This is a genomic window from Lichenifustis flavocetrariae, assembly GCF_026130545.1.
Classification (GTDB): Bacteria; Pseudomonadota; Alphaproteobacteria; order Rhizobiales; family Beijerinckiaceae; genus Lichenihabitans; species Lichenihabitans flavocetrariae.
The window spans coordinates 1-57,671 of sequence record NZ_JAMOIM010000023.1; the positions used below are offsets into that span (position 1 = coordinate 1).

Here is a 57,671-nt window from a genome sequence, read left to right on the forward strand (position 1 = left end):
CCTTCTTACAACTGGCGTCTATTCGACTCATGCTGCGAAAGCTCTGCCAGAAAAAGATATGACTTCGGACAGACTCTTAGGCTCGCGATCAAGCACCCCGATTACGTGACTGCGATCATCACCCAAAATGGCTACGCCTCTGTGGGGCAGTCAGTATTGGGCGCCTTGGGAGACCTATCGGCGCGAGCCGACACCGGCCATTGCGATGCAGTACGCGTGTCGCTGTCCGATGAGGCGATCCGTTTCCAGCACGAACACGGAGCGCCCCGCTGAGGCCGTGTCTCCCGATGACTACCTTCTGGACAACTTCTACATGCATCGGCCGGAAGGTGAGGAAATCCAGCTCGATCTTATCCTGAGCTACCGGACCAAGGTCGCGCTCTATCCGGCGTTTCAGGCCTACCTCCGCACCGATCGTCCCCCTGTTCTGGCGGTGTGGGGAAAAAATGACGCCGTCTTTCTGCCGCCCCGAGCGGAGGCATACAAGAGGGACGTTCCGGATGCGGAGGTCTATCTTCTCGAGGCGGGTTGGATTGCGAAAGTGGGCTCACCAGTCGTGATCAGCGCAGGTTGGTGTTGGCAGACATCCGCCCCCAAACCGGCTTAAGCTCTGACCAAATAGCGATGATGAGGGAGATCAGTGTGAGGATGTGGTCGTTGGCCGCGATTGGATCGGTCCTTCTTGCCCCGGCTGCATCCGCGGAGCCGCTGACGTGCGAGCTTTTCCGAGAACGCCTGAACGGGGGATTGTTGATCGTCGGCGATCCGGCGCCGGAGGTTCCGGTCTTCGTTCAGAAAGCCGGAGGAGGAGGAGGCGGCAAACGCTACAGCTGGAGCACGACCGACCTCTCCGGAACGATGACGTGTGACGCGGCCGGCCTCTTTCGGGAGTTCTATGTGACGCTCGAATTCAACTCCCGAGACCGCTTCGCCGAACAGTTGAAACGTCTCGTGGCGATGAACGGCGCCGCGCTCTGCTCGCTCGCGGCGGACGTGCCGGCAGCCTGCGTCGACACCGGCAAAGCTCTGTTGCAGCAGGCCCTTCAACAAACGGGAGAGGCTTACAAACGCAAGCTCGACCACCCCAGCAGCATTGCCACCCTGAAGCCGGTCCCGAATGTCACGGCGGAGATGACCGCCGCCTTGAGCCTCATCACGTTCTCGCTTGCGGTCGATGACGGCGCGACGCTCGACCAAGTCCGCAAACCCTTTTCCACCCCCGCCAAGGCAACGCAATAGGGCAAACTATTCCGGATTCTCCATGCTGAACGCCTGGGCATCCTCGTCATAGGCGAAGAGTTCCCCGTAGCGGCACCACATGATCGCGGTGCGCAAGGTTCGCTCGGCATATTCCTCCGACATATAATCCTCAAGCTCTTCGCGGAAGCGTGAGGCTGGCGCCGTATGGGTCGGCCGCTCGTCGAGCACACGCTTGATGCGGGCGGCGAGTGGGACGTAGGCAAGAAGGTGATCACCGAAGAGACGCTTGCGCTGGTCGACCTCGGCATCCGCGAACCGCCGCCCGGCCCCGGTCAGCTTGATGTCGCCCTCTTCCAGTTCGGCGAAGCGCAGCAGCTGCAGCGTCTCGGCAATGGGGAAGAGTTCATCGATTTCGAGCTGCAGTGAATCGGCGAGATGCGGCAGATCGGCCTTGCCGTTGTAGGGCGCGGCCGCGACCTCCTCGGTCAGACCCGCGATGGAATTGGTGGACACACGAGGCAGCACCATGCCGATGCCGGAGCCCGGGAACAATCCGTCGCGGCCAGGCTGCTTGGACGTGCTGCGGCGGGTCATGAGCGCGTAGATGTTGTCAACGAGCTGGCGGAATTGTGGATCGAGCCGATCGCGCGGATGAGGCAGGGTCACGCGGATTTCGGAGGCGATGCGGCCGGGGTGCGACGACAGCACCAAGATGCGGTCGCACATCAGCACCGCCTCCTCGATGTTGTGGGTCACCATCAACACGGTCTTGATCGGGAGCCGCCCCTCCGTCCAGAGCTCAACGAGATCGCTTCGCAGTGTTTCGGCCGTCAGTACGTCCAATGCCGAGAAGGGCTCGTCCATCAACAGGATATTGGGATGCACGACGAGCGCCCGTGCGAAGCCCACGCGCTGGCGCATGCCGCCCGAGAGTTCCTTCGGATAGGCCGATTCGAAACCGTCGAGGCCGATGAGATCGATAGCCGCGAGCGCCCGCTGGCGGGCCTCTTCGGCCGGAACCCGGATCGCCTTCAGGCCGATCTCGACATTCTCCAGCACCGAAAGCCAGGGAAACAGTGCAAAGCTCTGGAACACCATGGCGACGCCATCCGCCGGCCCTTCGAGCTTGGCACCTTGATAGATCACCTCCCCGCTGGAAGGGCGGATCAGCCCCGAAACGATCCGCAGCAGTGTGGATTTTCCGCATCCGGACCGACCCAACAGGCCGACGATCTCGCCCTCGTTCAGCACGGTCGACATGCCTTCGAGCACCGGCGGGCCGTCGTCGCCATGGCTGCCGCCACGATAGCGCTGCGTCACATTGCGGACCTCGAGGAGAGGCCCCTTGGCTGCGTCTAGCATCCTAGATCCTCAGTTGATGCGGAGGCGGCGTTCCGCGAATCCGAACAGCGGGCGCCACAGAAGGCGGTTGAACATGATGACGAAGACCGACATGACCGCGACCCCGAGCACGATACGCGGAAAATCGCCAGCATCGGTCGCCTGGGCGATGTAAGCGCCGATGCCATGGGCCGCGACTTTATCGTCCCCCCACTTCACATATTCCGCCACGATAGCGGCGTTCCACGAGCCGCCCGACGCCGTAAGAGCCCCGGTGACGTAATAGGGAAAGATGCCGGGGAGAATGACTTTGCGCCACCAGGACCACCCGGTGATCCGAAAGTTGGCGGCCGCTTCCTTCAGGTCGTTGGGATAGGCCGAGGCCCCCGCGATGACGTTGAAGACGATGTACCATTGGGTCCCGAAGATGATCAGGAACGACAGCCAGATGTCGGGATTCAGTCGAAATGACAGGATTCCAATCACCGCGATCGGAAACAGCACGTTGGCCGGGAAGGCGGCGAGGAACTGCGCCAGCGGCTGGACCTTCTCGGCCAGGTTGGGCCGCAAGCCGACCCACACACCGATCGGCACCCAGAACAGCGTGGCGAGGGCGAGAAGGACCACGACGCGCAACATCGTGACCAGCGTCAACCCCATTGCCACGATCAGATCGTGCCAAGTCAGGGCCGCCCCGACGAAGGTGGCAACTTCGTAAACGCTGTAGGCCGCGAGGAGCCCGACCAGCGCGAACCACACGATATCGATCAGGCGCGACACCGTTCGGGACGCCGGCCGTGACGAGCCCCAGGCTGGAAGATCGATCCGCAAACTCGTGAACCAATCGAACGCGTCCCGGACTGGATCTGTCGCCCGCTTGAGCCAGGAGGTTCGCTGGTAGAGTCGGAGCACCCAGGGTGTATCGCCCTTCTCCGAGGCAGATAATTCCACCTTGAATTTATCCGCGAAGGCGACGATCGGACGAAAGACGAGCTGGTCATAGAGCACGATCACGACCAGCACGGCCAGCACCGCCATCAGCACACAATCGACGCGACGCTGATCGATGGCGACTGCGAGATAGGAGCCGATTCCCGGAAGCTTGATGGTCGTATCACCGACCGAGATCGCCTCCGAGGCGACCACAAAGAACCAGCCCCCCGACATCGACATCATGGCGTTCCAGATCAATCCCGGCACCGCGAACGGGGTCTCGAGTTGCCAGAATCGCTGCCATCCCGAGAGGCGGAACCCGTCAACAACCTCGCTGAGATCACGCGGAACGGTTCGGAGGGATTGGTAGAACGAGAAGGCCATATTCCAGGCCTGGCTCGTGAAGATGGCAAAGATGGCCGCACATTCGGCACCGAGCAGGCTGCCGGGAAACAGACCGAGGAAGAACGTCACCGTGAAGCTGAGAAATCCCAGGATCGGTACGGACTGCAGAACGTCGAGCAGAGGAATCAGCACCATCTCGGCACGGCGGCTCTTCGCCGCGATGGTGGCATAGGTCAAAGTGAAGATGATCGAGGCCGTCATGGCGGCAAACATGCGAAGCGTCGTGCGCAACGCATAATAGGGAAGCTGCAGATAGCTCAGGTCGATCGCATTGGCGCTGGGGGCCGGCAGTGGCACCAGCATGCCGCGCGATCCATGTACGATCAGCACGAACGCACCGAAGATCAGGGACAGCGCGATGATGTCCCACTGGTTCGGCAGGGTTCGCCGCCCCAGCGACGCAAACGTCACAAATCTCGTCATGAAACTCCGGCGCGCCGCTTAGGGATACGATTGCGAGTGCCTTGCCGTGGCAAAGCTCAGGCTCGGATGCCTTACGCATGTTCGATTTGCGTGACAATCAGAAGACAGCGCATAGGCCGCCGTGAACGACAGATTCAATGTCCCCGAAATGGGCTCGGGCCAAGTCTGACGCGTGGTCACAAAACCCTTGGTGTGTGGCTCCAGACCGCAGGTCTTCAGGGGTGAATGTGTGCTGGACCGGATCGATTTCACCGGGGATGCGGATAGGATGCCGAAGGCTGCGAAAGGCGTTGCCGCGTGGCCCTACCTCCAAGCAAGGAGCACCAGCATGGATGTCCATTCAGTCAAGATCCCCGGCCCGGATCACCCGATCGCAATCGAGCCACACCACAGCCGTGTGGTCGTCACCGTCGCGGGGGAGACAATCGCCGACAGCCGGAACGTTCTCACGCTTCGAGAGGGATCGTACCCGCCCGTGCACTACATTCCGCGGGCCGATGTCGACATGGCTCATCTGGCGCGCAGTACGCGAACGAGCCACTGCCCCTACAAGGGACAAGCCTCATACTACAGCATTCCCGCGGGCGGCGACCGCTCACGTGACGCGATCTGGACCTATGAGGACGCTTATCCGGCCGTGGCCGCCATCCGGGGCCACCTGGCTTTTTATCCCGACCGAGTGGACGCCATCGACATCCGTCCGGCCTGATCTGATCACCAGTCGGACAAGTTGGTTGAAGAGGCCGAACCAGCCTCAGGTGGCCCCAACCACCTTGTGGAAGGCCTGCACCAGCCCGGTGTCGAGCTTGACGCCCATCTCGACCAGATGTGAGAGCGCTGCGTGGGATGTTGTCGGTGGTTTGTAGGACCGCCGTTCAATGAGCGCAGCGTAGATGTCGCAGATCGTGACAAGCCGCACGAAGTCGGGGATGCGTTTGCCTTGGAGGCCATCCGGATATCCCGAGCCGTCGATATATTCATGGTGATGGCGAACCACATCGAGAAGGCACGGATCGAGCTGCCGCTGTCCCGCCAGGAGGTTGTAGCCGATCATCGGATGGTTTCGCATGATCGTGAATTCCTCCGGCGTGAGCCGACCCGCCTTGTTGAGGATTGCGTAAGGTATGTGCGCCTTACCGACGTCATGAAGCAGTGCCGCCTGAGACAGCAGGCGTTGCGTTTTTGGCGACAACCCCAATGCAACGGAAAAGGCTGCGACCAGCCCGGCCACGAGCAGGCAGTGCTGGTAGGTTATGTCATCGTACTTCCACACAACGTCGAGCCAAGCGCGCACGTTTGTTCGCTTCATAGCGGAGAGGACGACGTCCCCACCCCGATCTAAGGCCTCCACCGAGATATCTTGGCGTTGACGAGCACTTTCCAGCATGCCGGCAAGTGCGGCTTCGGTATCGCGCACCCCGGCTTCGATCAGGCGAGTGCCGTCATCCGACGCATTCTCGTTTTGGAGGCCGGCGAGCAACCGGTGGATCGTGGTGATAAGTTGCGACGGCGGCGTCTGGACGGGAACGATGGCACTGGCACCAGCTGCCTGCGCCTGTGCCTGGGTCAACTGGCTTGGATCTCGGACAAGGCAGAGAACCGGCGCGGGACGGCCAGAGCGATAATACGCGAGCGCAGCGTGAAGCGCTTCGATCGAGGCCACATTGTCGAAGGCGACGTCACACACAATCAGACTAGGCACCAAAGCTTGTTCCAGAGTGGAACCAAGTTCAAGCACCGTGCACGGGCGGACCTGCTGCAAGATCTGCCGCAAACGGCGCCCTTCCCGCCCCCGATCCGTGAGTAGAAGCACCCCTTTGTCTCCCCGACGCCGATCGTCCGATGCATTGGACGAAACAGCGATTCATCTCAGCCTTTCGATAAGGAAGCGTTGTTGCGGTCGAGATCATCCTTGCGAACGCCACGATTCTTGACGTTTGGTAAGGAGACGTTAAATGGCTTGCGGCGTGTCCGTCCGACTGCACCACGGTTCGAGCCGGTCAGGGGCGGTCGACCTCGACCATTTGGCCGGCTGCGGTGATCGCAGTGCCGGTAGCCGTGGCATCGGCGACACGATCGAGGCGAAGCATCGCCAGACCACGCCCGCCCTCCACAGTGCCGACTGTTCCGATCGGGAGATCGCCGGCCAGGATCTCCGACCCGGGTTTCGGCGGCGCGTCGGGAAAGTGGACGGGCGTCACGCGCTTGCGTGTCGTGCTTCTGTGCTGCATGCGCGATACGACCTCCTGGCCGACGTAGCAGCCTTTGGTGAAATCGACCCCATACAGTCGGTCGAGGTTTGCCTCGTGCGGAAAGGAGTCGCCATAAGTAAAATCGAGGCCGCCCTCAGGGACGACCGCCAAGATCCGGCGCGTCCGATAATCGGCGGGTGCTGGTGCCAAGCTCATAATGAGATCAGACGGGCCGACAGCCCTGTTCCCGAGGTTCGCGGATCGCGGGTCGGCATAGATGACGACGCCCGTGCCGGTTGGCGCAATGTCCCCGACAAGAGGGCTTGCCCCAAGCTGCCCGCTTCGATCAGCAATCGTGACCTTGGCTCTCAGCTTGTACAGGGTGAGCCTGCGCGCGAGATCCGGGGCGAGCACAGCTGGACAATCGAGGAGAAAGCGCTCGTGGAGGTCGGGCTCCGGCGCCGCGACCACCATGAAATCTACGATGATCTTGCCTTGGGGCGTCAACAAGGCCGCATAGCACGCCTGCCCGGAGGTGAGTTTTTCGACGTCGTTCGTAACCAGGCGCTGAAGAAAATCGCGCGCCTCCGGGCCCGAAACTTCCACGACACCGCGACGATCCGTCGACGCACCCGATTCCATATCGTTCCTCGCCCGTTGCGACACATCGGGAGATAAGGGGACCAAGCGGCCACACAAGGGCAGCGCGCCGATCGTGTCCGCGGAGGGGGCGTCCCTCCTCGCAGAACCCTGGCCCGCTACTTCGGCTGTACGTCACCCGTGTCACCGGGCCCACCCGGTGGAGGGATGACCGGCATGGTTCCAGTTTTGGGCGCGGACTTGTGAATTCCCGGATCGACGTCGCCCTGGGGATGGATGACGCCGTTCGTCGTATTCAGCTTCTCGCTGAGCGTGCCAGGCCGCTTGGCAATATCGGTGCTTGCCGGGGACTGATCAACATCAGCCGCACCTGCTGCCGGTTGCGCTCGAGCGGTCCCAACAAAAGTGCCGAGGAGCGCCACGCCCGCGAGAATTCCTGCACGCTTCTTCATCGCTACACCCCATCGAACCCGGAAACAGCTTCTTTCGCACTCCACATCAGGATGGCTGGTCGGTGAGCACCTGGAGAGGCCTCGGGACGTTTGTTCAGCTTCGACGCCTGCAGTCAGGTCAATGTAGAGCATGGCCCGTGACCGCTTCGTCCAAACCTGGAACTAACGAACGCGACGTCGGTTGCATGGCATAGAGCGTGGGAGATCGCACGTGTTGGGTCGGTGGAAGCCGGACATGGCGACATGCTGACGGATGTCACGTTGCAACATGTCTGTTCATCGCCAGCTAACACCCCCATGCGATGCTGAAGTGGCATGCGAGACGAAGCAGACACCTTGAGCCCTATGACACAGATCAACCGCGACTGGGAGGGCACATTCCGGACCGAATTCCTGGAAAAGCACCTCGTGAGCTTCAAGGAATGCGCGCTCTCCTACGCGACGATGGATTTGGGCCGGCTTCTGGCCGAGATGGCTCTGCTGATACGGCCTGACGTGAGGGCCGTGCCGTTCGGCTCCTCGGGATGGCGCTACTATGCTCTGATGGACGCGCTGGTGCGCCGAACAGGCGACAGCCAGGAGATGTCGGATCGCGAGCGGGCGCGCCTTGTCAATGTGTGCATCGACTTCGTCGAATATGTTCGGCGTCAGACACCGCCGAAGCGACAGGACGACTTCAACCGGGCTCTGTCGGCCACGCTCGACAGCGTCGACTTGTTCGGGCGCTATCCTCTGGTGGCTCAGTTGGTGGCGGATGGCACCCGGGACTTTGGCGGCACGTTCGAAGAAAACCAGATCGGGGCAATTCTCACGACCGGTAAATAGCCAAGCCTAATCCTCGGCGGAACGCACTCTCTGCGCCGCTTGATGGCTGGCCTCACTGCGACTTTCAGGATCCAGTGTTTGCCGAAGCCTTAAGCTAAGCCTTGCGTCAGAGCAGCTTGTTCGAGCATACGCGTCAAAGGATCGGCTCCATTGCGTAGGTATTCACATTTTCGCTTTTAACCCAATATTAAGGATTGAAGGGTGTCGATTCGCGACCTCCCTTCAAATACATGCAAGCCGATTGAGCTGCCTCCGCGAAAGCGCTGCCAAACTAGATGTGGATAATGTTTTGGCCTGCGACTCCTATGGCCGATCTCAAGGTAGGTTAAATCCAACGCGAGAGCTTTGCGCCTTCTTTACCAGTCTCCGACACTGGCCGATCGGTTCGTCCCGTCGGCCGTGTCCGTTGGAAGGTTCGAAGCTTGAATTTAGTCCCTTGAGGTTGGCCGGCAGGGCCGTTTCGAGGCTGCAGTTTGGGTGATGAACGATGCGAATCAATCGCCACTACACGAAGTCCTCGGGCGCGCCTTATGCCGGCATAGAGTTCCGTGCGACCAAATCCGAGATCAGGAATCCTGACGGATCCGTGGTATTTTCCCTCGACGGGATCGAGGTTCCGGCCGCATTCTCACAGGTTGCAGCCGACGTGCTGGCGCAGAAATATTTCCGCAAGGCGGGTGTGCCCACGCGTCTGAAGAAGGTCGAGGAAAACGACGTCCCGTCCTTCCTGTGGCGTTCGGTGCCTGACACCGAGGCTCTCGCGGTCTTGCCGGAGAGCGAGCGCGCCGGCTCAGAGACCTCGTCCAAGCAGGTGTTCGACCGGCTGGCCGGCACCTGGACCTATTGGGGATGGAAGGGCGGTTATTTCACGTCGGAGGAGGACGCCCATGCGTTCCACGATGAGCTCCGCCACATGCTGGCCCGCCAGATGGTCGCGCCGAACTCGCCGCAATGGTTCAACACCGGTTTGCACTGGGCCTATGGCATCGATGGGCCCGGCCAAGGCCATTCCTATGTCGATTTTCGCACCGGGAAGCTGACGAAGTCCGAGTCGGCTTATGAGCATCCGCAGCCGCATGCGTGCTTCATCCAATCCGTTGCCGATGACCTTGTGAATCCGGGCGGCATCATGGACCTTTGGGTGCGTGAGGCGCGGCTCTTCAAATACGGTTCCGGCACCGGCACCAACTTCTCGCGCCTGCGCGGCGAGAATGAGAAGCTGTCGGGCGGCGGGCGGTCCTCGGGTCTGATGTCCTTCCTGAAGATTGGCGATCGGGCTGCCGGCGCCATCAAATCGGGCGGCACCACCCGCCGTGCGGCCAAGATGGTGGTGGTCGATGCCGATCATCCGGATATCGAGGCCTATATCGATTGGAAGGTGCGCGAAGAGCAGAAGGTCGCGGCGCTCGTCACAGGCTCCAAGATCAACAAGAAGCACCTGAAGGCGGTGTTGCGTGCCTGCGTAAACTGCGAAGGCCCCGGAGATGACTGCACGAACCCGGAGAAGAATCCGGCGCTCAAGAAGGAAATCAGGGCCGCACGCCTGAATGCCGTGCCGGACAACATGATCCAGCGCGTGATCCAGCTCGCGCGCATGGGCCATACGTCGATCGACCTGCCGGAATTCGACACCGACTGGGATTCTGAGGCCTATCTCACGGTCGCGGGCCAGAACTCGAACAATTCGGTGCGGGTCACCGACGATTTTCTGCGTGCCGTCGAGACCGACGCCGATTGGGCGTTGACGCGGCGGCTCGATGGAAAGCCTTTGAAGACCATCAAGGCCCGTGCCTTGTGGGAGAAGATCGGCTTCGCGGCCTGGGCTTCGGCCGATCCAGGCCTGCAATATCATACCACCATCAACGACTGGCATACCTGCCCGGTCTCAGGGCCGATCATCGCCTCGAATCCGTGCTCGGAATACATGTTCCTCGACGACACGGCCTGCAACCTGGCGTCGTTGAACCTGCTGCAATTCAAGGATCCCGCAACCAAGCGGATCGATACGGTGGCCTATGAGCATGCGGTCCGTCTGTGGACGGTGGTGCTCGAGATCTCCGTGCTGATGGCGCAGTTCCCCTCGGAGGAGATCGCCACGCGCTCCTACCGCTACCGGACGCTGGGGCTTGGCTACGCCAACATCGGCGGCCTCCTCATGTCTTCGGGCATCGCCTATGATTCCGACGAGGGCCGTGCCATCTGCGGCGCGCTCTCGGCCATCATGACAGGTGTGTGCTACGCGACCTCGGCCGAGATCGCGTCCGAGCTCGGGGCTTTCCCGGGTTACGCACCCAATGCCGATGCCATGCTGCGCGTGATGCGTAACCATCGCCGTGCGGCCTATGGCGAGGCCATTGGTTACGAGCAGGTGGCTGTCATGCCCGTTCCGCTTGACGCGGCGTCCTGCCCGGACCCGATGCTGATCGAGCGCGCCCGGCTCGCTTGGGATGCCGCTGTCAGCGGCGGTAAAATGCATGGCTATCGCAATGCCCAGACGACGGTCGTGGCCCCGACGGGCACGATCGGCCTCGTGATGGATTGCGACACAACCGGCATTGAGCCGGATTTCGCGCTTGTGAAATTCAAGAAGCTCGCCGGGGGCGGCTATTTCAAGATCATCAACCGTGCGGTGCCCGAAGCACTGCGTGCGCTCGGTTATCGCGAAAACGAGATCGCCGAAATCGAGGTCTATGCGCTCGGCCACGGCAGCCTGCGTCAGGCGCCGGCCATCAACACCTCGTCGCTGCGCGCACGAGGCTTCACCGACGAGAAGCTCGAAGGCTTGGAGAAGAGCCTTGCCAATGCCTTCGATATCAAGTTCGCCTTCAACAAATGGGCGCTCGGCGCGGATTTCCTCGTCAACACCCTGAAGGTCCCGGCCGACAAGCTCGACGACCAGAGGTTCGAGCTCCTGCCTTTCCTCGGCTTCTCCAAGGCCGACATCGAGGCCGCCAACATCTTCTGCTGCGGAGCCATGACGCTCGAAGGCGCACCGCACCTCAAGGTGTCACATTACAAGGTGTTCGATTGCGCCAATCCCTGCGGCCGCACGGGCAAGCGCTATCTGTCCGTCGAGAGCCACATCCGCATGATGGCGGCGGCGCAGCCCTTCATCTCGGGCGCGATCTCCAAGACCATCAACATGCCGAACGATGCGACGGTCGAGGCCTGCAAGGAGGCTTATCTCCTGTCCTGGCGTTTGGGGTTGAAGGCCAATGCGCTCTACCGCGACGGTTCGAAGCTCTCTCAGCCGCTGAATTCCCAGCTGATCGAAAACGACGATGAGGTCGAGGACGCGGTCGAGACGCATCTCGCGACGCCGATGCCGGCGCGCACGGCCGAAGTCGCCGAACGGATCGTGGAGCGCATCGTCGAGCGGGTGGAGCGCCAGCGTGAGCGCGAGAAACTGCCGAACCGCCGCGCGGGTTACACCCAGAAGGCGTCTGTCGGCGGTCACAAGATCTATCTGAAGACGGGCGAGTACAAGGACGGGCGGCTCGGCGAGATCTTCCTCGACATGCACAAGGAAGGCGCCGCCTTCCGGTCGCTGATGAACAATTTCGCGATCGCTATCTCACTTGGCCTGCAATATGGCGTGCCGCTTGAGGAATACGTTGAGGCCTTCACGTTCACGCGATTTGAGCCGGCCGGCCCCGTGCAGGGCAATGACGCGATCAAGAATGCGACCTCTATCCTCGACTATGTGTTCCGCGAACTTGCGGTCTCATATCTCGACCGGACGGATCTCGCGCATGTGGCGCCGTCGGATCTCGGCTTTGACGCCATGGGGAAGGGTGAAGGCGAAGGCCGAACGGGTGGCATGGAAGTTCGGGCGAGCGACTCGGGTTTCGTCTCCAAGGGTCTTGTCCGATCCAAGGGCGACCGGCTGATGCTCGTGCGCGGCGGCGCTTCGGGTGAATCGCGTGCCGCGCAAGTGACCAAGTCGCCGGCCTTTTCGACGGAGGGCGCGACAGCCCTCAAGCAGGAGGTGAGCCGAGAGGTGGCCCGTGAGGCCGTTACGGAAGAACTCTCTGCCTTGGCCTGGAACGAGCCGCAGGGCTTCGCGGCTGCCAGGGAAGCCGTGGCTGACAAGAAGGCCGAGGCGCGAATGAAGGGCTACGTCGGCGAATCCTGTCCAGAATGCGCGAACTTCACGCTCGTACGGAACGGCACATGTCTGAAGTGCGACACTTGCGGAGCGACGACGGGATGCAGCTGAGGTAGAATTGTGTTTCGAGACCGCAGAGACGATTTCAGATGAAAAGAAATCGTCTCTGCGGAGGCAGGACGACTTCTAGAGCTGGTAAAAGCTTCACAGGAGCGATGCTTGGACGTCGTCTCCGTTTCTACTGGCTTCAGCAAAATGGCTGGCAACATAAGGGTAAGCTTACGCTGAAGGGAAATTACCCAGGGGCCATTTGAGCAGGGTCAGGCGCTGACGGTCTGGAGAATGATCTCGAAGGCGTTGTTGACGGGCCGGAGGCGCTTGGTGTCCACCACGGTACGGACATCGGCCTCTCCCTGAGCTGCCGACATGGCGCGATAGCCGTTGGTGACCTTGCGCTGGGTGACCGACGGTCTGAGTGCGCGTTCACAGCCATTGTTGAGGCGTAGACAATGCCCGGCCATTTAGCAAAGGTGAGAAGCTGGTCGCGCGCTCGTCTGAACCTGTTCTGGAGGTTTCGCGCGAGATCGCAAGATGTCTGGGTCGCGAGCGTTGCGATGCGGGCTGCCACGGCAAACGCACCTTGAAGCCACAGCTTGAGCCGCATCGGCAGGAGATCCTCGCCCGCTTGATGACATCGCGCGCCAGATGCGCGAGGCAGGTCTGCTGGGCTCCCGCATGCCCTCCAGTCGCCACTCCACCCTGCTGCGCAGGATGGAGCCTCTCGCTCCTTCCGCCCTGTTGGGCGGAATAGCGGTCTGACAGCCAGACCGCCGGTCGGTGTCGATCCATCATGTCCCGGATCACCACGGCGCCGCGCGTCAGAGACGCCTGATGAACCACGGCGTCGTTGCAGCGGAAGACCCAATGAAACGAATTGCTGCCCTCGATGCGGACCCCGGCCTCGTCCGAGGCGATCACGTCGGCTTGGCGCAGGACCGCGACAGCATCGTCGCGCTTGGCCGCGAACGTCCGCTGCGCGGCGGAGCATGTTCATCAGCCCCTCTCCGCCTGCTACTCCACTCAGCTTCGCCGAGCGGAGCCTCTTGCAGGCTCCGCCCTGGCTGACCGTCCGGGCGAAGAGATGCTCAAGGGCGCCTTGCAGACGCTCATAGGACAGCGCCTGGAACGTCTTGAAATAGGTTTCTACCGTGTGGAGGCGTGGGCCGAACGGTGTCCCCTTCGCCGCCGAGGGCATCGGCGCCTCGACCGTCGCACCGCACGACGGACAGCGCACGGCCAGGCGTCGATGGCGCTCGACGAAGGGCTTGATCGCAGGCAGCTCAACCTTATCGTGCTCGCTGACCACCTCTGCAGCCAAATCGCTGGGCAGAGCCATGCGGCAACACGGGCATTCCTGGGGATGAGGATTGACGATCCGATCGACATCCTCGCTCAAACGGCGCGAATGCCCCTCGTGGCCCGGCTTGGCCCAGCCAGGTTTGGCCCTCTCACCGCGCTCTTTTCGATCGGTCGAGGGGCGGCTTGGCCGACGTCTGCGACGTCTTCGTCGGGCGTTGCAGCCGCAACACCAGCTCGATCAGCTCGTCTTTGCTTAATCGCTCAAGATCGGGCCCATTCGCCAAAGGAATCAACGATTTCCTCCCGTGACAAAGGGGGTGGGTAATCACGCAGGCTTGATCGGGAAGATCAACGCGCAGACGTTGCCACTGATCGTTGACTGGCTTGCGCGGCACCATATCCCATTCGATGAGATCCACGTCGGCAAACCCTGTGCGGGCACGAGGGATTTTGCGTCGATGATCGGGCGGTGCGGCCATCTATACCGGCCCCGGATAGTGAGACACCGATCTTGATCCTATGCGGCAATAGCCGCGGGTGAAAGGAGGTCGCGTCGAACGGCGGCGGGGGTTCGATGCCCGAGCCGTCCGATCATCCACATGGTGTTGTAGGTGTCCTTGAAGGCGAGTAGCGCCCGGCGCAACTGCTCGACGGTGTCGAAGCTCTGCACCCAAAGGAGGTTTTCCTTGAGGGTGCGGATGAAGCGTTCGGCGCAGCCGTTGCCTCGGGAGCCCGCACGAAGGCGGGTGAGCTTTCGGCGCCCAAGAAGGCAATCTCCTCCTGAAAGGCACGTGCCATGTACTGGCTGCCGTGGTCATGCCGGACCGACAGACCGCGGGCAACGTCCTTGGCGAAGCCACCGAAGTGCTGGCGCGCCCTGGCGGATCGGTTCCAGCGCCTCGAAACGGGTCCCGTGGTGAGCGGCGTGCATACCGACGCATTCGGCATTGTGGTGATCGACGGCAATGAAGACCGCCACCTGTCCTCACGGGTCCAGGCCGTCGTCATGTCCGTCCCTCCGCCTGCAACTCCACACAGCTTCGCTGCGCGGAGCCTCTTGCAGGCTCCGCCCACATCGTGTCGATCGTCGTGGGGATGATGGTGCCGTCGTGATTACGCGGTCCTCGCTGTGATCCAATGCGCGAGGGTGCCAAAAGGCCATGCTCGCGCATCAGCCGCAGCACGTGGTGACGTGCCTGGCCTCGAAGTCCGGATCCTTGGACAGTTTGAAGTGGCGCACGAGGTGCGGCTTCAAGCCATGGTCGCGCCAGATCTTCTGCACCGAACCCGGTGCGATGCCGACCGCCTTGGCCATCATGCGAGTACTCCAAGGCGTCGCCTCGGTCGGCCGCTCCGTCGTGGTCTTGCTCACAACCTTGCGGATAACCTCAGGAGGCAGTCGCCCGGGAGGCCGGGTCTTGTCGCGCAACAGACCGTCGAAACCGGCTTCGGCAAAGCGCGCCTGCCAGCGCCACACCGTCGGCTTCGATTGCCCGGTCTGCCGCATGATCTCCATCGTGCCCAGGCCGTCGCCGGTCAGAAGAACGATGTGTGCTCGGGCCGCATGCTTTTGTGGCGTGTTCCGGTCCGCCACCAACTCGCTCAGCCGCGCCCGATCCTCGGGCAATACTGAGACCTCAACACCGCGTCGCATGACCCCAGCATGCCACCTCCGCAGCAGTGTGGGAATCCTCCAACCCGGTCAGAACACTAGGCACGGTTCCGCCTTTAAAACACGCACACCCACCCGCGCCATGCCGGCCCGTCGCTTCATTGAAATGTAGGGATTTCAACATGCAAGGGGCCACCCTTCCACGAAGGATGACCCCTCAATAGTTCTTCAACAAGTCATGGATTGTTACTGTAGAAACACTACTTGATGAGTCGCGGCGCGCCGGTGGTCGCTGCAGACTCGCTGAGACCGTATTTGGCCAGCAACTTGCCGATCGTACCGTCCTTGTGCAGCTGCTCGATATCCTCGTCGAACGCCTTGCCCATCGCGGTATTGTCCTTTGTCATCGGAAAGGTGCCTTGGCCGGCCTCCTGGCTCGCCGCTACCCGCGGATCTGGCTTGATCCCGACGATCTTGATCCCCGGCAACTGGCCCTGCTGCTGCGCCACCACACCGATCGACTCACCGTCGACGCCAAGGTCCACGCGACCTGCCATCAGGTCCTGCTGCATCGCGACGGATGTCTGGTAGAGCTTCACCTTGTCGCCGAACACCTTCTTCATGTCGGCATTCCAAAGGTTACCGGATGTGCTGCCGATGACCTTGCCTTCCATCTGGCCGATCGAGTCGTAGCCTTGCTTCGAATAGACAGCCATCTGGTCGACGTAGAGCGGTGCCGTCAGATAGACGACGCGGGCGCGCTCGGCGGTGCGGTACCAGTCGCCAGTCGTGGTGTCGGCTTTCTTGCTCAGCACATACTGGATGCCGGAGCCACCGTCCGCGACGACCGGTTTGACCTTGAGGCACTCGAGCTTGGCGATCTCGGCCATGATATCGCCGTCGATCCCCACGAGCACGCCGTCCGCGTTGATGAGCGAATAGGGTGCGTAGGTCGAAGCACCGACCGTGATGAAGCCAGCCTCGACTGTCGTGAATGTGTGTTTGGGGGTGCAACTCTGGGCCTGGGCTGTCGCGGAAAGCGCCGCCAGGAACAGGGCCGCGGTCATGGTGCTGCGGACGGACATCATCTTTTTCCTTTAAGGTGAGGGTTCAACGGACCGCATAGGCCCCGGCGCGATGCTCGACGTAGGAAACGAGAAACGAGGCGGGCATGCAGATAGCGACATAGAACAGCCCCGCGGTCGCCAGCGCGGGAAAGTAGAAAAACGTGTTGGTGCCGATCTCGTAGGCTCGGCTGATGAGCTCGGGCAGCGCGATGGTGAAGCAGAGCGACGAGGCCTGGAACACCAGGATCGAAAAGCCGAGCAGCGCCGGGACGGCGACGCGGAGACCCTGGGGCAGGATCACGTAACGGAGGCCGTCCATGCGCGAGAGGCCGAGGGCGCTCACGGCCTCCTTATGGCCGCCCGGCACCGAGTCGAGACCGGCGCGAATGATCTCGCTTGTGTAGGCACCCGTGGACCAGCCGAGCGCGATGGTCGCGGACACGAACGAGGTGAGCGGCAGGCCCGCGGACGGAAGCCCGAAATAGATGAACTGGAGCAACACGAGGGCCGGCGCGCCGCGTCCGATCTCGACGACGGCGAGGCAGATCCCGCGCAAAAGCATCGCTTTCGTTTGGACACCGAGCGCCAGCGCGAGCCCGAGCGGCAGGCCGACGGCCAGCGACGCGATCGTCACCTCGATGCTGAGGACGAACCCCGACCAGAGATCGGGCAGCCAGGACGTGAAATCGTCCCAGGTGGCGCCCTGCAACAACGCGTTCATCGGGCCACCTTGGCGCGAAGGTAGAGATCGGCGCGCCGGGACAGCCAGGCGATCGGTAGGCTGAGGAGGATGTAGATCAGCCCGACCATGCCGAAGACCTTGAGGCCCTGGAACGTCTCCTGGGTGAGGCGTGCCCCCTGGTAGGCAAGTTCGGGCACGCCGATCGTCGAGGCGATAGCAGTGTCCTTCATCAACCCGATCGCGTAGGTGGCCGACGATGGCAGTGCGACCCGGAACATTTGCGGCGCGATGACATCGCGGAACGTGTGGGCGCCCCCCAGATTGAGCGCCTGGGCAGCCTCCCATTGGCCGTGGTGGATCGAGATCAGGCCTCCGCGGTAGATCTCCGCCATGTTGGTGGCAGCGATGAGACCGAGCCCGATCAGGGCCGCGGTCAGCGGGCTCATGCTGAAGGCGCCGGTGCCGACACCGAAGAAAATTATAAAGAGCCACACCAGCGGCGGCACCGCCCGAATCAGGCTGATGAACGCGATCGACACGAGGCGGACCGGAAGGCTGCGGGCATTGCGCCCCAGCATGATGGGATAGCCGAGAATGCAGCCGATCAGCAGCGACACCGCCGTGATCAGGATCGTCCAGGGCAATCCGCGCAGGATGAGGCCGAGCTGATACAACATCAGCGTTCGTTCACGGCGCGCAGGAACTGTCTGGCCCGCGCCGATTGGGGATTTCGGATGACCTCGCGGCTCGGGCCGTATTCGAGAATGCAACCGTCGGCCATGATGGCGACGTGATCCGAAACATTCTCGGCGAAGCTCATCTCGTGGGTCACCACGATCATGGTCATGCCGCTCGTCGCGAGTTCGCGCATGACGGACAGGACTTCGAGGCCAAGTTCGGGATCGAGCGCAGAAGTCGGTTCGTCGAACAGCATCACCTTGGGATCGAGCGCTAGCGCGCGGGCGATGGCGATGCGCTGTTGCTGTCCGCCCGAACAGCGGCTCGGGTACTGCGCGGCCTTGTCGGCGAGACCCACCCGCGTCAGCAACTGCATGGCGATCAGCTCGGCTTCGGCTGATGTTCGGCCGAGGACACGCTCCTGCGCGAGCGTGATATTGCGCAGCACCGTCAGGTGGGGGAACAGGTTGAACGATTGAAACACCATGCCGAGCTTGCTGCGCAATGCGCGGAGATCCCGCCGCGACACCGGCGTTTCCCCTTCGATCGTCACGTCTCCGACCGTTACAATGCCCTTGTTGGGCGGCTCGATGTAATTGATGCAACGGAGCAATGTGCTCTTGCCCGAGCCGCTCGGACCGATGATCGCCAAGACGCCGCCGGAGTGAACCGAAAGGTTTACGTCACGCAGCACCGTATGAGCGCCGTAACTCTTGGTGATCTGTTCGAGCTTGACGTAGGGCTTGTTCGTCAGAGCCAAGGGCGCTTCTTTTCCGACGTGCTGTCCGACGACCCTGAGCTGTTGAGGCATTCGACTTGCTCACTTTTCGCGGCGGAGGTTTGCAGGCGGGATACGGCTGACCCGTGAGACAGCCACCGGGTCCGTTTGACAGCCAGATCATGGAGACCGGTTCGAAGCTCGGTTTCGCAAGGCCACGCCCGCTGCGTGGGCGCAGGCCAGCCGGGCCGGGCCGACAGTCGCCGAGTCCAAAACGATCTGGAGGGCCGGACCGAGCAGATCGCGCGGTTCACATGCGCCTCTCTGTTCGAACAACCCGGGTTGAGATCGACCGACGCTTCGAGGTGTTCCCTTGCACGAGGATCAGGCTCCGGCCGGAGGGAAGAAACGCGGCCGTCATACGGCGGCTCCCGCGATCGATCTTCCGGCATCCACGTCGTTTCGTCCATCGTCGAGTGACCAGACGGTCGTCGCGGCATCCTGAACGGCTTCGGTCACGCCGCGAGGCAGCTTGGCGTCACCGATCAGGCGGGTGTCGATCCGCGCCGCTCGCAATGGTTCGAGCAGACCGTTTCGGCTGACGACGCGACTGAGCGACACGACGGCATCGACATCTTGCACGGGCGGCCGGGGCTCGCCGAACACGCCCTGAAGAACGACATCGTCACCCTGGATACCGGTCACCTTGGCGCGGTCGATGATGGTCACGCCATGGCCCGCGAGAGCGCGGAGCAGCGAATAGGCCGTGGTCAAGCCTTCGCCTTCGGCCGGGTGCAACATGGAGGTCACGAACGTCACCTTGCGCCACGACTGCGCGAGGCGCTCGGCCGTCAACATGGCCGCGAGGCGGCCCATTTCGTCGTAGACGACCACGTGACCGCCTGCCGCCGGCGCCTCGTAGGCTCCGTAGCTCGGCAGCAGCCCGGCCTGAAGGGTCGGTGACGGCAGCGGCGTCGAGCCGGTCGCGAGCAGCACCACGGACGGCTGTAGGGCGCGGAGCCCGTCGACGGTCGCTTCCGTGTTGGTGCGGACCCGCACCCCGAGGCGATCGAGTTCGTCACCCCACCAACCGATGATCCGCTTGAACTCCTGGCGCGACGGTGTTTCGGACCACTGCGCCAACTGACCGCCGAGCTTATCCCCGGCCTCGATTAGCGTCGTCTCGAAGCCGCGCAGAGCGAGGCGCCGGGCCGCCTCAAGTCCGGCCGGTCCGGCGCCGACCACGACGGCCGGCCGCGACGCATAGATCGGCCGGTCGAGCGTCTCGGGCCTGCGTCCGATCTCCGGGTTCACCATGCAGGTGAGGGACTTGTGGTCCATCAGCGCATTGATGCAGACATTGGCCCCGATACACGGGCGGACCGTTTTAAGCGCTCCGCTTCGGGACTTCGGCAGCAGGCGCGGGTCTGCCACATGGGCCCGCACCATGCCGACAAGATCGGCGTCACCCATTGCGAGGATCTCCTCCGCGAGGGCAACAGTCGTGACACGGCCTACAGTGGCAACCGGGACGTCGACACCTCCCTTCACGGCGCGCGACAGATGACGAAAGGCGCCAAAGGGAGCCGGAGTCGGCGGCCAATGGTCGACGCGCGCCATCTTGCGGGTATTGTTGCCAGCCGTCACGCTGACGTAATCGACCGTGCCGGTAGCGACGAGCCGCTGCGCGATAGCGACGGCCTCAACCGCATCGATGCCGCCGTCGACCATCTCGTCGCCGGGGATGCGGATGCCGATGATCCGGTCTTCGCCGAGGGCCTCGCGCACGGCCGCCAGAACCTGACGGGGGAATAAGGTGCGGCCGTCGCGGTCACCGCCGAACCTATCCTGCCGTCGGTTCATCAAAGGAGACAGGAAGCTCGCCAGCAGCATGCCATGCGCCATGGTTACCTCGACCCCGTCGAGATCGCCCTCCCGGCAGCGCATGGCGGCGCCGCGATAGAGTTCGGCGATTTCGGCCAGCTCCGTGGGCGTCGCTTCGCGCGACATGCGCTGCGTCAGTTCGGAATGCTCCCAGGACGCAGACACGATCGCCTCGCCGGCCGTCTCCATGGCGCCCACATGAGCAAGCTGCGCCAGCATCAGGCCGCCCTCCTCGTGAACCGCCTTGGCGAGCGCGCGGTAGCCTGGGACGATGCGATCATCGATGTTGATCAGCGTTCGCCCGTCGGCCCAGACCTCCGACCACATCACGGGGGTTGCGCCCGTGATCTGCATGCCAAGCCCGGCCCTGGCGCGCTGCCGGTGGTAGTCGATGTAGCGTTCGCCCGGCACGCCATTGTCGGCCAACCCTGGTTGGTGGCCGGGGAGATAGACGCGGGCACGCAGGGTCTTGCCGCGCATCCCCAAGGCTTGCGAAACGTGGGGCAGGGGAACGTTCGAGGGCTCTGTCATTGCGCAATCCCATGCAAAGCGCGTTCCGGGTTTGAGCGTCAAACAGCTTCGCACAAGCCGAATTGCTGTTGCGTCGTCTCGATGTATCGATTGGCCTCCGCCGCGGCCTCTCCGGCCGACCAGCCCATCGCGTCCCGGACCGTCGATGCGACTTGGTGCGCCACATCGCAGCCCAGGTGCTCGCCCCAGCCGATCGACACACGGCGGCGCATCAGGTCGGCGAGATCACGGACCTTCTCGTGCTGGCAGGCATAGACCAGCCCCTTTGCCGCGACATCGCCGTCGCTGGCCCGCAGCGTCGTGCTGTCGGCCTGTGTTGGGGGAAGGCGGGCCGATCCGAGAAAGGGCCGGCTCGACCCCGACGGCGGCAGCTTGCGGCCGATCCCCGCCACGACTTCGCGACCGGCGCTGCGATGCGTCATCAGCAGTCCGCCCGTATAGGCGAAGTAGTTGGCTGCGCCATCCCGCCCGAAATCATGCAATCGCACGGCCGACCCGCCGGACGCGAAGCCACGTCGCGCGGTGCGCGGACGTACGCCGGCCCAACTGTAGCGCACATCGCTCCGTTGAAGATCAAGCGATGGAAACAAGAAATTGAACTCCTCAAGCAGAAACAGAATTTCGTCTTCGCTCACGGTATAGCCGGCATTATCCGGCTCGGAAGGCCGATTCGCCGGCCCAAAGTAATGGAGCTTGCCCCAGGGGATCACATAGAAGGGCGCGCCGCCGCGTGTGAGACTTTCGAAGCCGATGCCCTCGAACTCGGGCGGCAGGCGAACCACGACGTTGCTGCCCTTTTCGCCCTGGTTGACCTTAGGGATGCCGAGCTCCGACGAGGCCGCGATCTTGTCGACCCAGGCGCCTGCGGCGTTGAGCACGGCGCGACTCCGATAGTGCCGAGCCGCGTTTTGCCTTTTGTCCCATACGGTGGTCAGCCAGGTCCCATCCTTCTGACGCGCGAGTGCCTGCACAGGGCTATGGTTCTCGACAGTGGCGCCGTTCTCCGCCGCGTTGAACACCGCATCGACGCAAATCCGCTCCGGCCAGTCGAACTGATGCTCGATACATTGAACCACGCCCGTCAGCCGGTCGGGATCTCGCAGCCATTGGAGCCGTGGATCGCGTCGCGCCTTCGACGGCTCGATCACCTCGACCGACAGAGGCACGCCGTCCGGATCGAGCCGTTCCATCAGCCGGAAGCCCAGCATCATGCTGCGCAGCGAGACGGGTCCGTCGCGATAGATCGGCAGGAAGAACGGGACCGGACGCACCCGCTCCGGAACTGAACGGATGAAAGCCGAGCGGTCGCGCATCGAACGGCGGGCGAGTCCGACCGCCTCGACGGCATTGAAGGGGTGGCGAGCGATTTGACTGAGCGGCTGAAGCGCGCCGAGGTAGGAGAGCCCGGAATATTGCAGGCGGCTGGTCCGCCCCGTCGTGCCGCTCGCGAAATCACCCTGTTCCAGCAACACGACGGAATAACCGGCTGCGACCAAATGGTTGGCCGAACTGGCTCCGGTGATCCCCCCGCCGACAACGGCGACATCGAACAGATCCATTGCGCCCTCCGGAACATCTAAGTGATACCAAATAGAACTAGGAGGCAAGTGTCTGAATGGATCCTGGCTTCAAAACCGAACGGGCGACCGAACCAGGTTCATCCATTATGCAACAGCATCAGTGCCGACCAATAGGGCAGACAAGCGGACAAAGCTTGTGCAACTTCAGTATCTGCGGAGGTGACAACCTTGCACGCCCGGTCATTCCCATCTTCATCCAACAGTCAAACACCCCCGATCCGGTCCTCTCCCGTCAGATCTCCAGCTCGGTTTGATGCATTGACAAGTCCACATGGAACTAATCTAATCTGAAGCAGCATGGCGCACTTGTCTTTGGATCGCGCGTGCAGTCGCGGACAACGCCGGTTCCCTTCCTGAGTGGTCGCTTGCGCATGACTGACTACGAAGCTCTCCTTAAGCCGTTGAAGATCCGCAATCTCACGCTGCGCAACCGCATGGCCAGCACGGGCCATGCGGCGGGGCTCGCCGAAGACGGCATGCCGAAGGACCGCTACCAGCTCTACCACGCCGAGAAGGCGCGCGGTGGGATCGGGCTGACCATCTTCGGGGGCTCCTCTTCGGTGGCCGTCGATTCTCCGCTCCCGTTCTCGCAGATCGACGTGTCGAGCGACCGCATCATTCCGTATTTCGAAAGCTTCGCCCGCAGGGTGCACCAATACGGCGCCGCGGTGTTCTGCCAGCTCACCCATCTCGGGCGCCGCGGACATTACGCATCGCATAACTGGCTGCCGTTGATCGGACCCTCGGCCAACCGCGAGCAGGCGCACCGCTCCTACGCGAAGGAGATGGAGAGCTGGGACTTCAAGCGGACCATCAAGGCGTTCGGCGATGCGGCACGACGCTGCGAGCAGGGCGGCCTCGACGGCATCGAGATCATCGCGGCTGCGCACCACCTGATCGACAGCTTCCTGTCACCGGTCACCAACCAGCGTAAAGATCAATATGGCGGCAGTCTCGAAAACCGCATGCGTTTCGGCCTTGAAGTATTCCAGTCCATTCGGGAAGCCGTCGGAGACAATTTCGTTGTGGGCCTGCGCATGGCGGGCGATGAGATGATGTCCGGCGGACTCAGCGCCCAGGATTGCCTCAGGGTCGCCACAGCTTTCGGCAATAGCGGCCTCGTTGATTACATCAGCGTCTATCAGGCGCATGGCGATAATTTCGCGAACCTGTCGGCCATGCTGCCCGACATGTCCTATCCACCCGCCGCGTTCCTTCATCTCGCCAGCGCCATCAAGGCCGAGGTGGACATCCCCATCCTTCACGCCTCCGCGATTCGGGACGTGACAACGGCGAACCGTGCCATACAGGACGGCCACGTCGATTTCGTCGCCATGACGCGCGCCCATATCGCCGACCCGCACATCATGAAGAAGCTGCAGGAAGGGCGCGAGGACGACATTCGGCAGTGCGTCGGTGCCAATTACTGCGGCGACTTCGCAGGATCGGGCGGGGTCAAGTGCGTGCAGAACGCCGCGACGGGCCACGAGGCCTTCATGCCCCATATCCACGTGCCGACCACGCCACGCCGCAAGGTCGTGGTGGTGGGCGGTGGGCCGGCAGGTCTGGAAGCAGCACGCGTCGCCGCTGAACGTGGGCACGGCGTGGTTCTGTTCGAGGGCGAGAGCCGGCTCGGCGGCCAGATCAACCTCGCCAAGACCGTGCCCTGGCGCGAGAACATGGGCGGGATCGTGCGCTGGCTCGAAAGCCAGATCCGCAAAAAGGGTGTCGACATCCGGCTCGGCGCGCGGGCCGACGCTCGGGCTGTGCAGGCTGAACGGCCCGATGTGGTGTTCGTGGCGACCGGGGGCTCACCTGCCGCGCCGCAGATCGATGGCGCGCATCTCGGCGTGTCGACCTGGCGCATTCTTGACGGCTCGGTCGAGCCCGGCAGCAACGTGCTGGTCTACGACGAGATGGGCCTGCATTCAGGGTCCGGCTGCGCCGACTTCATGGCGCAGCGCGGCGCGGCCGTTGAGGTCGCCACCCCCGACCGCGAGGTCGGGGCCGAGACCGGACACCTCACGCATGTCGCCTACATGCGCAAGCTCTATGAAGGCAACGTCATCCAGACCCCGAACGTGAAGCTGAGCCAAGCCTACATGGAGGGCAATTCCATCGTGGCGGTTCTGAAGAACGAGTTCACGGGCGCCGAGGAGGAGCGAGTCGTCGACCAACTCGTCTTTGAACTCGGCACACTGCCGAACGAGGACCTCTACCACGCGCTCAAGCCGCTCTCGTCGAACGACGGCGAGGTCGATCTCGAGGCGCTGATCGAGAACAGGCCGCAGACGGTGAACACCAACGCGGACGGCCATTTCCAGCTGTTCCGCATCGGCGACGCGGTGATGAGCCGAAACGTCTATGCGGCCATCTTCGAGGCCTCCCGCTTCATGGCACAGATCTGAGAGCCAGCGATGCACGGCCCTGACCTCGCGGGCATCGTTCTCCTCCTCGCGGCCGCGGGTCTGGTCGGGCAGATGGTCCGGCTATCCTGGCGCTGGCGAGTCGGAGGGACGGCGTCCGTCGATTGGGTCGGGGGCCTGAGACGCCTCGCACACGCCTATTTCCATACTGTGCATGAGGTGGTGGCGCGCGACCCCTACGCGTCGCGCATGCACGTCATGGCTGCGGGGGGACTGGTGGCGGCGCTTGCGCTTGCCTTCGTGCTGCATGTCGGGGGAATGAGGGGGCGCGCGGCGGTCGCCCTGGCGTCGCTCATTCTTGTCTCGACGGCCGTTTCGGTCGCGGGCGTGGCTCTTGTGGCCTGGCGCCGCCGACCGCCGCGGCCACGCCGCCTCACGGGCGGCACCTTTAACCTGCTGCCGGCGGCGCTCTTGGGCGCGCTCGTGTTCCTGTGCGGATCGACCGTGCAGGTTATCCGCGTCGGCGGATCTCCGGAAGCCTTCGCGCCGTCCTCGATGGCGCTGGCCCTCCTCGGCACGATCGCGCTCGGAACACTGGTGATGTGGAGCGTTGAAGGCCCAATGCGGCATGCCACGGCCGGGGTGGTCAACCTCATGGCCCACAGCCGCCCGCGACGGTTCCAGGGTCGAATCGACTCCGCGTTGAAGCCGCTCGATTTGACCGGGTTGCGCAAACCCGGCCCGCATCTCCCGATTGTCGGTGCCGTGACGCCTGCGAGCTTTCCCTGGCCCCGCCTCGCGCAGTTCGACGCCTGCGTACAATGCGGTCGATGTCAGGAGGCCTGTCCGGCCTATGCGGCCGGCCAACCGCTCAATCCGAAGCGCGTGATTCAAGATCTCGTGGAGGCGACGACGGCAGCGCAGGGTGGCCAGAGCCCTCTGCTCATTGCCGAAGCCGGCATCGGCGGCGCGATCGCGCCCGAAACCCTGTGGGCCTGTACCACGTGCCGCGCCTGCGTCCACGAATGCCCCATGCTGATCGAACATGTGGACGCGATCGTCGACATGCGTCGCTATCAGACATTGGAGCTCGGCGCTGTCCCGGCGAAGGCCGCCGTGGCGCTGGAGACGATCCGCGACACCGACACCGTGGCCGGACGTGCGCTCGGGTCGCGGCTCGACTGGGCGACGGACCTGAAGCTGCCGATCATGGCCGAACGACGTCGGGCACACGTGCTGCTGTGGCTCGGCGAGGCCGCCTTCGACCGCCGCACCCAGCGCACGCTGCGAGCCCTGGTGCATCTGCTCCGACATGCCGATGTCGATTTCGCGGTCCTCGGCGATGAGGAGCGCGATTGCGGTGATCTGGCGCGCCGCCTCGGGGACGAGTTCACGTTCCAAGACCTTGCGACCCGCAACATCGAAACACTCGAGCGCTACGCATTCGACCTCATCGTCACGGCCGATCCGCACGCCTTCCACACGCTGCGCAATGAATATCCGGCACTCGGCGGCCACTACCGGGTCGAGCACCATTCTGTCACCCTGGACCGCTTGTTCGCCGATGGTCGGCTCCGGGCCGGAGACGGACCGGCCGATGTCGTGACCTATCACGATCCCTGCTACCTCGGACGCTACAACGGCGAGGTCGCGGCGCCGCGCCGGCTTCTTGGGCGGCTCGGGCTGACGATTGCCGAGATGGAGTGGTCCGGCTTGCGCTCACGCTGCTGTGGTGGCGGCGGCGGCGCGAGCCTTGCAGATGTCCCCGGAGAACGGCGCATCCCGGACATGCGGATTGCCCAGGCCCGGGCGACCGGCGCCGCCATTGTGGCGGTCGCATGCCCGACCTGCACCGGGATGCTGGAGGGCGTCATCGGGCCGCGCCCGGTCGTGTTGGACATCGCCGAGCTCGCGCTCGCCGCTCTCGAAGCCGTGCCTGGCGCTGCCGAAGCAGTGCTAGCCTCATGAGCCAGCCGCCGCTCCGCATCCGGCGCGATCCGCGTGACCCTGCCACGTTACGGGTACGGGCGCCTGTTGCAGTGTCTGCGGCGGAGGAGCCGACCCAGGCCACAGTGCGGGTCGACGATGCCGCGCCCTTCGTGCTTGCGGTGCTGAACCTCGATGCCGGACGTCTGTCGCGGGACGATCGCGATCTCCTGGGCGCCGCGCGCCGCCTTGCTGACGACCTTGGGGGCGGCGTGGTTCTGGCCGCATGCCTGCCGGACGGCGCCGACCTGCGCTTCAAGCCGGAGCAGGAGGGTGCCGACCGGGTCGTGCTTCTCGCGGGCGCGGGCTTCGTGAATGACAGCGCGGAGTCGCGGGTGTCGTTCATCCTGGCCGCCGCGGAAACGAGTGGCGCACGCCACCTCCTGTTCTCCGACACGAATGTCGGCGGCGAACTCGCGCGCCGCGTGGCGGCCCGGCTCGGCGATCGGGCGGCCTTCGAGGTTCGCCGGCTCGACGCCCAAGGACTGGCGGCGGACACAGATGCCGGGCGGATCGAAGTCCGCCGGCCTCTCCCGCGCGTGATCGTTCCGGCGCGAGCGAGTTTCGCGCCGCTTAATGAAACGGTGCTGCGCGAAGCCCGAACTGTTCCGGTCTCCCTCGGGCCGCCGCCGCGGGTGCGGGATCGCGGCTTGCTGCCGTTCGACCCTGGCAATGTGCCGCTCGCCGAAGCGGATCTCATCATCGCCGCCGGAAGCGGCCTCACAGATTGGCCTTCCTTCCATGCCGCTGCCCGTGCGCTAGGCGCCGCCGAAGCAGGCAGCCGCGTCGTATGCGACGCCGGGCTGCTGCCACGCAACCGCCAGGTGGGGGCCTCCGGCGCGCTGGTGGAGCCGCGCTGCTATCTCGCGTTCGGCATCGCGGGTGCGAGCCAGCATCTGCAGGGCATCGCGGCTGCCGAACGGGTGATCGCGGTCAACGTCGACTTGCGCGCCGAAATGGTGAAACGCGCCGACCTCGCGATCGTGGCCGACGCACAGGCGGTGCTCCCGGCGCTGGTGCGTCGCGCCGCGGAGCGCCGGTTGGGCGAGAGCGGTGGTGCAGAGGCAAGTGCGAAGAAGCGCCCGGGCGCAGCACTCCCTCCACCCAGCCCACCAAGGGAAAATTCGTGGAAGGAAGATGTGGAGTGGAAAGGTCAAGCACCCTCCGGTCCACCTTCGTGGCTCGTGAATCCGGACACTGACCGAACTTCATACGAACCGGCGTCCGCAAGGGATTTTAGCGACATTGTCGTTCTCGTCTCTGTCGGCAAGCACTCAGTCTCGAAGCGGGCCTGCCGGGCGGCCCTCGACGCACGGGCGCTCGAACTGGCGCTCGGCGGCGGGTCCGCCGTCACGGCGCTTCATGCAGGCCCGCGCACGGATGTGCTGCGGGAGTATCTCGGAGCCGGCGCCGACGATCTGGTTCAGCTCGAAACCGCTGACGACGCCGACCCGCTCCCGGCTCTCGCAGCCTGGCTGCGGACCGCCCAGCCCCGACTTGTCGTGGCGGGTGCCAGGGCCGAGGCCGGAGAGTGTAGCGGCATGGTGCCGTTCGTTCTCGCCGAACAGCTCGGTTTCGCTCTGGCCACGAACATCGTGGCGTTCGAAATCGCCGGAGAGACCGCCCAGCTCGTCCAGGCGCTGCCGGGCGGCAAGCGCCGCCGGCTTGAGGCGCCACTTCCTCTCATGATCACGGTTGACCGGGCCGGACCGGAGCCACGGCTCAGTGCCCGCATGCGCGCGGCGCGCGGCTTGGTCCAGTACCAGCCACCCCCGCCGGTGAGCGTCGATGCGCGCGCAAGCTGGCTCACGAAGCCCAGCAGGCCGCGGCAGAAGCGGCTCACCGCACCGCTTGGTCCGGGTCAGGCCACGACCGCAACGGGACGGCGCGAAATGATCGAGCCCGATCCCGAGGCCGCCGCCGACGCAATCCTCGATTTCTTGGTCCGCGACGGTCTCCTCGGCACACAATCCGACCCGGAGGCGAGATCCTGATGCAGGTCTTTAGCGCAGACGACGTCCATCGCCTCCTTGACTATCCGTCCCTTGTCGAGGCCCTGCGGGCGGCCCACGCGGCCGACCGGATGCCCCTCAGCCGCTCAAGCGTGATGGGCGAACTGCCGGACGAGACCAACAAGTTCGTGTCACTCGTGGCCTGGGCGGCGGGCGACGTCATCGCGGTCAAGCTCGTCGGGGTGTTTCCCTCCAATCTCGCGCTGACGCCTCCTGAGCCCTCCGTGCAGGGTCTCGTGACTCTGTTCCATGGGGCCACGGGCCGTCCGCTGATGGCGGCGGATGGGGCCGCCATGACGTTTCGCAAGACGGCTGCGGATTCCGCGCTCGGGGTCGATCTCCTGGCCCGGCACGATGCCGAGGTGCTGCTGATCGTCGGATCCGGCGGCTTGGCGCCTCATGTCGCCCTCGCCCATACGGCTGTGCGCCCGTCGATCCGCGAGATCCTGATCTGGAACCGGACGGCGAAGAGAGCAGACGATACCGCCGCAGGTCTTCTTGCCGAGGGCCTGCCGGTCAGGTCCGTCACGGATCTCGATGCCGCGGTCGCGCGTGCCGACATCATCTCGTGCGTGACCATGTCCACGAGCCCGCTGGTCAAGGGGGCACTCCTTAAGCCTGGCACGCATGTGGATCTGATCGGCGCCTACCTTCCCGACATGCGCGAGGCCGACGACGATGTCGTGCGCCGCGCCCACGTTTTCGTCGACACCCGCAACGGCTGTGACCATTCGGGCGAGATCGCCGAGCCGATCCTCCGCGGCCTCCTCACCCTCGACTCGATCGAGGGCGATCTGTTCGACCTGTGTACCGGCCGTCATCCCGGCCGCACGGCACCCGATGCGATCACGATGTACAAGAACGTCGGCGGCGGACATCTCGACCTCTTCACCGCCCGACACCTCGGCGTGATCGCAGAGACCGCGCCTCACAGAGTCGCGCCATGAGGAGTAAGTTCCATCCCGACCGATTTCGCAGACCCGGCCATCGACACGTCCGACATCGACCACAGTCCGGCGCCAAAAACCGTTCTAGATCGCATCCTCGCAAGCCCGGGCATCGATGCGGACGGTTTTCGCATCAGCCTGTGGGCTGGCTTCTACACGACGCCGGTGTTCGTCCAGATCGAGCGCGAGCACGGGTTGCTGCGGGACGAGAACAATCTCCTGTTCTGCCTGGAGCATCACGGGCCGCTGACCGCCAAGAGCGTGTCGGATGTTCTCGGTCGGCCGAAGAACTCGATCAGCCGGGCGGTCGAGAATCTGTTGCAGCGTCGCCTCATTCGGCGCGATCTCGTGCAGTCGGATCGCCGACATGCGCTCCTGTCGCTCCAGCCCGAGGGGCGCGAACTGATCGCGCTCACGACGGCCCTTTTCAAGGCCCGCCAAGACGAGATGCTGCGCTGCCTTTCGGCCGTCGAGCGCGTGGCGCTCGATGCGATCCTGACCAAGCTGATGGCGGATGCCGCCCCTTGGTTGCGCACCGGATGAGTTTGCCTGCCAAGAACGCAGGCATTTTGAGGGAGGGGAGAACCGAATGTCGAAACAGGTGAGACGCGCCGCGATGGCGTCATGGCGCCCAGGCTTGGGCGCCGCCGTTCTGGTTCTCGGCCTCGCGGCGCCGGTCGGCATGGCTTCGGCCCAAGACGCGCCGGCCGTGGACAAGGCGCTGCACGATGCCTTGCCGAAGGATTACCAGGACAACGGCGTGAAGGTCGCGGCCTTCAACGATTGGCCGCCGGACGAGTTTGCGGAAGGCGGTGCGCTCAAGGGGTGGAGCATCGACATGGCCAAGGCCATGTCGGCCAAACTCGGCGTGCCGTTCACCCTGACGGGGACAAGTTTCGAGGCGATCCTTCCGGGGCTTGCGGGCCGTCGCTTCGACGCAGGATTCGCCTCTTTCGCCCCGGTCCCCGACCGGCTCAAGGTGCTGGACTTTATCCCGCAGCGGTCGGATGGAACGGCCTACGCATATCTCAAGGCCAATCCGCTCAAGATCGACGAGCTGAAGGATCTGTGCGGCAAGAGCGTCGCGGTTCTCACCGGCGCTTTCGACTTCCAATACCTCACCAAGCTGAGTGCCGAGACCTGCGTGAAAGGAGGATTGCCGCCGATCGGCCTTCAGCAGTTCACCACCGAGAGCAACGCCGAACTGGCGGTCTCGTCGGGTCGGGTCCAGCTCGTCGCCGCAGGGTCGGCCAAGCTGCAGTATCTCGCCAAGCAGACCGGCACCTATGCGGTCTCGGGCCTCGCCGTGAACGAGCTCTACAACGGCATCGGCGTTCGCAAGGGCGATCCACTCGGCCCGGTCCTGAAGAATGCCTTGCAGGCCATGATCGACGACGGATCGTATCTCACCATCATGGCCCGCTGGGGTGTCGACAAGCAAGGACTTCTGAAGAAGGCCGTCCTGGTGACGGCGGAAGATCCCGATCCGAAATAGCCCGGTCCGCGCCGTCGCCGATCTGCGAGGCGAATGCCTACTCAACGAGGTCCGTGTCATGGCGATGGATGCGCATGATGTCGCGGTGACGAAACCCATTCCTCTTCGTCATCCATGGCGGTGGGCCGGCGGCGCTCTGCTCATCGGGCTGGCGGCTGCTTTCGTGCAGCTCCTGGTGTTCAACGCGAACATGCAATGGGGGGTTGTCGGCGCTTACCTTTTCGACGGGGAGATTCTGGCAGGGCTCGGGCGCACGCTGTTGCTCACGGCTCTCGCCATGATCATCGGGCTCGCGGTGGGTATGCTGCTGGCGGTGATGCGGTTGTCGGACAATCCCGTGTTCCAGGCTGCCAGTTGGGCCTGGATCTGGTTCTTCCGGGGCGTGCCGCCGCTCGTGCAGCTGATCTTCTGGTATAATCTTGCCCTGCTCATCCCCAGGATCGGAATCGGCATTCCGTTCGGCCGTGCGTTCGTGTCCTGGGACACCAATGTCCTCATCACGCCATTCAGCGCTGCCATCCTGGGCCTATCGTTGACTGAAAGCGCCTATGCGGCCGAGATGATCCGGGCCGGCATCAAAGCGATCAGCACTGGGCAATCCGAAGCCGCGGCCTCGCTTGGCATGAGCCGCATTCAGGCATTGCGCCGGATCATCCTGCCCCAGGCGCTGCGCATCCTCATTCCGCCGATCGGCAACGACACGATTTCCATGCTGAAGTTCACTTCGCTCGTCAGCGTGCTGGCCCTGCCAGACCTGCTCTATTCGGCGCAGATGATCTACTCGCGCACGTATCAGACCATCCCGCTCCTGATCGTCGTCACGATCTGGTACCTGGTTCTGTCGACCGCCTTGACGTTCATGGAACATTACATCGAACACGCCATGGCGGTCGGGCGTACGGCCCCGGCGCGGCTCGTGCCCCGCACGTCCTGGTGGAGGCTTGCCCGCGCATGACCCAGCCGCGACCGACGGGCAAGACCGTACCGCTCCTCCGGATTGTCGGGCTTCGCAAGAGCTTCGGTCCGGTCGAAGTGCTTCGTGACGTGAGCTTGGTGGTCGAGACCGGTCAGGTCACCTGTATCGTCGGCCCGTCGGGATCGGGCAAGAGCACGCTGCTGCGCTGCCTCAATCGCCTGGAGGTGCCCGATGGCGGGGCGATCTATCTTGACGGTCTCCTGGTCGGGGTCACCGAAAAGAACGGCCGCCTCTACGAGATGTCACCCAAGGCGCTCGCAACGCAACGGCAAGCCATGGGCATGGTGTTCCAGGGTTTTCACCTGTTTCCGCACATGACGGCGCTGGAAAACATTATCGAAGCCCCGATCACGGTGAAGAAGCAGCCGCGAGAGGAGGCAATCCGCAGCGCCCGGGAGCTTCTGCGCAAAGTAGGGCTGACCGAGAAAGCCGACGCCTACCCGCAGCAGCTATCGGGCGGCCAACAGCAGCGCGTCGCGATCGCCCGGTCCCTCGCCATGCAGCCCAAGCTGATGCTGTTCGACGAGCCGACCTCGGCGCTCGACCCAGAACTCGTGGGCGAGGTGCTGGCGGTGATGAAACAGCTTGCCCAAGAGGGCACCACGATGGTGGTGGTGACCCACGAGATGAGCTTCGCCCGCGATGTCGCCAATCAGGTCGTCTTTATGGACGGCGGCGTGATCGTCGAGTCCGGGCCGCCCGCCGAAGTCCTGTCCCACCCGCGACACGCGCGGACAAGGACCTTCCTGGCGAGGGTCGTGTCCTGACCGAATCTTCATGGGCGATTGCCTTGGTTCGGCTTCCATCCTTCACCAGGGCGCGGCAGACGATCCGGGATTTCAAAGCATGATGTGGTCGCGCGAACGGTTCGGGTCGCGAGCAGAACCATCTCCCGCATTCTGCTTCGCACTTCCGGAGGATGGCGAAGCCTGAAGTCAGAGCCGATCCTGCCCGTCCAGTGGCCTACGCCAGAGTTTGCGACACGCTCCCTGCGGGCTGTGAGCTCAGGCGACGCCCTCTCAAATGCAATCGTGGTCGAGCTATCATCAATGGCCGTTCCAAAGCGACATGAAGGAGCCAAGCTGTCGGAAGCGTCAAAGCGATCGATGCAATGGCCAGGACCACGAACGAAATGAAAAATGCGCTTTGAGGCGCTCTGTCATCGACAAAGGCGTGAGCCCATAGAAGCCCAAGCGGATCAGCGAGATAGAAGGAATAGCTGATCTCGCCGAGGAACACCAGGACAGGTGCGAGCAGGATCTTGGGCTGCAGGGTGCCTACGGAGCCGATCAGCAGCGTCGCACCGATCATCTCACAGGCACGGCCCGGTGCGTGGCGTGTCAGTACCAGACTGCCACAGGATAGTATCATGAATCCCACCGGAGCCATCCATCGTCGCCAAAAGTGACTCGGTATTGAGCCGATGAGGGCCCCGAGAAGGAAGGCTGGAAAAAACAGGAAGAAGTTCGATCCCCGGAAAAAACCCGCGCAGGCAATCACCAAAAGGAGACAAACGAGCGCTCCCTTGGCAGAGCCACGTAGCAAACGATGCGCGACGAAAAGAGCAAGGCTGCAGATTGCTTCGACCTGCAGGGTCCATGAAACCCCGATGAGATCGTGGTCGAGAAGCAACATGTTCTTGATGAGAACGGGTACGGAGGCACCGGTGAAAGAGGCCATAATCAGGCAACTCGCCATCAGCGTCGGCAAAAGACGATAAAGCCGGCCTACGATGTAATCGGGCAGATCGCTGGCCAGTCGCATCAAGGAATGATCACGGCCGCCGTTCTCAAGGGATCTTTGAAATGACTGCCACAACACATATCCACTCAACACAAAGAACAGGGTGACGGCAGCATCGCTTGGGAAAACGAGATAGAGCAGGCGACCTGAAACATCGCGCCAACCGAGATGAGGCAGATCGAAAAGCGTAGCCTGCCAAGCGACAAGGCCCGTGACAGCGAGATTGCTATGACCCAGCGCAACGGCCAAAGCCGCGAGTCCCCGCAAGCTGTCCAAAGCATGGTTTCGAGCCATTGATCGCTGCCTCCGCCTGCGTGCAATACAAACGTTGTGGGGAACGAGCCAATGGAAAAGCAGACAGCCTATCGCCTGACATTTGCAGGAGCCTGTCGCAAACTCGATGCGTTCACGGTTGTTAGCCGTGTTGGCTGACTTTGCATCTCCTTCCGGTGCGCTCAATGATCCTGATCGCCATCGCGGCCAAGCTCAGGACGCGGTCGAACGACTCTTCAGGATCGGCATTCGAGGCAGACCTGATGGTGCAGGCGGACTCCTCATGGCTTGGTCGCACCGCGAGCTCCGGGTCTTGGTGGCGAAGCTACGGCCGGGATCAGAACTCAAAAAGGTTCTGCCTGAACCCGGCATGCGAATACAGGCTGCGGACGAGCTGCCTTTTTTGTAGGGCAGGGATGAGGCCATCGGTGATCTCGGCGATGGTGCGACGGGTGATCGGGAGGTTGATCACGAAGCCGTCGCCTCCGACCTCCGCCATCACCTCGCCCAGGATGGCGGCGACGCGGTCCGGCGTGCCGAAGACGTCCTCGAAGCCGAAGCGGAAATTCGCGGCGATCTCCCTCAGGGTGCGTCCCTGCGCCAGAAACCGCTTCAGCGTTCCCTGCTGCCCGTTCGTGGTCATTGTTTCGAGAGGCTCGTCCAGATCGAATTTCGCGAAGTCGATGTCGGTCAGGCTTGCCATCAAGGCCAGTCCGTTCTCCGGCGACGCGCTTTTGGCGCGGAGGCCGCGTTCGTAGCGGGCCTGTGCCTCGGCATCTGTGTCGCCCAGCGTCGGCGTCAGCAGGAAGAGGACCTTGCAATCATCGGGATTGCGGCCTTGCGCGGCGACCCGCTCGCGCATGTCGGCCCGGTAGGTCTTCATCTCGTCGACCGTGCCCAGGGCGGCGATCACCACATCCATGTGCCTGGCCGCAAAGTGCCGCCCTTGCGGCGAGCCACCGGCCTGGACTAGAACGGGCCGCCCGTCGTGCGGCCTTGCGGTATTCAGCGGACCGCGAACCGAGAAGAAGCGGCCTTTGTGGTCGATGGTCCGGACTTTGGTGGGGTCCACGAAGGTTTGCCGCTCGATGTCCATGATCACGGCGTCGTCGTCCCACGACGTCCATAGCTTCCTGACCACTTCGACGAATTCGTCCGCCATCTCGTAGCGACGATCGTGCTCCAGATGCTCGTCGAGTCCGAAGTTCTGGGCGGCCCGAAGCGCCGTCGAGGTCACGAAATTGCAACCCACCCGGCCCTCCGACATGAGATCGAGCGTCGCAATCAGCCGCGCCAGCAGATAGGGCGGGTAGAAGGACGTCGAAATGGTGGGGACGATCCCGAGATGCCGGGTCGCCTGAGTCAGCAAGGGCACCAGAGGAAGTGGATCGTTCTTGGGGACCCGCGCGGCACGCCGGAGATAGAAATCCATGGACGAGCCGTAACTGTCCGGCACAAAGGCTGAATCCTCCAACAGGAGGAAGTCGAAACAGGCGCGCTCTAGCGCACGCACGAGGTCGATGTGCATGTCGGGGCGCGTCCATTCGGCCGCGAGACTGCCGCCCCAGGGGTCGTTCCAGCCATGGACGCCGAAACTATTGCCGAGAAACCAGCCCATATGGAATGGCGCTGCCGTCACGAGAAACTCCTGATGCTGAGGTGTGAGCCCCGACGCTCCCTGGTGAACGAACCCGATGTTTCCACCGCTACGGGTCGACCGACATCGGTGGCGAGAGCCTCGGGTAGCGCGCCATGACCTCGCCCGCGAAGGCGAGCAGCGCCGCGTCGGCGCCGAATCCGGCGACCAGTTGTACGCCGATCGGCAGGCCACTTTGCGAGACACCGACCGGCAGGCTCACACCGGGGAGGCCGGCGAGGTTGACCCAGCCGGTGAAGACCGCATGGTCGCGCGGGCCGGCGGGCTGGCCGGCGATCTCGGTGGGAAAGGGCTGTTCGGCTGGCCAGGGCAGGGCGGCAGCCGTCGGTGTCAGGACGAAGTCGATATCGGCGAAGCGCTCGGCGCAAAGCCGGCGCAAACTGGTCACACGGTCGAGCGCGTCGAAATAGTCGGCGCCGCTGAAGGTTCGGCCATCTTCCGCCATGGTCCGGGCCGCCGCACCGAGCTGCCGGCCGATGCGCGCTTCATCGCGATCGGCGAGCCACGCGACGCCAGAGCGCGTCACAACTTGCCAGATCCGCGCCACATCCTCCAGGGAGAAGAAGAGCGGCTCGCGCAGGATGGTATGGCCGCTTTCGGCCAGGCCATTGGCCATGCGCTCAGTCGCTTCAGCGACGTCCGGATCGATGGGCGAGGGGCCGAACCGAGGCAGGTAGAGGATGCGGGCCGGTCCGGGCGAGCGGGCCTGTGCCGGGGCGCAAAGCGAGCGCCGGTCGCGTGCGTCGGGTCCGGCCAGCACAGCATCGAGGATCAGGGCATCCTCGATGCTGTGGCTCAGGGTCCCAACCGTCTCGAAGTCTGTCAGCAGCGCCGGAAACCCGTCGATGCGCGGATAACGTCCGACCGATGGCTTGAAGCCGACGAGGCCCGTGTGGCAAGCCGGACGGCGGATCGAGCCGCCCCCGTCCGTTCCGAGCGCAGCGGCCACCAACCCTGCCGCGACACCCGCCGCCGCCCCGCCCGACGAACCGCCCGGCGTCAACGCGTGGTTCCAGGGATTGCGCGTGACGCCGAACAGGTCGTTCTTCGTGTAGCCCTCCAACGTGAGCTCCGGCACGTTCGTCTTGCCGACGATGACGGCGCCGGCCGCACGCAGGCGGGCGACCGGCAATTCGTCGCGGTCCGGCACAAGATCGGCGAAGGCGCGGCTGCCCCATGTCGCCGGCATGTCGGCGACCAAGATGCTGTCCTTGATCGAGAGTGGCACACCTTCGAGCGGCGAGCGCGATGCCCCCGCCGCCAGCCGGACATCGCTGCCCCGAGCGGCCTGGCGCGCGCCGGCTTCGTCCAGAAAAACGAAGCTGTTGAGGTGCGGCTCGAGACGCCTGATCCTCCCGAGGCACTCCTCCAGCAATGCCTCCGCATTGATGTCCCCCCGCCGCAAGGCGGCGGCGCAATCCGCGATGGTTCGGATCATGGGGTTCACCGTGTGGAGGGCAGGGGCTGGCCGATGGCGGCCGGCAGCTTGGAAGACTGGCCAAGCCCGGCCAGCACCGTCAAGGCGATGAGATAGGGTGCCATCTGCACGACATAGGAGCTGACCGGCACGCCGAAACTCTGCAGACGCAACTCGAAGGCCTCGGCGGCGCCGAAGACGAGGCAAGCCGCCGCGGCGCCCCATGGCGTCCAACGGCCGACGATCAGCGCCGCGAGCGCCATATAGCCCCGCCCGCCCGTCATGCCATCGGTGAAGGTGCCCACCTGCTGCAGTGTCAGCACCGCGCCACCAAGTCCTGCAACGGCTCCGCAGGCGATCACGGCCAGCATGCGCACGCGAGCGGGGTGGCCGCCCGACGCGAATACCGCTTCGGGGTTTTCGCCTGTGGCCCGCAGCGTGAGACCAGCCTGCGTACGGTTGAGGAACAGGGTCATCAGAAGACAGCCGAGCGCGGTGAGGTAGGTGAGCGGCGGCTGGGCGAAGAGCAGCGGGCCTATCACGGGCAAGTCTGACAAGGCCGGGATCGGCAGCGCCGTGAGCAGCGGCAGGCGCATGCTGACCGGCCGGCCGCCGCTGGCCAGGATGCGCATCAGGTAGCTGGTCAGCCCGAGCGCCAAGACGTTGACGGCGAGGCCCGTCACCATATTGTCGGCCCGGAAGCGTACCGCCACGATCGCGACCGCAAGCCCGATGACGCCGCCGCCGAGGGGCGCGAGCAGCAGGCCGGCGATCGGTTCGCTCGTCGCCCAGGCGCCTATGGCGGCCGCGAAAGCGCCCGCGAGCATCATGCCTTCGAGGCCGACCGCGAATACTCCGGCTCGCTCCGACAGAATGCCCCCGAGAGCCGCCAGTGCGAGCGGCGTCGCGATGCGGATCGCAGCGGCAAGAAACTCGATCATCGGCGCGCTGCCGTGGCGGCGAGAACGAACAGCATGGTCAAGCCCTCGATGACGGTAATCAGAGCTGTTGGCACGCCGATCTGCCGCTGCATGGCGAGCGAACCGGATTCGAGCAAGCCGACGAACAGGGCGGCGGGCACAACGGCAAGCGGTTCCATGGCGCCCAGCAATGCCACCGTCACGGCCTTGAAGCCGAAGCCGAGCGAAAAGCCTTCGATCAGCCGGCGATGCATGCCGAGCACCTCAATCCCACCAGCGAGACCCGCGAGCGCACCCGCGGTCAACATCGCACCCCAGGTGAGGCGTGCGAGCGAAAAGCCAGCATAGGCGGCGGCGAGGCGCGAGCTGCCGGAGACCCGCAAGGCGAAACCAAAGCGGGTCCACCACAGCACAAAAGACAGTGCGGCGGCGGCCACGACCGCGATCAGGATTCCAGCATGGACATCAAAGCCGGCGAGATGTGACAGCCAGGCGGATCGCGGCATCAGGGACGACTGGAGAAAGCCTGCGCCGGGCTGGCCGAGCGGCCCGGCGAGCAGTTGCTGCACCAGAAGCAAGGCGATGAAATTGAGAAGCAGAGTGACCAGCACCTCATGCACGCCGCGTCCCAGGTGGATCGCCGCCGCGAGACCGGCCCAGAGGCTCCCGGCCAGGGCACCGCCGACCAAGGCCAGCGGGATTGCCACGAGGGACGGCGCGCCCGCCAGGGCAAGGGCAGCCGCTGCAGCGCCGGCTCCACCGACCGCGATCTGCCCTTCGGCTCCGATATTGATGATGCCGGCTCGAAAACACAGGGCGACGCCGGCGCCCGAGAGCAGATAGGGCGTCGTGCGGTTGAGCGAGGCGCCGATCTGGTGTTGCGAACCGACCGCGCCCTGGACGATGGCCAGGAAGGCCTCCAGCGGGTTGTGACCGGCCAGCGCGATCAGCGCCGCGGCGCATAGCAGGGAAAGGAGCAGCGCGACGCCAATCCGGGATCCGAGCCCGTCGCGTCGCAGGCGGAGCCGCCGGGTCTGCAGTCGCGCGGTTTGATCGGCGGCGGGTGCGGCGTCACTCATGCGGCTCTCCCAGCCATCCAGATGCCGAGCTGACGCGGGTCGACCTCACCGCGAGGCACGATGCCGGCGAAGCCCCCGCGCGCCATCACTGCGATCCGATCGCTGATGGCCAAAACCTCCTCCAGTTCGGACGAGACATAGAGGATTGCGGCGCCGGCCTCCCGCAGCGCCAGCATGCGATCGAGTACGAAGTGGGTTGCGCCGGGGTCGAGCCCCCAGGCGGCCTGGTGGGCGATCAGCACGGCCGGGCGCCGGTCGAGTTCGCGTGCCACCACGATCTTCTGCTGGTTGCCGCCGGAAAGCCGTCCGGCGATGAAGCTCGGGTCACGCGCCCGGATATCGTAGTCGGCCATCAGGGCACGGGCCTTGGCGTTTGCCGGACCGCGCGTCAGCAGCAGGCCGTGTCCATAGGGCGGCCGCCCGCTGTCACGCAGCATGAGGTTCTCGGCCACCGACATCGTCTTCACGAGCGCCGTGGTGCCGCGGTCGGCCGGCATATAGGCGAGCCCTCGTGTGAGGCGCGCCGCAACGCTCGCGCGTGTGACATCGTGTCCGTCGATCGTGATCGCGCCACTGCCAGCAGGGCGCAGGCCCGCGAGGGCTTCGACGAGTTCGATCTGGCCGTTTCCGTCGACGCCGGCGACCCCAAAAATCTCGCCACGGCGGATCTCGAAGGAAAGCCGCGCGAGGCCCGGAGCCAAAAAATCCTTAACACTCAGCCGCGCCGGCCCGGGCGACGACGCGACCATGGGCGGGCGCGGCGCGGTGACGTCGCGACCGATCATCATCTCGGCGAGCATGCCTTGGCTCGCACCGGCGACAGACGTCCGGCCCGTCACCCGTCCGGCCCGCAGCACGACGACCTTGTCGCAGATCTCAAGCACCTCGGGCAATTTATGGCTGATGAAGATGATGCCTTTGCCCTCCTGGCGTAGCCGCCGGAGAACGGTCAGCAACTCGGCCACCTCGGCCGAGGCCAGATTCGAGGTGGGTTCGTCGAGCACCAGCAGTTCGGCATTGCGCAGGATGGCCTTCAGGATCTCGACCCGCTGCCGTCGCCCGAGCGACAAGGCGGCGACGCGTGCGTCGGGATCGAGATCGAGTCCGAAACGCCGGCTGACGTCACGGATGCGGTCGGCCATCTCCTTCCGGCGGAGCAGGCGACCGGCGTCCCGCCAGCCCAGCATCACGTTTTCCGCAACCGTCATGGCGTCCACCAGCATGAAGTGCTGGTGGATCATGGCGATGCCCGCCGCCATGGCTGCCGCAGGCGTGTGACCGGTCAGCGGCTGACCGCGGAACGAGATGGTGCCGGCATCCGGCGGGAGCATGCCGAACAGCACCTTCATCAGCGTGCTCTTGCCCGAGCCGTTCTCACCCAACAGCCCAACGATCTCGCCCGCTGCCACGTCGAGATCGATGGCATCGTTGGCGACCACGTGGCCGAAGCGCCGCACGATTCCCCGCATGTCCAGCATCATGCTCATGCCGGCGGTCTCCGATCCCCAGCGGGCTCAGCTGCCGCCGCGCGCGTCCTCGCGGGTGGGCTCGACCTTCAAGGTACCGGCCTTGAACTGCCCGGCCATGTCGTCGAGTTCCTTGACGACGGCGGCGGGAACGACGGGGTTAAAGGGCTTATCCGCGTCATAGACGAGCGAGCCGCCGGTCACTGGCGCGGTGTCGTAGCCGTATTGCACGAAGTTGCCGAAGAGCTTTCCGGCCTTCACCTCGTCCGCCGTCTTGCCGAACATGGCCGGCCAGTCCTCGACGATGTTGGTCAGGACGGCATCGGGCGCCATCTTGGTCTGGTCGACGCCGCGGCCGGTGACATAGACGTGCTTCTCCTTGGCGGCTTGAACGAGTCCCGCTTCGGCGGCGTTGAGCTTGCCGGTGATCACGTCGGCGCCCTGGGCGATCAGCGACAGGGCCGCCTCCTTGGCGGCCGCCGAGTCCTCCATATCCTTGACATAGAGGATCGAGACTTTGGCGCCGGCCTTGGTGGCGCAAATCCGGAAGCCGCCGGCCTGGGCCGTGATGTTCGGCACTCCTTCCAGGCCGTAAACACCCGCCACCATCTTGGACTTGCTCATGCGCGCCGCCAGCACACCCAGCTGGCAGCCGAACTGCGCGTTGTTCCAGTCGATCGACATGACATTGGGTGCCGCGCCCTCGTTGCCGCTGACGGCGATGAACTGCGTCTTGGGGAAGTCCGGAGCGACTTGCTCCATGGCAGAGACGAAGCGGCCGGAATGACCCATCACGATGTTGTAGCCCTGGGTGGCATAGCCGCGCAGCGCCTCGGCCTCATCCGAATCGGCGACGTTCTCGGTATAGGCTGTCGTAAAGCCATGCGGTTTCAATGCCAGCAGGATCGAATAACCGAGAGCATTCCAACTCTGGTCGTTGATGCTGCCTGGCAATAGCATGGCCGCCTTCTCCTCGGCGGCGGCGGGCGGCGCGGCCTGGAATAATGAAGCGAAGAGCGAGGCGGCGAGGCTGCCGCCCCATCGGTGACTGACTTTCAGTGTCATCGGACTTTCCTTTGGCGTTGCAGCGTCCTCGACCCTTCGGCCGGGGCAGCGGCGGTTGATCAGACGCGGACGATGGCGGCGATGGGCGCTTCGCCCGGCGCGCATTGATGTTCGGTGCCGCCCGAGACGAAGTTCGCGGGATCGCCGGTCACGGAGGCGATCACCGCGCCGAGCGCCGCTCGGGCGTGGCGCTCATAGTTGATCTCGGCATCGGAGAGCATGGTCGTGCGCTGGCCGCGCAGCGACGATCGCGCGGGGGGCGAGCGAGCCGTCGGCGATCGGCCGTTCGAGCTCGGAGGTGTCACCCGGGCTGTTCATCTGAAGCTTGTGGACGCCGACGCGCATCATGGTTCCAGGTGGGATAGGACGCCGGGCTAGGCCCCGATCGAGACGTGCTCCGGCAGCGGCACGAATTGTTCGTCTCCGGCTGTCCCGTCGACGAAAGTCAGCACGGCGAAGCGGCCGGCCTCGCCGAGCGCCGTCAGCGGATGGTGCCAAGTATCGACCCGGTAGTTGATGCCCGTGTCGCCCGGCACCCGGAAGGCGCGGAGACCCGCCATATCGGGGAGGCCATCGGGACCGTGGGGCGCCACCATGATGAGATACTCGGCACCGTCGAGGGGCACGAAGGCTTGGCTCGAATGCACGTGCCGCTCCATCTCCACCGCGACGAGCGGAAGGGCCTTGGATGTGACGGCCGCGATGCTGAGCCGCGGCTTGGCGCTTTCACGCGTGTTTACGAGTTCGTCGATCAAGTCGAGCCGCCCGGTCCCACCCGGCTGTGGGGGCATCAACGTGCCGAACGGCGCGAATGCCTCGGCCGTGATCGGCTCCAGGGTGAGATGGATCATGCGGAAACCTCGGGCGGGTGCTCTTTGAGCCAGTGGCGGGCGATGTCGATGCGCTTGGCCACCCACACGTCCGGCTTGCTCTTCACGTAATCGAGGAAGCGGGCGAGCCCCGACGCGCGACCCGGATGGCCGAGCAAGCGCATGTGCATGCCGACGTTCATCATCTTCGGTGCCGTGCGGCCTTCCTCGTAGAGAAGGTCGAAGGCCTCGCGCAGGATGACGAAGAAGTCCTCGCCGCTGCCAAGGTTGCCAGTGCCCCACTTCAGGTCGTTGTTGGTGAGCGTATAGGGGACAACGAGCTGCGGACGGCCCTCGGCCATGACGTAATAGGGCAGTTCGTCGGCGTAGCTGTCGCTATCGTAAAGGAACCCGCCCTCTTGCATCACAAGGCGGCGCGTGTTGACGCTCGGCCCATAGCGGCAGTACCAGCCGTCCGGCCGCTGTCCGACCGTGCGCTGGAGGCTCTCGACCGCCAGGCGGATATGCTCCCGCTCCGTGTCCTCGCTCAGCTTGAAATGCTCCACCCAGCGCCAGCCGTGGCAGCAGATGTCATAGCCGGCGGCCTTGATGGCGGCGCCTGCGGGAAGGTTGCGCTCCAGGGCGAGGGCGCAGGCGTAGACCGTCATCGGCAACCCGCGTTCCTGGAAAAGGCGATGCAGGCGCCAAAAGCCGACACGGCTGCCGTATTCGAACATGCTCTCGGCCGCGAGATCGCGCTCGCCGCGCGGCACGGCTGCGGCCGGGATCTCGGTCAGGGCGGCGTCGCTGACCCCGTCCTTGTCCATCATCGAATATTCGGACCCCTCCTCGTAGTTCAGCACGAAGTTGAGCGCGAGGCGGGCGCCGCTGGGCCAGCGTGGATCTGGCGGGGTCGGGCCGTAGCCGACGAAATCGCGGTCAAGCGAGCGGGGGATCACGACAAACCTCCTCAGAACTGCTGTTCTTGCCGTCCGCGGACGAGCTGGGACAGGGTGACGGCCACGACGAGCGCGCCGCCATAGAACATCTCCTGGATGAAGGAGCTGAAGCCAAGGAACACGAGGCCGGTGATGCCGGTCACGAGGAAATAGACCGCGACCGTCGCGCCCCAGGGATTGAACCGCCCCGGCACGATCGAGGTCGAGCCCAGGAAGGCGGCCGCGAAGGCCGGCAGTTGGTAGGATGTACCCGACACCGGGTCGGCCGCGCCCTGCGTGCCGGCGTACAGCACCCCCGCGAGCGCGCCGAAGAGCCCCGAGACCACGAGGCAAGCGATCCGAATCCGGTCCGTGTTGATGCCGCTGAGCCGCGCCACCTCGCGGCCCCGGCCGACGAACAGGATGCGGCGGCCGAGCGCCGTGTAATCGAGCAGGTACCACACGATCGCCGCGAGCCCGATCGCGTAGTAGAACTCCAGCGGAATGCCGAAGAGCCGGTCGACAATGACGGCATTGATCAGGCTCGACGAGATGCCGCTGATCGTCATCGAATCGCTCATCCACAGTGTGAAGCCGTGCAGGAACGTGCCGGTGCCGAGCGTCACGATCAGCGAGTGGATGCGAAAGACAGTGATCAGCAGGCCGTTGATCAGGCCAACCAGAAGGCCGAGTGCCAGAGCCGCGACGATGGCCCAGCCGATACCGATTCCGTAGTTCACGTTCAGCACGGCAACTGTCATCGAGCTCAGCGTCATCACGAAGGCGATGGACAGGTCGAAATCGTTGGCCGTGAGCGGGATCAGCAATCCAAGCGTCACCACCACCAGCACGGCCTGCGAGCCGAAGATGGTGGAAAAATTCGGCCAGGTCAGGAACGTGGCGGGCTGCAGGTAGCCGAACACCGCGATCATCGCGAGCCAGACGACGATGAGCCCAAACTGCTCGGCACGCTTGATGAAGACGCGTGAGGCGCCGCTTGCCTTGACCGGAACCTCGATCGATGCGGGTTGCGCCATGGATCTCAGCTCCTGGGGAGGCCATCACGCCGGGGCAACAAAGCCGCCGAGGTGATCAAAACAGGATTGCGATGGATCGCCGCGCTCCGTTCGTGATGATGGGTACGAGACCAGCGGCCGGCAAGCGACCGTTTTAGATTTGCGCCGAGGTCCCTCATGCTGATGAGCCGCGAACGGGAACGTCTCGACACAAGCGATTCGCGCGTCCTTCAACCCGGCCGCTGTATGGCTGGCGCAGGACGAGGGAGGCCGTCTTGGAACGACTACTCAGGACAAGGACCTGTCGGGTCGGCGGCTGGCCAGACTTCATGTCGACAGTGTCCGGCATCATGGAGCTGCTCCCGCGAGACTGCGCTCGGCGATCGCGTCCTTGCTGATTTCGGCGCCTTGGAGGCTCGCGACCACCCGGCCGCCGCCGAAGATGAGTACGCGGCTGCACAAGGCCGCGAGCTGCTCATAGTCAGAACTGGCACAGAGCACGGCGGCGCCACGGGCTGCCGCGTCGGCGATGTGCCGGAAGACGTTCTGCCGGGCCCCGACATCGACGCCCTGGGTCGGCTCGTCGAGCAGGATGAGTTGGGGATCGGTTTGGAACCACTTGGCGAGCACGACCTTTTGGGCATTGCCACCGCTCAGCGAGGCGATCGGCAGGGTCGGATCGGGCGGGCGCACATCGAAGCGACGGCTGAGCGCCCCGGTCTCAGTCACCATGGCACCACGGTTGAGCAGCCAGCGTCGGAACCGTGTTCCGAGCACCGGCATGGTGACGTTGTCGCTCACCGGCAGCGGTCCGATGACGCCCGCATTGGCGCGATCGGCCGGAATCAGCACGACACCGCGCGCAATGGCCTTCGCGGGCGTCATGTCAGGGAGAAACGTGCCCTGGCCGCCGAGGTCGAGCGAGCCGCGCACCGCGGGCCGCGCGCCATAGATCATGTAGGGGACCTCATCGTAGCCGGAGCCGATCAGGCCCGTCAGCCCCACCACCTCGCCCGCCGCGAGATCCAGCGAGAAACCGTCGATGGTGCCACCCGCGAGATCGTGGATGATTGCGTGGCTGGCACCCCGGACGGCCGGCGGCTCCGGCGGTCGCGCGGCCGCAAGCCGACGTCCGATGATCGCCTCGATGAAATCCGTCTTGCTCGCGCCGGCGGTGTCGAGCGTCGCGGCGACGCGTCCGTCACGCAGCACCGTGGCACGGTCGGTGATCTCCAGCACCTCGTCGACATCGTGCGATACGAAGATCACGCTCGCGCCCTTGCCCACCACAGTGCGGACGAGCCGGAACAGCCGTTCGACATCGCGCTTGGGCAGGAAAGGCGTCGGCTCGTCGAGCACCAGGAGACCGTTGCCGGTGCCGACCCCTTCGGAGATCTCACCAGCGGCCCGGACGATTGCGAGAAGCGCCCGCTCGATCGGCGCGATGTCGGCCACGCGGGCGCCTGGATCGATCGAGACACCATAGGCCGCGAAGCGTTCTTCTGCGCGCCGGCGCTCGCCCGGCCAGTTGATCGCCCAGGCCTGCCGCTCGCCGAAGCGGCCGACCAGCAGGTTCTCGAGTACGGTCAGGCTCGGCAGAAGACCGAGGTGCTGATGCACGAAGCTCATGCGGTATTGCCGGAAAGCGCCCGGCGCGAGAGGCAGCGGCACCTCGACGCCGCTCATCGCGAGGCGGCTGCCGGGGTCGGGCGGGTGGAAGCCCGCCAACACCTTGATGAGCGTCGACTTCCCGGAGCCGTTCTGGCCGAGCAGGCCATGCACTTCGCCGGGCGCTACCGTGAGCGTGGCATTGTCGAGGGCTTTCTGGCCCCCGAAGGTCTTGCTCAGGTTCCAGAAGTGCAGCGCGGGCGGTGTGCCGGCTTGCGCTGCGGCGACAGCACTCATTTCAGCTTCCAGAGGTCCGCATATCCTTTCACATAGGCATCGCCATAGCCCTGAGACAGTTGAGGCGGCGTGCCAGCGTCCTTCGCGTTGTCCTTGGTGAAGATGTAGAAAGGGATCTTGGGGTCGGACACGAGCGGAAGACCGCAGACACGCCGCATCTCGCTATCGATCAGGGCATGGCCGATCCAGTCGAGGTTCTCGCCGATGTCCATCTGGACGGCGCCCTGCTGCACGAGGCCGAGCACAAAGGGCGTGCCATTGAATGCGTCGACCTTCACACGGTCCTGCGAGCCCGTGATGGTGACGGCCGGGGTCACGAACTGGCTCATCGAATCGTAGATCACGATGATGTAGTTGATGGTCGGGTCGGCCAGCAGCGCCGCCTGGACCGCCGGGGTGATGCGGGTGCCCCAGTCCGGCACCGCGAAGTTCATCACCTTCGTCTTGCAATCGCTGCAGTGCTTCAGCTCGGCGTCGATGCCGGACATCATCGAGTCGGTTGACAACGGGCCGGTGGCGATCAGCTCCAGCGCGTTCATGTGGCCCTTGGTCTGTACGATCGCCCAATCGGCCAGGAGCGCGCCGGCCTTGGCGTAGTCGATCGGCACGTCACCATCGGCGTATTTCTTCACCTCGGCCGACTGCTCGACACCGTTATAATGCGAGGCGATCACCGGAATTTTGGCGGCCTGGGCCGCCTGCACCTGCGGCACCAGCACGCGCGGGTCAGTGCCGGCCAGGAGGTCGATGAGGTCGACCTTCTGGTTCACGGCCGCGTTCATGCCTTGCACCCATTGAGAACTTTGGCCCTGGTTCTCCCAGGTCGTGAACTTGAACCCGACCTTCTTGGCCGCCGCCTGCATGGCCTTTTCGATGTTGGCCGTAAAAGGGTTGGCGCTGGACACGGGGATCGAGACGATCGATTTGCCCTTCATGCATTCGGCCGCATCGAAAGCGGGGCCAGGCGCTACAAACTCCGGCTTCTTGGTGAAGGGCTCGATCTGCTTCTCGAAGTAGGAGAGATCGTCGGCACGGGCAGCCCCCGCGAGCCCACACATAGAGGCTGCGCTCACGGCGACCGCCGCAACCAGATTTGACCTTCGGACCATCGGCTTCCCCACAATCTTCGCGCGCAGCCAAAGCTGCGACGCGCTGCCGCTCAGACTCGATTGGATGCGAGCAAGGGGTGTGCCAGAGTCGATGAACGGAAGCGGCTTAGGGCTGAACCGTCGCTGGATGATCGCGCTGGGCTGCCAGCGTGTCGCGCGTATGAAGATCGTGCTGCAGCATGATGGCCCCCGCGCTGGCGCCATCCCGGGCCGCGAGGGCCTGCATCAGCGCCTCATGTTCGTTCATCGCCTCCACCCAGCGTGCCCGCGATTCGAGTGCGTTGTGGCGGCCGCGGCGGGCGCGGACGAGAAGGGCCGCATGGGTGGTCACCAGCGCTTCGTTTCCGGCGAGCGCAACGATCGCCTGGTGAATCTCGTGGTTGAGGTGCTCGTACTCGTGTCGTGTGCCGGCCATGTGAAACGTGGCCATCTCGTCGTGGAGGCGCTGGATTTTCCTGAAGTCTTCCATCGACATACGCTCGGCCGCGAGTTCGCAGGCGTGGCGCTCGAGCCCAGCGATCACCTCAACGAGCGCGATCATCGTGTCGAGCGAATAGGCGGCCACACGGGCGCCGCGGCCGGGCAGCAGATCCACCAGCCCTTCATTGCCGAGCAGCTTGATCGCTTCCCTGATCGGTGTTCGCGATACACCGAGCATGGTGGCCAAGTTCGCATCGTGCAGCCGCTCGCCCACCACGAGATGGCCATCGAGAATCATGTCGCGGAGACGGTCCACGACAACCTCGTGAAGAGGCCGCGATCTTGCGATGGCCTCTGCAACACGCACGTGCGAAGTTTCCAGGCTCACTGCGCTCCACCTCTCCAATGCTTCCTGATCGGCCCGTCTGCTCCTTTTGAATGCAGAATGCAAAAAGAAGTGTTCGCGCATTTCTCACTGACGCAACCACCCATGATCATCTGCACGCTGCCCTAAACCTGCATCCAATCTGTTCGGCACGACAGATGCTGGTGACCCGACGTTGTTGCGCGACGACACCGAACCTTTCGTGCGACCCGTGGAAGAGGAATACCTCAATGCTGTTCAATGACCAGGGCTCGACCCGTCCTCCCGTCACCCTCGCAATCAGCCAACCCGCGCACGCGCTGATTTCGGGCGAGATCCTGCGTGCCTGGGCGGAACCGCTGGACAAACAGCTCGTCCTTGCAGCCGAGCAGCACGATATAGCCTGGCTGGACTGGGAAGTTTCGCCGACCTTCGACCCGCGGACCGGGCGACCTCACTTTTTTCGAGACATTGGCGCCGCGCAACACGCGCCGATGTGGGAGCAGGGGGTCAGGCGCGCCGAGGCTGCCTGGGGGCGTCACGTGGCATTGCTCGTGTCACGACACGGCAGCACGATCTACCAGCGCTTTAGCGACCGCCATCGGAGCACCGGCGATGGATTGGCCGAAGACGAACGGGCCGCGAGTGACTACCTCCGCCGCCACCGGTCGCTGCAGGACGACTGGGCGCGTGCGCTGGGCCTCGATGCCGACGCTGTTGCGCGGGACGCGGAGCTTCTGGCCTTCGCCGACACGCTTTCGCTCATCTTGTGCGGTGCTCTTCCCGCGCCGCCACAAATCGAAGTCACTGGGCGGACGATCAAAGTCGAGCTGGTTCCCGGCATCACAAGCACCTACCGCCTCAGCCCATGGCCCTTCGTGACGGAACAACTGACATTCGCGGTTGAAGCGCGGGCTCTGCCGTCGTCCGGCCGTTTCGCGGACGAATCCGCGGCCCGTGCGTGGCTGGCCGACCCGGCTCGCGCCGTCGCGCGCTCCAGCCTATGCGCCGCCTAGCGGGCTGCAATCTCGATGGCGGGATCCTGCCCGCGCCGACAGCGGTGCCCGCCCATCCGCCAAGGTTGCTTGGGGAACTTTGCGGCCACATGACCGGCACGCGCAAAGATCGCGCTGAAACCTGTCGGTTAAGCGGTTGACAGCTTCGGGGTCCGGTGGCGCGATGGGGCTGCAGCAACTCTGGCTCTTGATCGGGAAAACCCATGATTACCACTGTGGAAGATCCACAAAACGTCGGCATGGATGCGAGCCGGCTCGGACGGATCGATGCCGCCATGCAGGCCTATGTCGACCGTGGGATCTATGCCGGCATCAACACACTGGTGGCGCGGCGCGGCCAGATCGTGCATGCGGGGCATTACGGCTGGCGCGACCGCGAAGCGAAAGCTCCGATGACGGCCGATACGATCTTTCGTCTCTATTCCATGACGAAACCGATCGTCTGTACCGCGCTCATGACCTTGTCCGAAGAGGGCAAATTCACCCTCGTCGATCCGGTGGCGAAGTTCATTCCTGCTTTCTCTTCGGTGAAGGTGCGCGCCGACGACGGAAGCCTTGTGGACCCCGTCCGACCGATGACGATCGGCGACGTGATGGCTCACACCAGCGGCCTTACCTATCACTTCCTTGGCGACTCACCGGTCTCGCAGATGTACGAGAAGGCTGCGATCCTCCAGGCGGACGTTTCGTTGGCCGATGCCATCGACGACCTCGCGCGTTTTCCACTCGCGTTTCACCCCGGCTCGCGCTGGAAGTATAGTTTGGGCAATGATGTCGTCGCGCGCCTGATCGAGATCATTGCTGGGAAGCCTCTTGGCGAGGTTCTGAGAGATCGCCTCTTCGAGCCGCTGGGCATGTTCAATACCGGTTACGGCGTGGCTGAAGCCCAGAGTGGAAATCTCGCCGCCATGTACGGACGCCCGGACGTCATTCGGCCGGGCGTCACCGCGCCCGACTGCTTCGAGGCGTGGAAGCACGGCACCAACGACAGGTTTGATGTCTCGGTGAGTTATCCGGCGGACAAAGCGGATCGCTTTCAGCGCGGCGGCCATGGCCTCTTTGGAACCATCGGCGACTACTTCCGCTTCGCCCAATTGCTCTGCAACGGCGGGACTCTCGATGGACATCGCATCATCGGTCGCAAGACGCTGGAACTCATGCACACCAACCGCATTCCCGCCGCGCTGCTGCCGCTCGAGATCGGCGGTTTGCCGCTGATGGGCTATGGCTTCGGCCTTGGCTCGCGCGTGGCTCTCGACATTGCCGCCACCAACGCGCCTGGATCGGTCGGTGAGTTTGGCTGGTCCGGTGCGGCGAAGACTCACTACTGGGTCGACCCTAAGGAAGACATCGTTGCGCTCTTCATGACCCAGTCAATGATGAGCTTCGACCTGCCCGAGTTGGAGTTGCGGGCGCTTGTCTATCAGGCGCTCGAATAGCATTTTATCAGCTGCTTTGGCCCTTCATCGCCACGACGAGGTGCCGAGCCGCGCCCGGCTCGGCAGAACGAGCGCCACTGGCGATGAGTCTTTTCGGTTTCGTCGGCAATATGATGGCCTTGGGCCACACGCCTCCGCAGGGCGAGATCCTGAAGAACACCTACGCGAACCACGCTTTCGAGAACTTCGAGATCACGGCCTATGTGTCCTTCCTGGTTATCGCCGAGGCGGACGGCCAATCTGCTCACCTGTCCGGCTTTCAGCAGTCACTCAGGGAAGAACAGGCAATGGCTGAAAAGGTGTCGGCCTTGATCCGGCCCACGACCCTTTCGCTACCTGGAGCTCTCCACCTCGGGCCAGAAGGCTGACCGTTAGAGAAGCACACGGTTGCCGCCAATCTTTTAGTCGCGGCAATCATCTGCAGCACATGGCCGCATGACTGTGGATCGGCGTTTTGAGAGATCTCTCCCGAACGAGGGTGATAACCCGTCGGCAACGAGACCCGCGCCGACCCACAGGCGTTCTCAATAACCCAGTCACGTCGATCAGTGGTGCGTTCCAATGCCGGATTGCTCGGGCTGCAGGCTATATCGATACTGTGTATTATCGGTATTCAGCTCCAAGTCCGCGCGACCGGTTCTCGCTCGCTCTTTGGCCCGGAGCTTCTGCTGGACGAGCTCCCCGAGAAGTGTCTGCGCGACGATCTCAGGGGGGATATGTCCAGTCCTGACAGAGATGGACTCTCCATCGAGTTGCACTGAAACGGCCCCCACCTCACCGTGGCCTACAACTTCAAACGTGCCCGTAAATATTCTACCATCCACGGTGCATGAGATTTCGTGGTTGTTCATCTCTCGGACCTCCCCGACGTTCTTCCCGACGATTTATCCGTGTGTTCCGGACTTGTTCGGGCGCTTAGAAAACCCTTCATAAACGGATGAGTTGCTTAAAGACAGAGCAAGCTGGCTAACATTTGTTCGTCGTGGGTTCGATTTTGCTTCGACGAAGCTCAACAATATCTCGCGTGGCTCGATCTGCAGCCACCTCGGCTGGTCCAGGCAGACACTCCACTCACTGCGAATGTGCAGATTTCCAGCGCTACCTCACTCCATGGTGAACGTGGCCAGACACCGATGGTCAGGGGGCTGGCCCTTCCACCCGCCCCGGAATCGACGTCCCTCCGCCGTTCTTCTTGCGACCCAAGCAGACAGCTTTCTAAGCGAATATTCCTGTTGCTCAGTTGGCCATGCTGCTGGGTCCGCACCAACCCGGGAGGTGCTTGGCTTCGTGCCTCTTCGCGAAATCAAGCGCCTGGACCAAGGTCGAGGAGAAGGAGGCCGCGACGTTCTGCGCCTTGATGTGCCGCCCCGGCGCATCCGCCCAGATGAACTTCGCAAAGGGCATTTCCTCCTTGGCGTAGCCTCCGGCGCGGCGCAGGGCGCCCGCCAGGCTGCGGAACGGATCGTCGGTGAGGTCGCTGACCATCTTCGGGATCTGATCGAAATCGACCCGTTTGCCCGCGCCCTCATAGGGGCGGCACCAGCCCCGGTTGTCGCCGAAGACCCAGAACGCGTCCTTGTCGAGTGTGCTCAGCTCGGCCACCACATTGACCTGCACGGTCTCGCAGCCCTCGTCGAGAAGCGCTCGGGCAAGATGGCGGTGGTCGATCGCGTAGAACCGCTTCTAGGGCCCGAGCAGGACCGGGATCATGTGGCGCGCCAGGAAGGCTGGTCGCTCGGCCTCCGACATAATGTGCCACTCACGCCGCTCCTCGGCGACCTCATGGAATCCGACCGTGATCTGTGTGGGACGGAGTTCCGCCACAGGAACATCGTTCAGCATCGGGTCTCGGTTGGTCGTGGCGTGTCGTTTTCTCTCGGATGATCCGCCGCAGCGTGACCGGCAGGTCAGCCGCTGTACCCCCAGAAAGCCATGAGGTCGAATTGGCGGAACTCGCAGCGGATGCCAGATGTACCGAGAAAGGCCAGCGCGTCCATCCGGCGACAATCGCAATGCAATCCTACCGGCTACACCCCGGAGTGGCACAGCACGCCGAGATCACCTCAATAAACGTCCCGCACGTAGCGCTTCGTTTGTGTCATGTTCTTCAGATAATCGGCCGCCTTGTCGGCCGCCAACCCACCGTGTTCCCGCACGATCGTGTGCAGGGTCGCATTCACATCCTTGGCCATGCGGCTGGCATCGCCACACACATAGAAATGCGCGCCCTCCTCAAGCCAGCGCCAGAGTTGGGCGCCTTGCTCGATCATGCGATGCTGGACATAGACCTTCTCGGCCTGATCGCGGGAGAATGCGACGTCGAAGCGCGTCAAGTGCCCGCCATCGGCCCATCGTTCGATCTCGTCGCGATAGTAGAAATCGGCAGCGGCGGTCTGCTCGCCGAAGAAGAGCCAGTTGCGGCCCTTGGCGCCGGTCACCTCACGCTCCTGCAGAAAAGCGCGGAACGGGGCGATGCCGGTCCCGGGACCCACCATGATCATCGGGGTGTCGCCGCTGTGTGGCGGGCGAAAATGGGCGGTCGGCTGGACGAAGATCGGTACGTCGCTAGCCTGTGCCCTGTCGGCCAGGAAGGTAGACGACACGCCCTTGCGCGCGACGCCGCCATGCCCATAGCGCACGGTCGACACCGTCAGTTGCACCTCGCCCGGATGCTGCTTAGGGCTTGATGAGATCGAATAGAGGCGGGGTTGAAGTTTCTTAAGCGCGGCGACGAAATCGGTTGCCTCCACCGCTACGGTCGAGTGGCGTAGCACGTCGACGATCTGCCGGCCCCACATCCATTCGTTCATCGCGGCCCTGCCGCCCATCACGAGATCGCTCAGCGTCTCATCCCTGGACCGCTCGGCCCACCAGGCCAGGAAGTCCGGGGTAATCCTCGCGATATCGAGGTGCTTCGTCAGCGCCTCCGAAAGGGTCATCTCCCGATGGCCGTCGAGGTCAATGGGGGCATCGGGTGCCAGTCTCAACGTGTCGAGCACCTCGTCCACAAGGTCCGGGCAATTGCGCGGCCAGACGCCGAGCGCGTCGCCGGCCTGGTAACTGAGGTGACCCGAGCCAAGGTCGAGACCATATTGCCGGGTCTCCTTGCTGCTGCCGGCTGCACTGAGCAACCGGTTCAGGATGAGGCGTGACGGATAGGGGTTCTTTCGGCTGTAAGCCTCTTTCGTCGCAGATGGATCGACCTGCGCCATCGGCGCCGGAGCGCTAGGAGGTGAGGTCTCGCCCGCCGCCGGCACAGTCGCGGTATTTGCAAAAACGTCCGTCACCACGGCAGCGAGCCTGTCCTGCCAGGCCGCCGCTTGCTCCTCGTGATCCGGCTCGCAATCCATCCGATCGATGAGCCGCCGCGCGCCTAGCGCGCCGAGACGCGCATCGAGCTTGCGGCCAAACCCGCAAAACTGGTCGTAATTGCTGTCCCCGAAGGCCAGCACCGCATAGCGCAGGTCCGGCAAGGACGGGAAGTTCTCGGCCTGCACGGCGGACCAGAAAGCGGCGCCGTTGTCGGGCGGGTCACCATCGCCGAAGGTGCTCGTGATGAGCACGACCGACCGCTCGGCCGCGAGATCAGCCGGCGCATAGCCATCCATCCCCATGGCCCTTACGCGATGGCCGTGCGCCGCAAGCCTGTTCGCGCATCGTGCGGCAACCGCCTCGGCGTTGCCGGTCTGGGAGGCCCATAAGACTGTGACATCCGGCAGCTGCGTCGCTTGCGACGCCGGCTCCAGCACCGCGTTCTCATCCGCGAGGCCTATCGCAACGGGGCTGCGCGAGAAGAGCCCCGCCAGCGTACCATCGAGAAAGAGCCGCGTGTCGGGGCTTAGGGGAGCCGTGGGTGGCAGCGTCGGTATGCTTCGTTCCGCCACGGGGGCCGCCCAAAGACCCGCCAGAAAGCCCTGCAAATACAGCCTCTCCCGCGGTTCGATCCGGGGCGGCACGGCTGCCTCGATACCGAGGAGGCGGGAGAAGGCTAAAAGCGCGGCGCTCTGCGCGGGAGAGTGTGCTGGTGCGTCCGGCATCCGAGAGGGCATAGGTGTCATCGACTCGGCCAATTCATTGATCATGGGCCGGCGCTGCGTCTCCGTTTGCACGACGCGTGCCAAGGCCACGGCGCAGAACTTGAACTCCGGCTGCAGCGAGATCGCATCGACCGCATCGTTGGTGATCGCATTGACGGCGAGATCGTCGCCGAACACGTCGCTCCAGTGAAACGGCGCAAAGCAGGTGCCGGGGCGGACGCGGTCGGTCACGATCGCGGGCAGAATGGCTTTGCCGCGCCGTGACCGGATCTCGACGCGGTCCTTGTCGACGACCCCGAGCGCTGCCGCATCTTCGGGGTGGAGTTCGATGAAGGGTCCAGGGTTGAGCTTGTTCAGCGTGGGGACTTTTCCGGTCTTTGTCAGCGTGTGCCATTGATGCTGCAGGCGGCCCGGGTTGAACACGAAGGGGAACTCCGCGCACGGCATCTCGGCTGGCGGCACGTGGGGACGGGCAAAGAACTGCGCTTTCCCCCCCTCGGCCGGGAAGACCAGCGCGGGACGACTCCCGTCCGGTGCCGATACGAGTTCCTGACTTAGCCCGTCGTTCCGATAGCGGATCGGATTGCGGTCGCTTGATGTCACCGCCGCCACCGGCCATTGCAGCGGTTGCTGCCTCAAGCGCTCATGGCTCACGCCACGGATGTCGTAGCCGGTCTTCGGGTTCCAGGTCTTGACGATCTCGTCGAAGACCTCGCTCACGGAGGAATACGCGAAGGCCTCTGCATAGCCCATTTCGCAGGCGATGCGTGCGATGATCATCCAATCCGGCAGCGCATCCACGGGCGGATCGACCGCCTTCTGCATCAACGTCATGTTGCGTTCGGAATTGATCATCACACCCTCGGCCTCGGCCCAGAGGGCGCCGGGCAGCATGATGTCGGCGTAGATATTCGTCTCGGTGTCGAGGAACGCGTCCTGCGTGATCACGAGGTCGGCCGCCTGCAGGGCCGCGATGACGTTCTGCCGATTTGCGACCGACGCGATCGGGTTGGTGCAGATGATCCAGCAGGCCTTGATGGTGCCGGCTTTCATCTCCTCGAACATGGCGATCGTACCGGCGCCACTCTCGGCCTTCAGGCTTCCCTCCGGCAGGGCCCAGAGGTCTTCGATGAAGCGCCTGTCCACTGCCACGAGCGCGGACCGCTGGCCCGGCAGGCCGGGCCCCATGTAGCCCATGTCGCGGCCCCCCATGGCATTCGGCTGCCCGGTCAGCGAGAACGGCCCGCTGCCGGGGCGGCAGATCTTGCCGGTGGCGAGATGAAGGTTGCAGATCGCATTGGCGTTCCAGGTGCCATGGGTGCTCTGGTTCAGCCCCATGGTCCAGCACGTCATCCATTCGGAGGCCGTGCCGATCGCCTCGGCGGCGGCGCGGATGTCGGCTTCGGACAGGCCCGTGATCTCGGCCACCTTGGCCGGGGTATAGTCCGACAGGAAGGCAGGCATGACGTCCCAGCCTTCGGTGAAATCTCTGATGAAACCGTCGTCGATGCGGCCGTTCTCGGCGATGAGATGGAGGAGCCCGTTCATCAGCGCGAGATCGGTGCCGGGCCGGATCTGCAGGAAGAGGTGGGCTTTGTCGGCGGTTGCGGTTCGACGCGGATCGACGACGATCAGTTTGGCTCCGGCCTTCACGCGGTCCATCATGCGCAGGAACAGGATGGGATGACAGTCGGCCATGTTGGCGCCGATCACGAAGAACAGGTCGGCGCGATCGAAATCCTGATAGGAGCCGGGAGGTCCGTCGGCCCCCAGGGAAAGCTTGTACCCACTTCCAGCGCTGGCCATGCAGAGCCGGGAATTCGACTCGATGTGCTTGGTTCGGAGAAACCCTTTCGCCAGCTTGTTGGCGAGATATTGCGCCTCGAGCGACATCTGTCCCGACACATAGAGCGCAATCGCATCCGGCCCGTGCGTGTCACGGATGGCGGCCAATCGTTTGGCCGTTTCCGAGATGGCCACGTCGATCGGCACCGGGACCTGATCCCGGCTCACTTTTTGGCGAATGTGAGCCCTGTCGAGACGGCCAGGCCCAGCAAGCGCCTGGTTGCAGGTGTTGCCCTTGGTGCAAAGCCGTCCGAAATTGGTCGGATGCGTCTTATCGCCGGTGACTTTGACGATACGGTTGTCGATGACATCCATGACGATGCCGCAACCGACACCGCAATAGGGACAGACGCTTTTCACCTTTTTTGCGGGCACCGCGGAACGTCTCGACCTTACGTTAAAAATGAAGGCCGACCCCCTCGGCGGGGGACATCGGCGAGCCATCGCTCAAATGCCATTGTACGGAGGCTGCTGCGCGACGCACCTGAACTCGACTTATATAAATGATCGATTATACATGCAAAATTCCAAATCCCGCGTGGCTTCACAGTGAAGACCAGTAATTATACAATAAGATTGTTTTTAGAGCGCACCTGCAAAACAAAACGGCAATGAACTCCGGTCTCATTGACGAGCGTAGCGTGTGGCCCCCGATCAGCGCTCAGCTTCGCCCCTCGCTGCCGCAAAATGCCGCCCCCGCGCCGCGAGCTTTAACAGGGATATCAAGTTGGTCATCTCGCCTGACCAAACCTCAATGGGGGAAGCGTTAGAGTTCGAGTCA

General features: G+C 64.0%; 41 protein-coding genes and 6 pseudogenes. 17 read left to right on the plus strand and 30 right to left on the minus strand.

Annotated features, from left to right (window positions below; genetic code table 11):
- The 3 genes and pseudogenes from M8523_RS24880 to M8523_RS24890 all read left to right on the plus strand — a co-directional run.
- Window positions 1-273 (plus strand): annotated as a pseudogene (locus M8523_RS24880) (hypothetical protein); the annotation flags it as partial.
- A 4-nt stretch (window positions 274-277) separates the two neighbouring features.
- A complete protein-coding gene (locus M8523_RS24885) occupies window positions 278-607 on the plus strand; it encodes an alpha/beta fold hydrolase (protein WP_282587603.1) in 330 nt (109 codons plus the stop codon).
- Window positions 608-657: 50 nt separating this feature from the next.
- A complete protein-coding gene (locus tag M8523_RS24890; RefSeq protein ID WP_282587604.1) occupies window positions 658-1,239 on the plus strand; it encodes a hypothetical protein in 582 nt (193 codons plus the stop codon).
- Between the two features lie 6 nt (window positions 1,240-1,245).
- On the opposite strand, the gene M8523_RS24895 is transcribed toward M8523_RS24890, so the two are convergent.
- The gene (locus M8523_RS24895) at window positions 1,246-2,562 is read right to left on the minus strand and encodes an ABC transporter ATP-binding protein (protein ID WP_282587605.1); all 1,317 of its coding nucleotides are present in this window, start codon (window positions 2,560-2,562) and stop codon (window positions 1,246-1,248) included.
- A gap of 9 nt (window positions 2,563-2,571) precedes the next feature.
- Window positions 2,572-4,302: an ABC transporter permease gene (locus M8523_RS24900; protein ID WP_282587606.1), complete on the minus strand. Its 1,731-nt coding sequence runs from the start codon at window positions 4,300-4,302 to the stop codon at window positions 2,572-2,574.
- 328 nt (window positions 4,303-4,630) lie between these two features.
- Here M8523_RS24900 and M8523_RS24905 point away from each other — a divergent pair, with 328 nt between their 5' ends.
- Window positions 4,631-5,011, plus strand: coding sequence for a DUF427 domain-containing protein (locus M8523_RS24905; RefSeq protein ID WP_282587607.1), 381 nt, complete (start codon window positions 4,631-4,633; stop codon window positions 5,009-5,011).
- Window positions 5,012-5,056: 45 nt separating this feature from the next.
- On the opposite strand, the gene M8523_RS24910 is transcribed toward M8523_RS24905, so the two are convergent.
- The 3 genes from M8523_RS24910 to M8523_RS24920 all read right to left on the minus strand — a co-directional run bounded on the left by M8523_RS24910 (window position 5,057) and on the right by M8523_RS24920 (window position 7,546).
- On the minus strand, window positions 5,057-6,004 hold the full coding sequence (locus tag M8523_RS24910) for an HD-GYP domain-containing protein (RefSeq protein WP_282587608.1): 948 nt from the start codon (window positions 6,002-6,004) through the stop codon (window positions 5,057-5,059).
- Between the two features lie 298 nt (window positions 6,005-6,302).
- Complete coding sequence (gene ygfZ, locus M8523_RS24915; protein WP_282587609.1) at window positions 6,303-7,136, minus strand: CAF17-like 4Fe-4S cluster assembly/insertion protein YgfZ; 834 nt, start codon at window positions 7,134-7,136, stop codon at window positions 6,303-6,305.
- A 116-nt stretch (window positions 7,137-7,252) separates the two neighbouring features.
- Complete coding sequence (locus tag M8523_RS24920; RefSeq protein WP_282587610.1) at window positions 7,253-7,546, minus strand: hypothetical protein; 294 nt, start codon at window positions 7,544-7,546, stop codon at window positions 7,253-7,255.
- Between the two features lie 345 nt (window positions 7,547-7,891).
- On the opposite strand from M8523_RS24920, the gene M8523_RS24925 reads away from it, so the two are divergent.
- A complete protein-coding gene (locus M8523_RS24925; protein ID WP_282587611.1) occupies window positions 7,892-8,371 on the plus strand; it encodes a hypothetical protein in 480 nt (159 codons plus the stop codon).
- Window positions 8,372-8,858: 487 nt separating this feature from the next.
- Entirely contained in the window at window positions 8,859-12,590 is a 3,732-nt protein-coding gene (locus M8523_RS24930; RefSeq protein WP_282587612.1) for a vitamin B12-dependent ribonucleotide reductase, read from the plus strand.
- Between the two features lie 209 nt (window positions 12,591-12,799).
- Here M8523_RS24930 and M8523_RS24935 read toward each other — a convergent pair.
- From M8523_RS24935 to M8523_RS24975, 9 genes and pseudogenes are all read right to left on the minus strand, one after another.
- Window positions 12,800-14,122 (minus strand): annotated as a pseudogene (locus M8523_RS24935) (IS66 family transposase).
- Between the two features lie 233 nt (window positions 14,123-14,355).
- Window positions 14,356-15,034, minus strand: a pseudogene (locus tag M8523_RS24940) (transposase); the annotation flags it as partial.
- Window positions 15,028-15,492: pseudogene (locus M8523_RS24945) on the minus strand (helix-turn-helix domain-containing protein); the annotation flags it as partial. The pseudogenes M8523_RS24945 and M8523_RS24940, both read right to left, overlap by 7 nt.
- 218 nt (window positions 15,493-15,710) lie before the next feature.
- Window positions 15,711-16,535, minus strand: a complete 825-nt coding sequence (locus M8523_RS24950) for a substrate-binding periplasmic protein (RefSeq protein ID WP_282587613.1) — start codon at window positions 16,533-16,535, stop codon at window positions 15,711-15,713.
- A 25-nt stretch (window positions 16,536-16,560) separates the two neighbouring features.
- Window positions 16,561-17,238 (minus strand): amino acid ABC transporter permease, encoded by a 678-nt coding sequence (locus tag M8523_RS24955; RefSeq protein ID WP_282587614.1) that lies wholly within the window; start codon window positions 17,236-17,238, stop codon window positions 16,561-16,563.
- The gene (locus tag M8523_RS24960; protein ID WP_282587615.1) at window positions 17,235-17,876 is read right to left on the minus strand and encodes an amino acid ABC transporter permease; all 642 of its coding nucleotides are present in this window, start codon (window positions 17,874-17,876) and stop codon (window positions 17,235-17,237) included. Before M8523_RS24960 ends, M8523_RS24955 begins: the two co-directional genes overlap by 4 nt.
- On the minus strand, window positions 17,876-18,637 hold the full coding sequence (locus tag M8523_RS24965) for an amino acid ABC transporter ATP-binding protein (RefSeq protein WP_428351248.1): 762 nt from the start codon (window positions 18,635-18,637) through the stop codon (window positions 17,876-17,878). The genes M8523_RS24960 and M8523_RS24965 overlap by 1 nt, the downstream gene beginning before the upstream one ends.
- A 375-nt stretch (window positions 18,638-19,012) precedes the next feature.
- Window positions 19,013-21,010, minus strand: a complete 1,998-nt coding sequence (locus tag M8523_RS24970; protein WP_282587616.1) for an FAD-dependent oxidoreductase — start codon at window positions 21,008-21,010, stop codon at window positions 19,013-19,015.
- A gap of 38 nt (window positions 21,011-21,048) precedes the next feature.
- A complete protein-coding gene (locus M8523_RS24975; protein WP_282587617.1) occupies window positions 21,049-22,569 on the minus strand; it encodes an FAD-dependent oxidoreductase in 1,521 nt (506 codons plus the stop codon).
- A gap of 392 nt (window positions 22,570-22,961) precedes the next feature.
- Between M8523_RS24975 and M8523_RS24980 the strand changes: the two genes are divergently transcribed.
- The 8 genes from M8523_RS24980 (at window position 22,962) to M8523_RS25015 (ending at window position 33,139) form a co-directional block, all read left to right on the plus strand.
- Window positions 22,962-24,998, plus strand: a complete 2,037-nt coding sequence (locus tag M8523_RS24980) for an oxidoreductase (RefSeq protein ID WP_282587618.1) — start codon at window positions 22,962-22,964, stop codon at window positions 24,996-24,998.
- A gap of 9 nt (window positions 24,999-25,007) precedes the next feature.
- Window positions 25,008-26,924: a DUF3483 domain-containing protein gene (locus M8523_RS24985; RefSeq protein WP_282587619.1), complete on the plus strand. Its 1,917-nt coding sequence runs from the start codon at window positions 25,008-25,010 to the stop codon at window positions 26,922-26,924.
- The gene (locus tag M8523_RS24990) at window positions 26,921-28,936 is read left to right on the plus strand and encodes an FAD-binding protein (protein ID WP_282587620.1); all 2,016 of its coding nucleotides are present in this window, start codon (window positions 26,921-26,923) and stop codon (window positions 28,934-28,936) included. The genes M8523_RS24985 and M8523_RS24990 overlap by 4 nt, the downstream gene beginning before the upstream one ends.
- The gene (locus M8523_RS24995) at window positions 28,936-29,901 is read left to right on the plus strand and encodes an ornithine cyclodeaminase (RefSeq protein WP_282587621.1); all 966 of its coding nucleotides are present in this window, start codon (window positions 28,936-28,938) and stop codon (window positions 29,899-29,901) included. The genes M8523_RS24990 and M8523_RS24995 overlap by 1 nt, the downstream gene beginning before the upstream one ends.
- Before the next feature lie 165 nt (window positions 29,902-30,066).
- Entirely contained in the window at window positions 30,067-30,444 is a 378-nt protein-coding gene (locus tag M8523_RS25000; RefSeq protein ID WP_282587622.1) for a MarR family winged helix-turn-helix transcriptional regulator, read from the plus strand.
- A gap of 46 nt (window positions 30,445-30,490) precedes the next feature.
- On the plus strand, window positions 30,491-31,396 hold the full coding sequence (locus tag M8523_RS25005; RefSeq protein WP_282587623.1) for a transporter substrate-binding domain-containing protein: 906 nt from the start codon (window positions 30,491-30,493) through the stop codon (window positions 31,394-31,396).
- Between the two features lie 58 nt (window positions 31,397-31,454).
- Complete coding sequence (locus M8523_RS25010; RefSeq protein WP_282587624.1) at window positions 31,455-32,351, plus strand: amino acid ABC transporter permease; 897 nt, start codon at window positions 31,455-31,457, stop codon at window positions 32,349-32,351.
- Window positions 32,348-33,139 (plus strand): amino acid ABC transporter ATP-binding protein, encoded by a 792-nt coding sequence (locus M8523_RS25015; protein ID WP_282587625.1) that lies wholly within the window; start codon window positions 32,348-32,350, stop codon window positions 33,137-33,139. The genes M8523_RS25010 and M8523_RS25015 overlap by 4 nt, the downstream gene beginning before the upstream one ends.
- Before the next feature lie 196 nt (window positions 33,140-33,335).
- Here the strand turns inward: M8523_RS25015 and M8523_RS25020 are convergent, their stop codons facing one another.
- The 14 genes from M8523_RS25020 to M8523_RS25085 form a co-directional block, all read right to left on the minus strand.
- On the minus strand, window positions 33,336-34,409 hold the full coding sequence (locus M8523_RS25020; protein ID WP_282587626.1) for an acyltransferase family protein: 1,074 nt from the start codon (window positions 34,407-34,409) through the stop codon (window positions 33,336-33,338).
- Window positions 34,410-34,725: 316 nt separating this feature from the next.
- On the minus strand, window positions 34,726-36,027 hold the full coding sequence (locus M8523_RS25025) for an NtaA/DmoA family FMN-dependent monooxygenase (RefSeq protein ID WP_282587627.1): 1,302 nt from the start codon (window positions 36,025-36,027) through the stop codon (window positions 34,726-34,728).
- A 67-nt stretch (window positions 36,028-36,094) separates the two neighbouring features.
- The gene (locus M8523_RS25030; RefSeq protein ID WP_282587628.1) at window positions 36,095-37,483 is read right to left on the minus strand and encodes an amidase; all 1,389 of its coding nucleotides are present in this window, start codon (window positions 37,481-37,483) and stop codon (window positions 36,095-36,097) included.
- Window positions 37,484-37,488: 5 nt separating this feature from the next.
- Window positions 37,489-38,403, minus strand: coding sequence for an ABC transporter permease (locus M8523_RS25035; protein WP_282587629.1), 915 nt, complete (start codon window positions 38,401-38,403; stop codon window positions 37,489-37,491).
- Complete coding sequence (locus tag M8523_RS25040) at window positions 38,400-39,461, minus strand: ABC transporter permease (protein ID WP_282587630.1); 1,062 nt, start codon at window positions 39,459-39,461, stop codon at window positions 38,400-38,402. Before M8523_RS25040 ends, M8523_RS25035 begins: the two co-directional genes overlap by 4 nt.
- Window positions 39,458-40,948 (minus strand): ABC transporter ATP-binding protein, encoded by a 1,491-nt coding sequence (locus M8523_RS25045; RefSeq protein ID WP_282587631.1) that lies wholly within the window; start codon window positions 40,946-40,948, stop codon window positions 39,458-39,460. Before M8523_RS25045 ends, M8523_RS25040 begins: the two co-directional genes overlap by 4 nt.
- Window positions 40,949-40,975: 27 nt before the next feature.
- Window positions 40,976-41,992 carry a BMP family protein gene (locus M8523_RS25050; RefSeq protein ID WP_282587632.1) on the minus strand — a complete coding sequence of 339 codons (1,017 nt, stop codon included), beginning with the start codon at window positions 41,990-41,992 and terminating at the stop codon, window positions 40,976-40,978.
- Window positions 41,993-42,051: 59 nt separating this feature from the next.
- Window positions 42,052-42,297: a ring-opening amidohydrolase gene (locus M8523_RS25055; protein WP_282587633.1), complete on the minus strand. Its 246-nt coding sequence runs from the start codon at window positions 42,295-42,297 to the stop codon at window positions 42,052-42,054.
- Between the two features lie 69 nt (window positions 42,298-42,366).
- Window positions 42,367-42,843, minus strand: a complete 477-nt coding sequence (locus tag M8523_RS25060; protein WP_282587634.1) for an ureidoglycolate lyase — start codon at window positions 42,841-42,843, stop codon at window positions 42,367-42,369.
- Window positions 42,840-43,760, minus strand: a complete 921-nt coding sequence (locus tag M8523_RS25065) for an allantoinase PuuE (protein ID WP_282587635.1) — start codon at window positions 43,758-43,760, stop codon at window positions 42,840-42,842. Before M8523_RS25065 ends, M8523_RS25060 begins: the two co-directional genes overlap by 4 nt.
- An 11-nt stretch (window positions 43,761-43,771) precedes the next feature.
- Window positions 43,772-44,776, minus strand: coding sequence for an ABC transporter permease (locus tag M8523_RS25070; RefSeq protein WP_282587636.1), 1,005 nt, complete (start codon window positions 44,774-44,776; stop codon window positions 43,772-43,774).
- A gap of 327 nt (window positions 44,777-45,103) precedes the next feature.
- Complete coding sequence (locus tag M8523_RS25075) at window positions 45,104-46,660, minus strand: sugar ABC transporter ATP-binding protein (RefSeq protein WP_282587637.1); 1,557 nt, start codon at window positions 46,658-46,660, stop codon at window positions 45,104-45,106.
- Entirely contained in the window at window positions 46,657-47,733 is a 1,077-nt protein-coding gene (locus M8523_RS25080) for a sugar ABC transporter substrate-binding protein (protein ID WP_282587638.1), read from the minus strand. Before M8523_RS25080 ends, M8523_RS25075 begins: the two co-directional genes overlap by 4 nt.
- Window positions 47,734-47,875: 142 nt before the next feature.
- A complete protein-coding gene (locus M8523_RS25085; RefSeq protein WP_282587639.1) occupies window positions 47,876-48,658 on the minus strand; it encodes a GntR family transcriptional regulator in 783 nt (260 codons plus the stop codon).
- 146 nt (window positions 48,659-48,804) lie between these two features.
- On the opposite strand from M8523_RS25085, the gene M8523_RS25090 reads away from it, so the two are divergent.
- The 3 genes and pseudogenes from M8523_RS25090 to M8523_RS25100 all read left to right on the plus strand — a co-directional run.
- Window positions 48,805-49,569, plus strand: coding sequence for a DUF3891 family protein (locus M8523_RS25090; RefSeq protein ID WP_282587640.1), 765 nt, complete (start codon window positions 48,805-48,807; stop codon window positions 49,567-49,569).
- A gap of 203 nt (window positions 49,570-49,772) precedes the next feature.
- A complete protein-coding gene (locus tag M8523_RS25095) occupies window positions 49,773-51,008 on the plus strand; it encodes a serine hydrolase domain-containing protein (RefSeq protein WP_282587641.1) in 1,236 nt (411 codons plus the stop codon).
- 92 nt (window positions 51,009-51,100) lie between these two features.
- A pseudogene (locus M8523_RS25100) lies at window positions 51,101-51,383 on the plus strand (DUF892 family protein); the annotation flags it as partial.
- Between the two features lie 861 nt (window positions 51,384-52,244).
- Here the strand turns inward: M8523_RS25100 and M8523_RS25105 are convergent.
- Both M8523_RS25105 and M8523_RS25110 read right to left on the minus strand, forming a co-directional pair.
- Window positions 52,245-52,850, minus strand: a pseudogene (locus M8523_RS25105) (ParB-like protein).
- A gap of 221 nt (window positions 52,851-53,071) precedes the next feature.
- Window positions 53,072-57,265: a bifunctional nitrate reductase/sulfite reductase flavoprotein subunit alpha gene (locus M8523_RS25110; RefSeq protein ID WP_282587643.1), complete on the minus strand. Its 4,194-nt coding sequence runs from the start codon at window positions 57,263-57,265 to the stop codon at window positions 53,072-53,074.
- Between the last annotated feature and the right edge of the window lie 406 nt (window positions 57,266-57,671).

What these genes read in the sequence shown, in the direction of transcription:
- M8523_RS24895 (WP_282587605.1), bottom strand. Translation starts at nt 2,562, where the DNA reads ATGCTAGACGCAGCCAAGGGGCCTCTCCTCGAGGTCCGCAATGTGACG.
- M8523_RS24900 (WP_282587606.1), bottom strand. Translation starts at nt 4,302, where the DNA reads ATGACGAGATTTGTGACGTTTGCGTCGCTGGGGCGGCGAACCCTGCCG.
- M8523_RS24905 (WP_282587607.1), top strand. Translation starts at nt 4,631, where the DNA reads ATGGATGTCCATTCAGTCAAGATCCCCGGCCCGGATCACCCGATCGCA.
- ygfZ (WP_282587609.1), bottom strand. Translation starts at nt 7,136, where the DNA reads ATGGAATCGGGTGCGTCGACGGATCGTCGCGGTGTCGTGGAAGTTTCG.
- M8523_RS24920 (WP_282587610.1), bottom strand. Translation starts at nt 7,546, where the DNA reads ATGAAGAAGCGTGCAGGAATTCTCGCGGGCGTGGCGCTCCTCGGCACT.
- M8523_RS24925 (WP_282587611.1), top strand. Translation starts at nt 7,892, where the DNA reads ATGACACAGATCAACCGCGACTGGGAGGGCACATTCCGGACCGAATTC.
- M8523_RS24930 (WP_282587612.1), top strand. Translation starts at nt 8,859, where the DNA reads ATGCGAATCAATCGCCACTACACGAAGTCCTCGGGCGCGCCTTATGCC.
- M8523_RS24950 (WP_282587613.1), bottom strand. Translation starts at nt 16,535, where the DNA reads ATGTCCGTCCGCAGCACCATGACCGCGGCCCTGTTCCTGGCGGCGCTT.
- M8523_RS24955 (WP_282587614.1), bottom strand. Translation starts at nt 17,238, where the DNA reads ATGAACGCGTTGTTGCAGGGCGCCACCTGGGACGATTTCACGTCCTGG.
- M8523_RS24960 (WP_282587615.1), bottom strand. Translation starts at nt 17,876, where the DNA reads ATGTTGTATCAGCTCGGCCTCATCCTGCGCGGATTGCCCTGGACGATC.
- M8523_RS24970 (WP_282587616.1), bottom strand. Translation starts at nt 21,010, where the DNA reads ATGACAGAGCCCTCGAACGTTCCCCTGCCCCACGTTTCGCAAGCCTTG.
- M8523_RS24975 (WP_282587617.1), bottom strand. Translation starts at nt 22,569, where the DNA reads ATGGATCTGTTCGATGTCGCCGTTGTCGGCGGGGGGATCACCGGAGCC.
- M8523_RS24980 (WP_282587618.1), top strand. Translation starts at nt 22,962, where the DNA reads ATGACTGACTACGAAGCTCTCCTTAAGCCGTTGAAGATCCGCAATCTC.
- M8523_RS24985 (WP_282587619.1), top strand. Translation starts at nt 25,008, where the DNA reads ATGCACGGCCCTGACCTCGCGGGCATCGTTCTCCTCCTCGCGGCCGCG.
- M8523_RS24990 (WP_282587620.1), top strand. Translation starts at nt 26,921, where the DNA reads ATGAGCCAGCCGCCGCTCCGCATCCGGCGCGATCCGCGTGACCCTGCC.
- M8523_RS24995 (WP_282587621.1), top strand. Translation starts at nt 28,936, where the DNA reads ATGCAGGTCTTTAGCGCAGACGACGTCCATCGCCTCCTTGACTATCCG.
- M8523_RS25005 (WP_282587623.1), top strand. Translation starts at nt 30,491, where the DNA reads ATGTCGAAACAGGTGAGACGCGCCGCGATGGCGTCATGGCGCCCAGGC.
- M8523_RS25010 (WP_282587624.1), top strand. Translation starts at nt 31,455, where the DNA reads ATGGCGATGGATGCGCATGATGTCGCGGTGACGAAACCCATTCCTCTT.
- M8523_RS25015 (WP_282587625.1), top strand. Translation starts at nt 32,348, where the DNA reads ATGACCCAGCCGCGACCGACGGGCAAGACCGTACCGCTCCTCCGGATT.
- M8523_RS25020 (WP_282587626.1), bottom strand. Translation starts at nt 34,409, where the DNA reads ATGGCTCGAAACCATGCTTTGGACAGCTTGCGGGGACTCGCGGCTTTG.
- M8523_RS25030 (WP_282587628.1), bottom strand. Translation starts at nt 37,483, where the DNA reads ATGATCCGAACCATCGCGGATTGCGCCGCCGCCTTGCGGCGGGGGGAC.
- M8523_RS25035 (WP_282587629.1), bottom strand. Translation starts at nt 38,403, where the DNA reads ATGATCGAGTTTCTTGCCGCTGCGATCCGCATCGCGACGCCGCTCGCA.
- M8523_RS25040 (WP_282587630.1), bottom strand. Translation starts at nt 39,461, where the DNA reads ATGAGTGACGCCGCACCCGCCGCCGATCAAACCGCGCGACTGCAGACC.
- M8523_RS25045 (WP_282587631.1), bottom strand. Translation starts at nt 40,948, where the DNA reads ATGAGCATGATGCTGGACATGCGGGGAATCGTGCGGCGCTTCGGCCAC.
- M8523_RS25050 (WP_282587632.1), bottom strand. Translation starts at nt 41,992, where the DNA reads ATGACACTGAAAGTCAGTCACCGATGGGGCGGCAGCCTCGCCGCCTCG.
- M8523_RS25060 (WP_282587634.1), bottom strand. Translation starts at nt 42,843, where the DNA reads ATGATCCATCTCACCCTGGAGCCGATCACGGCCGAGGCATTCGCGCCG.
- M8523_RS25070 (WP_282587636.1), bottom strand. Translation starts at nt 44,776, where the DNA reads ATGGCGCAACCCGCATCGATCGAGGTTCCGGTCAAGGCAAGCGGCGCC.
- M8523_RS25075 (WP_282587637.1), bottom strand. Translation starts at nt 46,660, where the DNA reads ATGAGTGCTGTCGCCGCAGCGCAAGCCGGCACACCGCCCGCGCTGCAC.
- M8523_RS25085 (WP_282587639.1), bottom strand. Translation starts at nt 48,658, where the DNA reads ATGCGCGAACACTTCTTTTTGCATTCTGCATTCAAAAGGAGCAGACGG.
- M8523_RS25090 (WP_282587640.1), top strand. Translation starts at nt 48,805, where the DNA reads ATGCTGTTCAATGACCAGGGCTCGACCCGTCCTCCCGTCACCCTCGCA.
- M8523_RS25095 (WP_282587641.1), top strand. Translation starts at nt 49,773, where the DNA reads ATGATTACCACTGTGGAAGATCCACAAAACGTCGGCATGGATGCGAGC.